The organism is Pseudomonas sp. 65/3-MNA-CIBAN-0223, from assembly GCF_040310425.1.
Taxonomy (GTDB): Bacteria; Pseudomonadota; Gammaproteobacteria; order Pseudomonadales; family Pseudomonadaceae; genus Aquipseudomonas; species Aquipseudomonas gregormendelii.
In genome coordinates, this window is record NZ_JBEOPV010000008.1 from 1 (window position 1) to 55,548 (window position 55,548).

General features: G+C 60.6%; 54 protein-coding genes, 1 other RNA gene and 1 pseudogene (1 of these 56 only partly in view). 23 read left to right on the plus strand and 33 right to left on the minus strand.

The features are described from left to right. A pseudogene (locus AAEZ09_RS29415) lies at window positions 1-123 on the plus strand (IS110 family transposase); the annotation flags it as partial. Window positions 124-154: 31 nt separating this feature from the next. On the opposite strand, the gene argA reads toward AAEZ09_RS29415, so the two are convergent. Together argA and argE are read right to left on the minus strand one after the other, a co-directional pair. Then, complete coding sequence (argA, locus tag AAEZ09_RS11095; protein ID WP_350599507.1) at window positions 155-1,453, minus strand: amino-acid N-acetyltransferase; 1,299 nt, start codon at window positions 1,451-1,453, stop codon at window positions 155-157. A gap of 261 nt (window positions 1,454-1,714) precedes the next feature. Next, window positions 1,715-2,875, minus strand: coding sequence for an acetylornithine deacetylase (gene argE, locus AAEZ09_RS11100; RefSeq protein WP_350599508.1), 1,161 nt, complete (start codon window positions 2,873-2,875; stop codon window positions 1,715-1,717). 156 nt (window positions 2,876-3,031) lie between these two features. Here argE and AAEZ09_RS11105 point away from each other — a divergent pair, with 156 nt between their 5' ends. Beyond that, window positions 3,032-4,399, plus strand: a complete 1,368-nt coding sequence (locus tag AAEZ09_RS11105) for a CYTH domain-containing protein (RefSeq protein WP_350599509.1) — start codon at window positions 3,032-3,034, stop codon at window positions 4,397-4,399. A 73-nt stretch (window positions 4,400-4,472) separates the two neighbouring features. Here AAEZ09_RS11105 and AAEZ09_RS11110 read toward each other — a convergent pair whose 3' ends face one another. Beyond that, the gene (locus tag AAEZ09_RS11110; protein ID WP_045059634.1) at window positions 4,473-4,943 is read right to left on the minus strand and encodes an Lrp/AsnC family transcriptional regulator; all 471 of its coding nucleotides are present in this window, start codon (window positions 4,941-4,943) and stop codon (window positions 4,473-4,475) included. A gap of 127 nt (window positions 4,944-5,070) precedes the next feature. Here AAEZ09_RS11110 and AAEZ09_RS11115 point away from each other — a divergent pair, with 127 nt between their 5' ends. The 5 genes from AAEZ09_RS11115 (at window position 5,071) to AAEZ09_RS11135 (ending at window position 9,161) form a co-directional block, all read left to right on the plus strand. Next, window positions 5,071-5,409, plus strand: coding sequence for an ACT-like domain-containing protein (locus tag AAEZ09_RS11115; protein ID WP_350599510.1), 339 nt, complete (start codon window positions 5,071-5,073; stop codon window positions 5,407-5,409). A 90-nt stretch (window positions 5,410-5,499) separates the two neighbouring features. Further along, window positions 5,500-7,284, plus strand: coding sequence for a type IV pilus assembly ATPase TfpB (tfpB, locus tag AAEZ09_RS11120; RefSeq protein ID WP_045059636.1), 1,785 nt, complete (start codon window positions 5,500-5,502; stop codon window positions 7,282-7,284). A gap of 112 nt (window positions 7,285-7,396) precedes the next feature. Next, window positions 7,397-8,317 carry an SPFH domain-containing protein gene (locus AAEZ09_RS11125; protein ID WP_045059637.1) on the plus strand — a complete coding sequence of 307 codons (921 nt, stop codon included), beginning with the start codon at window positions 7,397-7,399 and terminating at the stop codon, window positions 8,315-8,317. Between the two features lie 8 nt (window positions 8,318-8,325). Next, window positions 8,326-8,775 (plus strand): NfeD family protein, encoded by a 450-nt coding sequence (locus tag AAEZ09_RS11130; protein ID WP_205893143.1) that lies wholly within the window; start codon window positions 8,326-8,328, stop codon window positions 8,773-8,775. Between the two features lie 68 nt (window positions 8,776-8,843). Beyond that, a complete protein-coding gene (locus AAEZ09_RS11135) occupies window positions 8,844-9,161 on the plus strand; it encodes a DUF2388 domain-containing protein (RefSeq protein WP_045059639.1) in 318 nt (105 codons plus the stop codon). A gap of 110 nt (window positions 9,162-9,271) precedes the next feature. On the opposite strand, the gene gcvP is transcribed toward AAEZ09_RS11135, so the two are convergent. From gcvP to AAEZ09_RS11185, 10 genes are all read right to left on the minus strand, one after another. Continuing rightward, a complete protein-coding gene (gcvP, locus tag AAEZ09_RS11140; protein ID WP_205893145.1) occupies window positions 9,272-12,145 on the minus strand; it encodes an aminomethyl-transferring glycine dehydrogenase in 2,874 nt (957 codons plus the stop codon). 141 nt (window positions 12,146-12,286) lie between these two features. Further along, entirely contained in the window at window positions 12,287-12,670 is a 384-nt protein-coding gene (gene gcvH, locus AAEZ09_RS11145) for a glycine cleavage system protein GcvH (RefSeq protein ID WP_045059641.1), read from the minus strand. Between the two features lie 49 nt (window positions 12,671-12,719). Beyond that, window positions 12,720-13,802, minus strand: a complete 1,083-nt coding sequence (gene gcvT / locus AAEZ09_RS11150; protein WP_350599511.1) for a glycine cleavage system aminomethyltransferase GcvT — start codon at window positions 13,800-13,802, stop codon at window positions 12,720-12,722. A 156-nt stretch (window positions 13,803-13,958) separates the two neighbouring features. After that, complete coding sequence (locus AAEZ09_RS11155) at window positions 13,959-15,575, minus strand: ABC transporter permease (protein ID WP_350599512.1); 1,617 nt, start codon at window positions 15,573-15,575, stop codon at window positions 13,959-13,961. A gap of 141 nt (window positions 15,576-15,716) precedes the next feature. Further along, window positions 15,717-16,721, minus strand: a complete 1,005-nt coding sequence (locus AAEZ09_RS11160; RefSeq protein WP_045059644.1) for an extracellular solute-binding protein — start codon at window positions 16,719-16,721, stop codon at window positions 15,717-15,719. A 277-nt stretch (window positions 16,722-16,998) separates the two neighbouring features. Further along, a complete protein-coding gene (locus tag AAEZ09_RS11165; RefSeq protein WP_350599629.1) occupies window positions 16,999-18,216 on the minus strand; it encodes a 2-octaprenyl-3-methyl-6-methoxy-1,4-benzoquinol hydroxylase in 1,218 nt (405 codons plus the stop codon). Between the two features lie 8 nt (window positions 18,217-18,224). Then, entirely contained in the window at window positions 18,225-18,710 is a 486-nt protein-coding gene (locus AAEZ09_RS11170; RefSeq protein ID WP_350599513.1) for a DUF4442 domain-containing protein, read from the minus strand. Continuing rightward, a complete protein-coding gene (gene ubiH / locus AAEZ09_RS11175; RefSeq protein WP_045059647.1) occupies window positions 18,703-19,890 on the minus strand; it encodes a 2-octaprenyl-6-methoxyphenyl hydroxylase in 1,188 nt (395 codons plus the stop codon). Before ubiH ends, AAEZ09_RS11170 begins: the two co-directional genes overlap by 8 nt. After that, the gene (gene pepP / locus AAEZ09_RS11180; protein ID WP_045059648.1) at window positions 19,887-21,221 is read right to left on the minus strand and encodes a Xaa-Pro aminopeptidase; all 1,335 of its coding nucleotides are present in this window, start codon (window positions 21,219-21,221) and stop codon (window positions 19,887-19,889) included. The genes ubiH and pepP overlap by 4 nt, the downstream gene beginning before the upstream one ends. Before the next feature lie 27 nt (window positions 21,222-21,248). Continuing rightward, window positions 21,249-21,809, minus strand: a complete 561-nt coding sequence (locus tag AAEZ09_RS11185) for a YecA/YgfB family protein (protein ID WP_350599514.1) — start codon at window positions 21,807-21,809, stop codon at window positions 21,249-21,251. A gap of 222 nt (window positions 21,810-22,031) precedes the next feature. Between AAEZ09_RS11185 and AAEZ09_RS11190 the strand changes: the two genes are divergently transcribed. The 4 genes from AAEZ09_RS11190 (at window position 22,032) to AAEZ09_RS11205 (ending at window position 23,463) form a co-directional block, all read left to right on the plus strand. After that, window positions 22,032-22,241, plus strand: a complete 210-nt coding sequence (locus AAEZ09_RS11190) for a TIGR02449 family protein (protein ID WP_003213954.1) — start codon at window positions 22,032-22,034, stop codon at window positions 22,239-22,241. Next, on the plus strand, window positions 22,238-22,555 hold the full coding sequence (locus tag AAEZ09_RS11195) for a cell division protein ZapA (protein ID WP_007942435.1): 318 nt from the start codon (window positions 22,238-22,240) through the stop codon (window positions 22,553-22,555). Before AAEZ09_RS11190 ends, AAEZ09_RS11195 begins: the two co-directional genes overlap by 4 nt. Before the next feature lie 30 nt (window positions 22,556-22,585). Beyond that, window positions 22,586-22,764: non-coding RNA, 6S RNA (gene ssrS, locus AAEZ09_RS11200), on the plus strand. Between the two features lie 84 nt (window positions 22,765-22,848). Further along, window positions 22,849-23,463: a 5-formyltetrahydrofolate cyclo-ligase gene (locus AAEZ09_RS11205; RefSeq protein ID WP_350599515.1), complete on the plus strand. Its 615-nt coding sequence runs from the start codon at window positions 22,849-22,851 to the stop codon at window positions 23,461-23,463. 107 nt (window positions 23,464-23,570) lie between these two features. Here AAEZ09_RS11205 and AAEZ09_RS11210 read toward each other — a convergent pair whose 3' ends face one another. Next, window positions 23,571-23,723, minus strand: a complete 153-nt coding sequence (locus tag AAEZ09_RS11210) for a hypothetical protein (protein WP_122841054.1) — start codon at window positions 23,721-23,723, stop codon at window positions 23,571-23,573. 194 nt (window positions 23,724-23,917) lie between these two features. On the opposite strand from AAEZ09_RS11210, the gene AAEZ09_RS11215 reads away from it, so the two are divergent. After that, on the plus strand, window positions 23,918-24,367 hold the full coding sequence (locus tag AAEZ09_RS11215; protein WP_205893149.1) for an EVE domain-containing protein: 450 nt from the start codon (window positions 23,918-23,920) through the stop codon (window positions 24,365-24,367). Between the two features lie 107 nt (window positions 24,368-24,474). On the opposite strand, the gene AAEZ09_RS11220 is transcribed toward AAEZ09_RS11215, so the two are convergent. Then, a complete protein-coding gene (locus AAEZ09_RS11220; protein WP_045059652.1) occupies window positions 24,475-24,882 on the minus strand; it encodes a flagellar basal body-associated protein FliL in 408 nt (135 codons plus the stop codon). 150 nt (window positions 24,883-25,032) lie between these two features. Between AAEZ09_RS11220 and AAEZ09_RS11225 the strand changes: the two genes are divergently transcribed. Then, window positions 25,033-26,010 (plus strand): NADPH:quinone oxidoreductase family protein, encoded by a 978-nt coding sequence (locus AAEZ09_RS11225; protein WP_350599516.1) that lies wholly within the window; start codon window positions 25,033-25,035, stop codon window positions 26,008-26,010. Between the two features lie 373 nt (window positions 26,011-26,383). Further along, window positions 26,384-27,733, plus strand: coding sequence for a glycerol-3-phosphate transporter (glpT, locus tag AAEZ09_RS11230; protein ID WP_350599517.1), 1,350 nt, complete (start codon window positions 26,384-26,386; stop codon window positions 27,731-27,733). On the opposite strand, the gene AAEZ09_RS11235 is transcribed toward glpT, so the two are convergent. From AAEZ09_RS11235 to AAEZ09_RS11260, 6 genes are all read right to left on the minus strand, one after another. Next, window positions 27,709-28,377 carry a gamma-glutamylcyclotransferase gene (locus tag AAEZ09_RS11235; RefSeq protein ID WP_045059655.1) on the minus strand — a complete coding sequence of 223 codons (669 nt, stop codon included), beginning with the start codon at window positions 28,375-28,377 and terminating at the stop codon, window positions 27,709-27,711. The genes glpT and AAEZ09_RS11235 overlap by 25 nt on opposite strands. A gap of 327 nt (window positions 28,378-28,704) precedes the next feature. Continuing rightward, on the minus strand, window positions 28,705-29,673 hold the full coding sequence (locus tag AAEZ09_RS11240) for a CDP-6-deoxy-delta-3,4-glucoseen reductase (RefSeq protein WP_350599518.1): 969 nt from the start codon (window positions 29,671-29,673) through the stop codon (window positions 28,705-28,707). Then, the gene (gene ubiD / locus AAEZ09_RS11245; protein ID WP_045059657.1) at window positions 29,673-31,139 is read right to left on the minus strand and encodes a 4-hydroxy-3-polyprenylbenzoate decarboxylase; all 1,467 of its coding nucleotides are present in this window, start codon (window positions 31,137-31,139) and stop codon (window positions 29,673-29,675) included. Before ubiD ends, AAEZ09_RS11240 begins: the two co-directional genes overlap by 1 nt. 139 nt (window positions 31,140-31,278) lie before the next feature. Then, window positions 31,279-32,538, minus strand: coding sequence for a transcription termination factor Rho (rho, locus tag AAEZ09_RS11250; RefSeq protein WP_007942421.1), 1,260 nt, complete (start codon window positions 32,536-32,538; stop codon window positions 31,279-31,281). 250 nt (window positions 32,539-32,788) lie between these two features. Further along, the gene (gene trxA, locus AAEZ09_RS11255) at window positions 32,789-33,118 is read right to left on the minus strand and encodes a thioredoxin TrxA (RefSeq protein ID WP_003206727.1); all 330 of its coding nucleotides are present in this window, start codon (window positions 33,116-33,118) and stop codon (window positions 32,789-32,791) included. 123 nt (window positions 33,119-33,241) lie between these two features. Continuing rightward, window positions 33,242-33,946, minus strand: coding sequence for a FadR/GntR family transcriptional regulator (locus AAEZ09_RS11260; protein WP_045059658.1), 705 nt, complete (start codon window positions 33,944-33,946; stop codon window positions 33,242-33,244). A 256-nt stretch (window positions 33,947-34,202) separates the two neighbouring features. Here AAEZ09_RS11260 and AAEZ09_RS11265 point away from each other — a divergent pair, with 256 nt between their 5' ends. From AAEZ09_RS11265 to ppx, 5 genes are all read left to right on the plus strand, one after another. After that, on the plus strand, window positions 34,203-34,988 hold the full coding sequence (locus tag AAEZ09_RS11265) for a transporter substrate-binding domain-containing protein (protein ID WP_350599519.1): 786 nt from the start codon (window positions 34,203-34,205) through the stop codon (window positions 34,986-34,988). Between the two features lie 21 nt (window positions 34,989-35,009). Further along, entirely contained in the window at window positions 35,010-35,678 is a 669-nt protein-coding gene (locus AAEZ09_RS11270) for an amino acid ABC transporter permease (RefSeq protein WP_045059660.1), read from the plus strand. Continuing rightward, on the plus strand, window positions 35,675-36,325 hold the full coding sequence (locus AAEZ09_RS11275) for an amino acid ABC transporter permease (protein ID WP_350599520.1): 651 nt from the start codon (window positions 35,675-35,677) through the stop codon (window positions 36,323-36,325). Before AAEZ09_RS11270 ends, AAEZ09_RS11275 begins: the two co-directional genes overlap by 4 nt. After that, complete coding sequence (locus tag AAEZ09_RS11280; RefSeq protein WP_350599521.1) at window positions 36,312-37,049, plus strand: amino acid ABC transporter ATP-binding protein; 738 nt, start codon at window positions 36,312-36,314, stop codon at window positions 37,047-37,049. The genes AAEZ09_RS11275 and AAEZ09_RS11280 overlap by 14 nt, the downstream gene beginning before the upstream one ends. Window positions 37,050-37,405: 356 nt before the next feature. Then, a complete protein-coding gene (gene ppx, locus AAEZ09_RS11285; protein ID WP_045059663.1) occupies window positions 37,406-38,908 on the plus strand; it encodes an exopolyphosphatase in 1,503 nt (500 codons plus the stop codon). Window positions 38,909-39,149: 241 nt separating this feature from the next. Here the strand turns inward: ppx and ppk1 are convergent, their stop codons facing one another. Beyond that, on the minus strand, window positions 39,150-41,372 hold the full coding sequence (ppk1, locus tag AAEZ09_RS11290) for a polyphosphate kinase 1 (protein ID WP_350599522.1): 2,223 nt from the start codon (window positions 41,370-41,372) through the stop codon (window positions 39,150-39,152). A gap of 18 nt (window positions 41,373-41,390) precedes the next feature. Continuing rightward, window positions 41,391-42,404, minus strand: coding sequence for a porphobilinogen synthase (hemB, locus tag AAEZ09_RS11295; RefSeq protein WP_045059665.1), 1,014 nt, complete (start codon window positions 42,402-42,404; stop codon window positions 41,391-41,393). A gap of 208 nt (window positions 42,405-42,612) precedes the next feature. Between hemB and AAEZ09_RS11300 the strand changes: the two genes are divergently transcribed. Beyond that, window positions 42,613-43,245 carry a DedA family protein gene (locus tag AAEZ09_RS11300; protein WP_045059666.1) on the plus strand — a complete coding sequence of 211 codons (633 nt, stop codon included), beginning with the start codon at window positions 42,613-42,615 and terminating at the stop codon, window positions 43,243-43,245. 265 nt (window positions 43,246-43,510) lie between these two features. Next, window positions 43,511-44,179, plus strand: coding sequence for an isoprenoid biosynthesis glyoxalase ElbB (gene elbB / locus AAEZ09_RS11305; RefSeq protein WP_045059667.1), 669 nt, complete (start codon window positions 43,511-43,513; stop codon window positions 44,177-44,179). A gap of 158 nt (window positions 44,180-44,337) precedes the next feature. Here elbB and AAEZ09_RS11310 read toward each other — a convergent pair whose 3' ends face one another. The 5 genes from AAEZ09_RS11310 to AAEZ09_RS11330 all read right to left on the minus strand — a co-directional run bounded on the left by AAEZ09_RS11310 (window position 44,338) and on the right by AAEZ09_RS11330 (window position 50,282). After that, window positions 44,338-44,793: a YaiI/YqxD family protein gene (locus AAEZ09_RS11310; RefSeq protein ID WP_045059668.1), complete on the minus strand. Its 456-nt coding sequence runs from the start codon at window positions 44,791-44,793 to the stop codon at window positions 44,338-44,340. Between the two features lie 100 nt (window positions 44,794-44,893). Further along, entirely contained in the window at window positions 44,894-46,792 is a 1,899-nt protein-coding gene (locus AAEZ09_RS11315; RefSeq protein WP_045059669.1) for an FTR1 family protein, read from the minus strand. Between the two features lie 214 nt (window positions 46,793-47,006). Then, the gene (gene rhtB, locus AAEZ09_RS11320; protein WP_350599523.1) at window positions 47,007-47,639 is read right to left on the minus strand and encodes a homoserine/homoserine lactone efflux protein; all 633 of its coding nucleotides are present in this window, start codon (window positions 47,637-47,639) and stop codon (window positions 47,007-47,009) included. A gap of 151 nt (window positions 47,640-47,790) precedes the next feature. Next, window positions 47,791-48,372 carry a mechanosensitive ion channel family protein gene (locus tag AAEZ09_RS11325; protein ID WP_247289872.1) on the minus strand — a complete coding sequence of 194 codons (582 nt, stop codon included), beginning with the start codon at window positions 48,370-48,372 and terminating at the stop codon, window positions 47,791-47,793. Further along, a complete protein-coding gene (locus tag AAEZ09_RS11330; RefSeq protein ID WP_350599525.1) occupies window positions 48,372-50,282 on the minus strand; it encodes an ATP-binding cassette domain-containing protein in 1,911 nt (636 codons plus the stop codon). The genes AAEZ09_RS11325 and AAEZ09_RS11330 overlap by 1 nt, the downstream gene beginning before the upstream one ends. Before the next feature lie 50 nt (window positions 50,283-50,332). On the opposite strand from AAEZ09_RS11330, the gene AAEZ09_RS11335 reads away from it, so the two are divergent. Next, window positions 50,333-50,797, plus strand: a complete 465-nt coding sequence (locus AAEZ09_RS11335) for a TIGR02444 family protein (RefSeq protein ID WP_205891710.1) — start codon at window positions 50,333-50,335, stop codon at window positions 50,795-50,797. Here the strand turns inward: AAEZ09_RS11335 and AAEZ09_RS11340 are convergent. After that, window positions 50,794-51,918, minus strand: a complete 1,125-nt coding sequence (locus tag AAEZ09_RS11340; RefSeq protein WP_350599527.1) for an AlgP family protein — start codon at window positions 51,916-51,918, stop codon at window positions 50,794-50,796. The genes AAEZ09_RS11335 and AAEZ09_RS11340 overlap by 4 nt on opposite strands. 192 nt (window positions 51,919-52,110) lie before the next feature. On the opposite strand from AAEZ09_RS11340, the gene AAEZ09_RS11345 reads away from it, so the two are divergent. Then, window positions 52,111-52,776 (plus strand): FKBP-type peptidyl-prolyl cis-trans isomerase, encoded by a 666-nt coding sequence (locus tag AAEZ09_RS11345; protein ID WP_350599528.1) that lies wholly within the window; start codon window positions 52,111-52,113, stop codon window positions 52,774-52,776. A 61-nt stretch (window positions 52,777-52,837) separates the two neighbouring features. Here the strand turns inward: AAEZ09_RS11345 and AAEZ09_RS11350 are convergent, their stop codons facing one another. From AAEZ09_RS11350 to AAEZ09_RS11365, 4 genes are all read right to left on the minus strand, one after another. Beyond that, on the minus strand, window positions 52,838-53,296 hold the full coding sequence (locus AAEZ09_RS11350; RefSeq protein WP_045059676.1) for an Rsd/AlgQ family anti-sigma factor: 459 nt from the start codon (window positions 53,294-53,296) through the stop codon (window positions 52,838-52,840). A 178-nt stretch (window positions 53,297-53,474) separates the two neighbouring features. Beyond that, entirely contained in the window at window positions 53,475-54,026 is a 552-nt protein-coding gene (locus AAEZ09_RS11355; RefSeq protein ID WP_350599529.1) for a disulfide bond formation protein B, read from the minus strand. A 243-nt stretch (window positions 54,027-54,269) separates the two neighbouring features. Then, entirely contained in the window at window positions 54,270-55,508 is a 1,239-nt protein-coding gene (locus AAEZ09_RS11360) for a heme biosynthesis protein HemY (protein WP_350599530.1), read from the minus strand. Beyond that, on the minus strand, window positions 55,505-55,548 hold the 3' end of the coding sequence (locus tag AAEZ09_RS11365) for a uroporphyrinogen-III C-methyltransferase (RefSeq protein ID WP_350599532.1). The gene runs 1,111 nt beyond the window's last position; the window shows 44 of its 1,155 coding nt (coding positions 1,112-1,155); its start codon lies beyond the right edge, outside the window — the gene reads right to left on this strand; its stop codon occupies window positions 55,505-55,507. Before AAEZ09_RS11365 ends, AAEZ09_RS11360 begins: the two co-directional genes overlap by 4 nt.

Sequence of the window (55,548 nt, forward strand, 5' to 3'; positions counted from 1 at the left end):
AAAATGCAGGCCATCTGCGCGGTTATGCGCAAATACCTGACAGGCTTGTGGGCGTGCATACGCGCAGGAGAAGATTTCGATACGGCCAAGCTTTTCAGCGAAAAACACCTGCTGAAAGCTTGACCGGTAACAGAGTATCTACAGGGGGATTGCGTTACAGGGTTTTTTCGAAGATCTTCGAATTACGCTGATAGTTGTACAGCGACGCTCGCGCCGACGGCAGCCGGTCCACGCTGCTTGGCACGAACCCGCGCTCGCGGAACCAGTGGGCGGTACGGGTCGTGAGGACGAACAGGGTTTTCAGGCCCTGGGCCCGGGCGCGGGTTTCGATGCGCTCCAGCAGTTCATCGCCACGCCCGCCGTGGCGGTACTCCGGGTTGACCGCCAGGCACGCCAGCTCACCCGCATCCGAATCGGCAATCTGATACAGCGCCGCGCAGGCGATGATCATGCCTTCGCGCTCGACCACGCTGAATTGCTCGATCTCGCGCTCCAGCACCTCTCGGGAACGACGCACCAGGATGCCCTGCTCTTCCAGCGGGCTGATCAGGTCCAGCAAGCCACCGACGTCCTCAATCGCCGCTTCGCGCACGATTTCGAATTGCTCCTGGGCCACCAGGGTACCGCCACCGTCGCGGGTGAACAGCTCGGTCAGCAGCGCACCGTTTTCGGCATAACTGACGATATGACTGCGTGCTACACCGCCACGGCAGGCCTCAGCAGCGGCATCGAGCAGTTCCCCCTGATAATTGCTGCCCAGGCGCAGCAGGTGCGCCGGCACTTGCTGAGGACGCAACTCACGCACCAGGCGCCCGCTTTCGTCGATCAGGCCCAGGTCGGCACCAAACAGCAGCAATTTGTCGGCGCCCAGGTCGATGGCGGCGCGGGTCGCGACGTCTTCGCAAGCCAGATTGAAGATCTCGCCGGTTGGCGAATAGCCCAAAGGCGACAGCAACACGATGGAGCGCTCGTCCAGCAGGCGATTGATGCCTTTGCGGTCGACCCGACGCACCTCACCGGTGTGGTGGTAATCAACCCCTTCGAGCACGCCGATCGGCCGTGCAGTTACCAGGTTGCCGCTGGCCACCCGCAGGCGCGAGCCCTGCATCGGCGAAGACGCCATGTCCATCGACAGTCGCGCTTCGATGGCGATCCGCAGCTGGCCGACGGCATCGATCACGCATTCAAGGGTGGCGGCATCGGTGATACGCATCCCATGGTGGTAATGCGGGGTCAGGCCACGGGCAGCCAGGCGCGCTTCGATTTGTGGACGGGAGCCGTGAACCAGCACCAGCCGCACGCCCAGGCTGTGCAGCAGCACCAGGTCATGGACGATGTTGCCAAAGTTTGGATGCTCCACGCCATCGCCGGGCAGCATGACAACGAAGGTGCAATCGCGGTGGGCGTTGATGTAGGGGGAAGCGTGACGAAGCCAATTAACGTATTCGGGCATGAACCTGGGCCTGTAATAAATAGCAGCCAAAAAATGGGCGAAACGGAACAACGCACAGCGGGCTGATGGTTATCGTCGGAACAGGCTTGGCGACACGCGCGCTCTCCTCATGAATACGGGTTGGATACTACTGATTTAACCGGCCAACACTGTAGGAGCTGCCGAAGGCTCGGGCCGCGCTCGGACGATCTTTTGATCTTTGTTTTTTCAAAAGCAAGATCAAAAGATCGCAGCCTGCGGCAGCTCCTACGGAGATAGCGTTCAACCGACAGATTTGGCCGGTGTCAGGCAGTAATGTTCAATCAGTTGACGTAATAGATGCACCGTAGGCTGCAAACGTGACATTTCGAGGTATTCCCCCGGCTGGTGGGCACAAGCTATATCCCCAGGACCAAGCACCAGCGTTTCACAACCAAGGCGCTGAAGATAAGGCGCTTCGGTGCCGAACGCCACTGCTTCGGCCATGTGACCTGTGAGCTTTTCGGCGACGCGTACCAGTTCAGCGTCTTCAGCCTGCTCGAACGGCGGCACTTCAGAGAATAGCGGCGCGTAATCGATTTTTACCTGATGCCGTTCGGCAACCGGCATGAGCCGCTGCAAAATCTCCGCGCGCAAGGCCTTCGGGTCCATGCCTGGAAGCGGTCGCAAATCGAACTCCAGGGAGCACTGCCCGCAAATCCGGTTGGGATTGTCGCCGCCGTGGATGCACCCGAAGTTCATCGTGGGCGTGGGTACGCCGAACTGCGGGTTGCGAAACTCGCGTTGCCAGAGCAAGCGCAGGCCACGCAGCTCACCGATGGCATCGTGCATCGCTTCGAGGGCACTGTGTCCCAGGCGGGGGTCGGAGGAATGGCCACTCTGCCCGAGTATATCGATGCGCTCCATCATGATGCCCTTGTGCATGCGGATCGGCTTCAGGCCGGTCGGTTCGCCGATCACTGCCGCGCGCCCCAGCGGCCGTCCGGCTGCGGCCAGCGCGCGGGCACCGGACATCGAGCTTTCTTCATCGCAGGTGGCGAGGATCAGCAGCGGCTGTTTGAACGGCTGGTCGAGCAAGGGTATGACGGCTTCGATCGCCAAAGCGAAGAAACCCTTCATGTCGCAACTGCCCAAACCCACCCAGCGGCCGTCGACTTCGGTCAGCTTCAGAGGATCGGTCTGCCACAAAGCGCCATCGAACGGCACGGTGTCGCTATGCCCGGCCAATACCAGGCCACCAGGACCGGAACCGAAGCTGGCGAGCAGATTAAATTTGCCGGGGCTGACCTGCTGGATGTCGCAGGCAAAACCCAGGTCGCCCAGCCAGGTGGCCAGCAGGTCGATGACAGGGCGGTTGGTCTGATCGAGACTGGCCTGGGTGCAACTGACGGACGGTGCAGCGATCAGCGCAGCGAACTGATCTTTCATGGACGGCAAAGGCATCGCTGACTCCAACTCCCGAATTGAAGTCCATCATAGAGCTATCTGGCGGCAGGAATAAACCGTCGCGGGGCGTAGGATGGACGAGTCCTGTACACTGCACGGCCTTGGCAGCCACACATTCCCCCGGCTGCGCTCCCGATCCTGGATTTTCCGGCCATGCAGAAAGAAACCGAAATCAAACTCCGCGTCAGCCGCGAAACCCTCGCAGCTCTGCGCGAGCACCCGCTACTGAAAAAACGCAACAAAAGTGGCTGGGAACGCCGTGAACTGATGAACCAGTACTTCGACACGCCTGAGCGCGACCTGGCCCGCGCCAAGGTTGCCCTGCGCCTGCGCCGTGATGGCGAAGAAGTGATTCAGACCCTCAAGACCCGCGGCCACAGCGTTGCCGGTCTGTCCGAGCGTAACGAATACGACTGGAAACTGCCCAAAGCCAAGCTCGATGTGAAAAAACTCGACGGCGAATGCTGGCCTGAAGAGTTGGCCGAACTGGACAAGAAGACCCTGAAAGCCATCTTCACCACCGACTTCGTTCGCGAACGTGCCGAAATCGCTTGGGGCCGTGGCAAAACCAAGGTGGTCATCGAAGCCGCGCTGGACCTGGGCCATGTAGTGGTCGGCAAGCAGAAAGAAGAAATCTGCGAGCTGGAACTGGAACTGCGCGAAGGCGAACCTGCTGCTCTGCTGGAACTGGCTGCCGAACTGGCCGCAACCCTGGCGTTGATGCCGTGTGACATCAGCAAGGCCGAGCGCGGTTATCGCCTGTACGACGCCAACAGCTATTCACTGAGCCTGCCGGCACCGCAAATCAGCGCCGAAATGCCGCTGGATGACGCATTTGCCGCGCTGTGCTGGCATTTGCTGGGCAGTAGCCAGCGCCTGGCCGAGCAGTACCGCTTCAATGGCCACTGGCGTTTGCTGCAGGACTGGGTCGAGAACCTGGCTGAAATGCGCGCACTGCTCAGCAGCCTGGGGCAAGCCGCACCGCGTCAATCGACCCACGACCTGCGAGTCGCGCTGGACGCGTTGCTCGAAGACTGGCGCCCACTGGTCCAGGCCGGGGTGGATGACGAGGATGTGCGCAAAGCCGCGCCTGAACAATTCCTGGAAGAGCTCGAAGACCCGCGCTGGGGTCTGTTCTCCCTCAACACTTCGCGCTGGTTGCTGGCCCGTACCTGGACCGCCGAGCGTAACGTACGAGGCAATCGCCAGGGCGCGGCGCAACTGGGCAGCTGGCTTCCACGCCTGCTGGGCGAAGAGGCAACGTCCTTGCAGCTGCAGCGCTATCAGCAGCAACCGGAAGACCTCGCCGAGCAACTGCCGCGCATCGAGCGCATCCAGTCCTGGCTGCACCATGCCCGCAGCGTGCTGGAGATCCCGGAAATGGATCGCCTTTACGGTGAGCTGAAACAGCTGGCGCAACTGGCCAACGAGCCGATTACCGACGAATCCCTGGATGCGCGCAAGCAGCAGGCTATTGCGGTTTATCAGAATCGTGCCTGGAAAATGTTGCTGCGAATGTAACATCGTTAAAGATCGCAGCCTTCGGCAGCTCCTACGGATATACACATTCCCCCGCAGGCTGCGATCTTTTGCTTCACCGCAACACGGGCAAACTGGTCGTCGACTTGATCTCCGATAACGCCACAATCGAGTTCACCTCCTGAATCCCCGGCACCATCGACAACTTCTCGAAGAAAAACCGCTCATACGCCTCGATGTCCGCCGTGACGATCCGCAACAAAAAATCCACCGAACCCATCAGTACATAACACTCCAGCACCTCGGGGAAACCGCGAATCGCCTCGGTGAATTCGGTGAAGTTCGAGCGCCCATGGGCGTTGAGTTTGATCTCGGCGAAAATCTGTGTGTTCAGCCCGATTTTTTTGCGATCCAGCAGCGTCACCTGGCCGCGAATGATCCCCTCCTCTTTCATCCGCTGGATACGCCGCCAGCAGGGCGACTGCGACAATCCCACCTGCTCGGCGATCTGCGCACTGGAGAGCGAAGCATCTTCCTGCAGCAGGGCAAGAATCTTGCGGTCGTAGCCATCCAGATCACTGTGCATAAATAAACCCGCCAACCCTATTAAATTGAATTGTACGATTCGAAGAATCGCCAATTAGGTCCATCATAGATAAGAAATACCCGGCTTCGAATGTAAAAATTCCTCCATTGATCCTGGAGCCTGCCCCATGCCTCACCTCGAAGCCGTAAAAAGTCCCCACTTGCGCCCCGATGTCTGGAACGTCCGTACCGCCCATTGCCGCGTGCACTACCAGTTGCTGGCCGAGGCCGAACCCGACCTGCTGTGTCGCGCGCTCAATCTGTTTGCCCTGCAATGCCTCACCCCGCACCAGGTCAATGTGCAGCGCAGCGACGATTTGTTGTCGATGCATATCGTCATTGATGGCTTGAGCTGGCATCGTGCCGAGGTGATAGCGGAAAAATTGCGTAATCTGATCAGCGTCTGCTCGGTCGATCTGCAAAACGCCGATTCCTCCTGGAATATCGCGGCTCAAGCGACAGGCTGAAACCCCTCGATACGGCTTCGTCGGGTAGTGGCCCAACGATTGGCGGCTGCGCGTCTATCCTTTGCGCACTGTTGTTCATGAGGAGCCCGCATGTCCGTTCAACTCGCCATTCAGGACCGCTGGCTGGATCTCAATGATTTGCTGCGCGAACTGGTCGCCCAAGGTTTTATCAGCCAGGACTCGGCCGAACTCGCACTCAATGCCAGGCGGCGCCACGCGGCTAATGGCCAACTGCACCCACTGGAGTTCATCGCCGGCCAGCATCTCGATGACCTCAGCCGCCCCGGCAAACATCTCGACCTGGAAAGCCTGACCCTGTGGCTGTCGCAGCAGGCCGGCCAACCCTACCTGCGCATCGACCCGCTGAAGATCAATGTTGCGGCCATCACGCCGCTGATGTCCTACGCGTTCGCCCAGCGCCACAAGATTCTTGCCGTCTCGGTCGACCGCGACGCCGTTACCGTGGCCAGCGCCCAGCCGTACGTCAACGGCTGGGAAGCCGACCTGACCCATGTCCTGAAGCTGCCGATCAAACGGGTGGTGGCCAACCCGGTGGACATCCAGCGCTTCAGCGTGGAGTTTTTCCGCCTCGCCAAATCAGTCAGCGGCGCGACCACCGGTGATCAACAGATCAATTCCATGGGCAACTTCGAACAGTTGCTCAACCTCGGCGCCAGCGACCAGGAACCGGACGCCAACGACGCGCACATCGTCAACATCGTCGACTGGCTGTTCCAATACGCCTTCCAGCAGCGCGCCAGCGATATTCATATCGAGCCGCGGCGTGAGCAGGGCACCGTGCGCTTTCGCATCGACGGTGTGCTGCACAACGTCTATCAATTCCCGCCGCAGGTGACCATGGCAATCGTCAGCCGCCTGAAAAGCCTGGGCCGGATGAACGTTGCGGAAAAACGCAAACCCCAGGACGGCCGAGTGAAAACCAAGACCCCGGACGGGGGTGAGGTCGAGCTGCGCCTGTCGACGTTGCCGACGGCGTTCGGCGAAAAAATGGTCATGCGGATTTTCGACCCGGAAGTGCTGCTCAAGGACTTCGATCAGCTGGGTTTTTCCGCCGAAGACCTGCGCCGCTGGCAGGACATGACCCGCCAGCCCAACGGCATCATCCTGGTCACCGGGCCGACCGGTTCCGGCAAGACCACCACGCTCTATACCACCCTCAAGAAGCTGGCGACGCCCGAGGTTAACCTGTGCACCATCGAGGACCCGATCGAAATGGTCGAGCCGGCGTTCAACCAGATGCAGGTCCAGCACAACATCGACCTGACCTTTGCCGCCGGCGTGCGCGCGCTGATGAGGCAAGACCCGGACATCATCATGATTGGCGAGATCCGCGACCTCGAGACCGCTGAAATGGCGATCCAGGCGGCGCTCACCGGCCACCTTGTGCTGTCAACGCTGCATACCAACGATGCACCCAGTGCCATCAGCCGCCTGCTGGAACTGGGCGTGCCGCACTACCTGATCAAGGCCACGGTGCTCGGCGTCATGGCCCAGCGCCTGGTACGCACCCTTTGTCCGCATTGCAAGGCGCCGCTGGCCCTGGGCGAAGAAGACTGGCAAACCCTGACCAGACCATGGCAGGCACCGCTGCCAGGTAACGCACAGCGCGCCATCGGTTGCCTGGAGTGTCGTGACACCGGCTACCGAGGACGTGCGGGCGTGTATGAAATCATGCAGCTGACCGACGGAATCAAGGCGCTGATCAGTCCCGATACCGACTTGCTGGCGGTGCGCAGGCAGGCCTTCAAGGAAGGCATGCGCAGCCTGCGATTATCCGGGGCACAGAAGGTCGCGGCGGGGCTGACGACCATCGAAGAGGTGCTGCGGGTCACGCCACAGAGCGAGCAGAAGTAACCCTTTTGTGTCTCTTGATGATGCGAGGGCCCGGTTCCGGTTCATATCCATGACCTGCACCGCTACACTTCTGCGGTCGAGAATTCATTGATGCACTCAACAGGGAATTGTTATGCAGATCGGTACCGTGCTCCTGCTTTTTGTCGGCCTGGTGGTCGCCATTCTTTTCATGGGTTTCAAAGTCGTGCCCCAGGGTTACCAATGGACGGTCGAACGATTCGGCCGTTACACCAACACCCTCAAGCCTGGCCTGAACATCATCATTCCGGTCATGGACCGCATCGGCCGCAAAATCAACGTGATGGAAAGCGTGCTGGATATTCCGCCGCAGGAAGTCATCACCGCCGACAATGCCACGGTGCAGATCGATGCGGTGTGCTTCTTCCAGGTGGTCAATACGGCGCAGGCGGCCTATGAGGTCAACAACCTCGAACACGCGATTCGCAACCTCCTGCAGACCAACATCCGTACCGTCCTTGGCTCCATGGAGCTGGATGCGATGCTCAGCCAGCGTGACGGGATCAACGAAAAACTGCTGCGCACCGTCGATGAGGCGACTGCACCGTGGGGCATCAAGATCACCCGAATCGAAATCAAGGACATCAGCCCACCCGCCGACCTGATGGCCGCGATGTCCGGGCAGATGAAGGCCGAGCGGATCAAGCGCGCCCAGATCCTCGAAGCCGAAGGCCTGCGTGCCGCAGCGATCCTGACGGCCGAAGGCAAGAAGCAGGCGCAGATCCTCGAAGCCGAGGGTGGTCGCCAGGCCGCATTCCTCGAAGCGGAAGCCCGGGAGCGTCAAGCAGAAGCCGAAGCCCAGGCCACCAAGGTGGTGTCCGAAGCGATCGCCGGCGGCAACGTGCAGGCGGTCAATTACTTCGTCGCGCAGAAGTACATCGATGCGCTGGGCAAGCTGGCCTCGGCCAACAACAGCAAAGTGATCCTGATGCCGCTTGAGGCCAGTTCGATGATCGGTGCGGTCGGTGGCATCGGCGAAATCGTCAAGGCGACGTTCGATAACAAGAAGGCCTGAGGCATACCATGTGGGCATTCCTGCAAAATCTGTCGTTCTGGGACTGGCTTGCCGTCGGCACGCTGCTGCTGATTCTTGAAGTGTTCGGAGCCGGCGGCTATCTGCTGTGGATCGGCATGGCCGCCGCGGCTGTTGGCGTGCTGACCTTCCTGCTACCGGGGATGTCCTGGGAGGTGCAGTTCCTGCTGTTCGGCTTGTTCTCGATCGCCACGGCGCTGTACTGGTGGCGACGCCAGCGCAGCGCAGTACGCCAGAGTGACGAGCCGAACCTCAACTTGCGAGGGCAGGAGTTGATCGGCAGGACCTTTGTCGTGCACGAAGCGATCGTCGACGGACGCGGCAAGATCAAGGTGGCCGACGGCGTGTGGATGGCCCGCGGACCCGATGCGGCCCCCGGCAGTCGGGTGCGGGTGACCGGGCAGCAAGGGGCGATCCTGCTGGTTGAACCTACCGAGTGAGCCACCACGGAACTGGATTGCCAGATTGGCGATCAAACGGGGTAGTTAATCCAGTGGAGTCACCCATCATGCGTTTCAAGTTTGCTGTCGCTACCCTCGCCTTGCTGTCCCTTCCAGTCGGATCGGCGATGGCCGACAGCTTTTGGCGTAACGTCATCTCGTCCGGCGCCACCACCGGTTCGACTTACCTGACGTTCAAGGATCACAAGCTGATTGTCGCGGCTCAAGATGACGCAGGTAGCTTCGTCGCCAGCGACGGCGGCATCCGCGGCCCGTACCTGGAAGCCGCCATGCAGAAAGTCCGCGCCGACAATCCTGGCCTGCAGGCCACGGACATGGAACTGGCGAATGCGATTTTGGCGAAGAATGCCATTGCCTCGGAATAAGCCTGTTGGCTGAACAAAATGCCGCTCCCATGAGCGGCATTTTTTTGCCTGACATAACCTCTGCGTCCCCCGTGACATTCCTCTGTGATGCCCCATGTGCCAAGGGTCTATCAGCGGTAATCATCCACCGGCACGCACGCGCAAAACAGGTTGCGGTCGCCGTACACATTGTCCACCCGATTCACCGCCGGCCAGTATTTGTGCGCCTTGGTATGGGCATCCGGCGTCACCGCCTGCTCGATACTATAGGGCCGCTCCCAAACCCCGGTGATATCGGCCAACGTATGTGGCGCGCCCTTGAGCGGGTTGTCTTCAGCTGGCCAGTTGCCGTTCTGTACCTCGGTGATTTCCGCGCGAATGCTGAGCATCGCACCGATAAAGCGGTCCAGCTCCGCTTTCGATTCGCTTTCGGTAGGCTCCACCATCAAGGTCCCGGGCACCGGAAACGACATGGTCGGGGCATGAAAACCGTAGTCCATCAAACGCTTGGCAACGTCCTCCTCACTGATCCCGGTCAACGCTTTCAAGGGGCGCAAGTCGAGAATGCATTCATGCGCAACCCGGTCGTTGCGCCCGGTGTAGAGCACAGGAAAAGCCCCGGACAGATGTTGTGCCAGGTAATTGGCCGCTAAAATCGCCACCTCGCTGGCATCGGCCAACTGTGGCCCCATCATCGCGATATACATCCAGCTGATCGGCAGAATGCTCGCGCTGCCCCAGGGAGCGGCACTCACGGCGTCATTCTGTGGCAGCGGCCCGTCAATCGGCACGACGGGGTGATTGGCCACGAACGGCGCCAGGTGCGCCCGCACGCCGATCGGCCCCATGCCAGGCCCGCCCCCGCCGTGGGGAATGCAAAAGGTCTTGTGCAGGTTCATGTGCGAGACGTCCGCACCAATGTCGGCCGGGCGCGCCAGCCCGACCTGGGCGTTCAGGTTGGCGCCGTCCATGTACACCTGGCCACCCTGGCTGTGGACAACTTCGCAGATTTCGCTGATCCCCTCCTCGTACACACCATGCGTTGAAGGATACGTCGCCATCAGGCAGGCGAGTTTGTCCCCTGCGGCGGCGGCCTTGTCTTTCAGGTCGTCGAGATCGACATTACCTGCCTCGTCGCACTCGACGATTACCACGCGCATCCCGGCCATCTGCGCCGAAGCAGGATTGGTACCGTGGGCCGAAGAGGGAATCAGGCAGATATCCCGCGCGCCCTGCTGCCGGCTCTCATGGTATTTGCGAATCGCCAGTAGCCCGGCGTATTCGCCTTGGGCACCGGAATTGGGCTGCATGCAAATAGCGTCGAATCCGGTGATCGCGCAGAGCCAGCGCTCCAGCTCCTCGATCATCAACGTATATCCCGCCGCCTGCTCCCTCGGCACGAAGGGATGCAGGTTGGCGAACTCGGGCCAGGTGATGGGGATCATTTCACTGGTAGCGTTGAGCTTCATGGTGCAGGAGCCCAACGGGATCATCGACTGGTTGAGCGCCAGGTCCTTGTTCTCCAGCTGCTTGAGGTAGCGCAGCATTTCGGTTTCGCTGTGATGGGCGTTAAACACCGGGTGGCGCAAGTAGGGAGAGGTCCTGAGCAGCGCCTCTGGAATACCGCTCGCCAGGGCTTGCGCGTCCATTTCCTCGACGATGAGCCCATGATCGGCACCCAGGAACACATCGAACAATCGGGCTACGGTAGTTTCATCGCAGGTTTCGTCCAGGCTTAGACCCAGTTGCCCGCGCCCCAGGATGCGCAGGTTGATCTGCGCCGCCCGGGCGCTTTCGATGATCGCCGTCTGGGTACCGCCGACCTCCAGGGTCAGAGTGTCGAAGAAGTGCTGATTGAGACGGATGATGCCGTGGCGCTCAAGTCCCGCAGCCAGGATGCAGGTCAGGCGATGAACCCTTTGGGCGATGCGCTTGAGCCCTTCAGGCCCGTGGTAGACCGCGTAGCAGCTGGCAATGTTGGCGAGCAGGACCTGGGCGGTGCAGATGTTCGAGTTGGCCTTTTCGCGGCGAATATGTTGCTCGCGGGTCTGCAGGGCCATGCGCAAGGCGACGTTACCGCGCGCATCCTTGGACACACCAATGATGCGCCCCGGAATCGCCCGTTTGTACTCTTCGCGACTGGCAAAGAATGCCGCATGGGGCCCGCCGTAGCCCATGGGCACGCCAAATCGCTGGGACGAGCCGAACACCACGTCGGCCCCCAGTTCTCCCGGCGCTGTGAGCATCAGCAGGCTTAACAGGTCGGTCGCGACGCAGGCCAGCGCCTGCTGTGCATGCAAGTGATCAATCAGCGGGCGCAGATCGCGAATTTCGCCATGGGTGTCGGGATATTGCAGCAGCGCGCCGAAGACCTGGTGCTGCCTGAGGTTGTCCACCGAGTCGATGATCAGCTCGAAACCGAAACCTTCTGCGCGGGTCTTCACCACCGAAATAGTCTGCGGATGACAGTTTTCATCGACGAAGAACAGGTTGCTTCGCGACTTGGCCACGCGCTTGGCCAGCGCCATGGCTTCCGCCGCCGCCGTGGCTTCATCCAGCAGCGAGGCATTGGCCAGCTCCAGCCCGGTAAGGTCGATGGTCAGCTGCTGGAAGTTCAGCAGTGCCTCCAGTCGGCCTTGGGCGATCTCGGGCTGATAAGGGGTGTAGGCGGTGTACCAACCGGGATTTTCCAGGACGTTACGCAAAATGACCGGCGGCGTGAGGGTTCCGTGATAGCCCATGCCGATCAGGCTGGTCCAGACCTGGTTTTGCCGGGCATAACCGCGCAGCTTGGCCAACGCCGCTTCTTCGTCGAGTGCGGGGGGCAGATCAAGAGCACGGTTCAGGCGAATACCCGGCGGCACCGTCTGCTCGATCAGCTCGACACGACTACCGATGCCCAGGCTGTCGAGCATGGCTTGCTGCTCGGCGGCATCGGGGCCCAGGTGCCGGCGAAGGAAGGCATTGGGGTCGCGTAACTGGCTCAGGGACGGCAACTGGGACATGACGGGCTCTCTCTTGAGTGGCGCTCGGCGTCGATGTAACACGGTCAAACCAGCATAGCAGGCACCGTCGCGGTGCCCGCGAAGATCAAAAGATCGAAAAAAAGCCCCGACAGGTCGGGGCTTTGGGGTGGTGCTGAACGCTTACTCGCCGATAGCGGCTTTGTAGGCGCCGGCATCGAGCAGCTTGTCCAGGTCAGCCACGTTGCTTGGCTTGAGCTTGAAGATCCAAGCGCCGTACGGGTCGGTGTTGAGCAACTCGGGCGAACCGCCCAGCTCTTCGTTGACTGCAATCACTTCACCGGCAATCGGGGAATAGATGTCCGAAGCGGCCTTCACCGACTCGACTACGCCCGCCTGATCTTCAGCGGCGAAGACTTTACCGACTTCAGTCAGCTCGACGAACACTACGTCACCCAGGGCTTCCTGAGCGTGGTCGCTGATGCCCACGGTAACGGTGCCATCGGCTTCAAGACGGGCCCATTCGTGACTTTCGGCAAAACGCAGGTCGGCAGGGATATTGCTCATTTCTGTGTCCTCGGGAATAAATATCAGCGGTCAGTGCCCGCCAAAAAAGTTAGATCAAGGTTTTGCCATGGCGTACGAAGGTCGGTTTGACCACTCGAACCGGGTACCACTTGCCACGGATTTCCACTTCGGCGCGGTCGGCAGTGGCCATCGGCACGCGCGCCAGTGCAATCGACTTGCTAAGCGTAGGAGAGAAACTACCACTGGTGATCTCTCCTTCGCCAACATCGGCTATGCGAACGACCTGATGAGCGCGAAGTACCCCACGCTCTTCCAGCACCAGGCCGACCAGTTTGTGTTGAATGCCACCGGCCCGCTCGGCTTCCAGGGCCGCGCGGCCGACGAACTGGCGACTGGCCGGTTCCCAGGCAATGCTCCAGGCCATGTTCGAAACCAGGGGCGAAACCTCCTGATCGATGTCCTGGCCGTAAAGGTTCATGCCGGCTTCAACCCGCAACGTGTCGCGTGCACCCAAGCCGATCGGCGAAATGCCCGCGCCAACCAGGTCATTGAAGAAGCCCGGCGCCTGACTGGCGGGCAGGACAATTTCCAGCCCGTCTTCACCGGTATAGCCGGTGCGGGCGATGAACCAGTCACCATCGCTGCGACCTTCAAACGGTTTGAGCAGCTGGATCAGGTTGCCACGGGACTGGGAGACGAGTTCGCATATCTTGTGTCGAGCCTGGGGGCCCTGGATGGCCAGCATGGCCAGTTCCGAGCGCTCAACCAGTTGCACATCGAACCCGTCGAGATGCGCCTGCATCCAGGCCAGGTCCTGGTCGCGAGTGGAAGCGTTGACCACCAACCGATAACCGTCCTCGAGTCGATAGACCAACATGTCATCGACGATGCCACCCCGCTCGTTGAGCATGGTGCTGTACAAGGCACGGCCGGGGCTGTGCAGTCGCTCGACATCATTGGCCAGCAAATACTGGAGCCAGGCCTTGGCCTCGGGGCCGCCGATATCGATCACGGTCATGTGGGATACATCGAAAACCCCGCAATCGCGGCGCACCTGGTGGTGTTCCTCGACCTGCGAGCCGTAATGCAGGGGCATATCCCAACCGCCAAAATCGACCATCTTCGCGCCGAGGGCGAGATGAAGGTCATACAGAGGCGTACGCTGTCCCATGGGTTTCTCCTTCCGGGCGTGGCGAAGGTGCGGGCAAGTTCTGCATGGGCTGAAAGCCTTGAATTAGAGGGCTTTGAGCCGATTTCAGCGACCAGAGCTGTAGGACATGCCGCACCGAATGCCGCGCATTGTAGCTGCAAGGTGTAGGACTGGCACCTAGGCGTTTCGATGCGCCGAGCGTCTGATCAATCCGATGACCGGTAACAGCCCCACCATAACCAGCGTCAGCGCCGGCAAGGAAGCCCTCGCCCACTCGCCCTCGCTGGTCATTTCAAAGATCCGCACCGCCAGCGTGTCCCAGCCAAACGGGCGCATCAGCAGGGTCGCGGGCATTTCCTTGAGCACGTCGACGAATACCAGCAAGGCAGCGCTCAAGGTCCCCGGGAGCAATAACGGCAGATACACCTTGAAAAACAGTCGCGGGCCACTGACGCCGAGGCTACGTGCCGCTTCGGGCAAAGATGGCCGTATACGCGCCAGGCTGCTTTCCAGGGGGCCGTAGGCCACGGCTATGAATCGCACCAGATAGGCCAGCAACAATGCACACAGGCTGCCCAGCAGCAACGGCTTGCCCGCCCCGCCCAGCCAACCGGACAGCGGAATCACCAGTTCGCGATCCAGATAACTGAATGCCAGCATGATCGACACCGCCAGAACCGACCCGGGCAAGGCGTATCCCAGATTGGCCAGGCTTACGCCGGAACGAATTGCCCGGGTCGGCGCCAGGCGGCGGGCGAATGCCAGCACCAGCGCGACGCTGACGATAATCAACGCAGCCATGGCGCCCAGATACAGGGTATGAACGATCAGCCCGGCGTAGCGCTCATCGAGGTCCAGGCGCCCCCGCTGCCAAAACCACACGACCAGTTGCAGCATGGGGATGACGAAGGCGCAGGCGAACACCAGCCCGCACCAACTCATGGCGGCGACCGCCTTGAAGCCGCGCAGGTGATAAAGCGCCTTGACCCGCGGCCGCTCGTTGCTCGCCCGGTTGGCGCCACGGGCCCGTCGCTCGCCGTACAGCACCACCATCACTACCAGCAGCAACAGGCTGGCCAACTGAGCCGCCGTGGACAGGCTGAAGAATCCATACCAGGTCTTGTAGATAGCTGTCGTGAACGTATCGAAGTTGAACACCGACACGGCCCCGAAATCCGCCAGGGTCTCCATCAGGGCCAACGCCACGCCGGCGCCGATCGCCGGGCGAGCCATGGGCAGTGCCACCCGCCAGAACGCCTGCCACGGGGACTGACCAAGGACGCGCGCGGCTTCCATCAAGCCTTTGCCCTGGGCCAGAAACGCAGTGCGCGCCAACAGGTAAACGTAGGGATAAAACACCAGCACCAGAACCAGGATAACGCCACCGGTCGAGCGCACTCGCGGCAGCCGCAGCCCGGTGCCGAACCATTCACGCAGCAAGGTTTGCACGGGACCGGCGAAATCCAGCAACCCGACGAAGACAAAGGCCAGCACGTACGCAGGGATCGCGAACGGCAGCATCAGCGCCCAATCCAGCCAACGACGCCCGGGAAACTCACAGAGGCTGGTGAGCCAGGCCAGGCTGACGCCCAGCAACGTAACGCCGACCCCGACGCCGACCACCAGGGTCAGCGTATTGCCCAGCAGCCGCGGCATCTGGGTGTCCCAGAGGTGGGACCAGATCTGAAAATCGATGCTCCTCCATGACAACAGCAAGACACTGAGGGGCAGCAGGACCAGCGCAGCGATGGCGAAGACCAGGGGATACCAGCGGCGTTGGGCGGGGTGGGCCAAGGAAGCGCTCTCGCGGGAAAATCGTGCAGTGTAGGGAAAACGCAAAAAGATCGCAGCCTCCCGCAGCGCCTACATTGGGATTATGTACACCCTGTAGGAGCTGCCGGAGGCTGCGATCTTTTGATCTTTAAAGAACCAGACTCAGTTCCAGCCAGCCCGATCCATCATCCGGATCGCTTCCGCCTGACGCTTGCCGGCAATTTCCACCGGCAAGGTGTCGGCGACAAACTTGCCCCAGCTCGCCACTTCAGCGGACGGCGGCACAGCCGGGTTGGCCGGGAATTCCTGGTTCACGTCGGCGAAGATTTTTTGCGCTTCAGGGGTCGTCATCCATTCCACCAGCGCCTTGGCCGCCTCCGGGTGTGGCGCATGCTTGGTCAGACCGATACCCGACAGGTTGACGTGCACCCCGCGATCCCCCTGGTTAGGCCAGAACAGCTTAACCGCCAGGTCCGGCTTCTGCTTGTGCAGGCGGCCGTAGTAGTAGGTGTTGACGATGCCCACATCGCATTGGCCGGCGTTGATCGCTTCCAGCACGGCGATGTCATCGGAGAAAACGTCGGTGGACAGGTTGTTCACCCAACCCTTGAGGATCTGCTCGGTTTTGTCGGCGCCATGGACTTCGATCATGGTCGCGGTCAGGGACTGGTTGTAGACCTTTTTTGCCGTGCGAAGGCACAGGCGCCCTTCCCAGTTCTTGTCGGCCAGGCCTTCATAGGTGGTCAACTCGCCGGGTTTCACTCGCGTCGTCGAATAGGCAATGGTCCGCGCTCGCAGGCTCAGGCCGGTCCAGGCGTGAGCGGAGGAGCGGTACTGCAAGGGGATGTTGGCGTCGATCACTTTGGAGGTGAACGGTTGCAGGATGCCCATCTGCTCCGCTTGCCAGAGGTTGCCGGCATCGACGGTGAGCAGCAGGTCGGCCGTGGCATTCTCGCCTTCGGCCTTGATCCGCTGCATCAGCGGCGCTTCCTTGTCGGTGATGAATTTGACCTGCACCCCGGTTTTTGCGGTGTAGGCATCAAAAACCGGTTTGATCAGCTCGTCGATACGCGACGAGTAAACCACTACCTCATCGGCAGCCTGGGCGATGGTGCTGCCGATCAGGGTCAGGGCGAGTGCGGTCAGTAGACGCTTCGGTGCCAACATGGGAGCAGTCTCTCGATTGAAGTGTGAGGCGAAATGATAAGGACTCACATTCGCCTTCTCAATCGATGAGTGGGTAGAGGAGTTACCAGATGTTGCATGGCTTGGGATTTTGTTGAATGAGCCGACCCCTCGCGAGCAACCCCGCTCTCTTGTAGGAGCTGCCGAAGGCTGCGATCTTTTGATTTTTGCTTTTCAGCGAACCAAACACATTCAAGATCAAAAGATCGCAGCCTTCGGCAGCTCCTACAAGATCTTGCCCTTCGCCCCAACCAAAGGTTCAGGCCTTGGCCAGCGCCGGCAGATCCCCGGTCAACCCCAGCGCCTCGCGCACGAACAGCGCCTTCGCCTCGGGCATCTGGTCCACCAGCTTCAACCCGGCATTGCGCAACCAGCGCACCGGCAATGGATCGGCCTGGAACAAACGTTCAAAGCCTTCCATCGCCGCCATCAGCGCCAGGTTGTGGGGCATGCGCCGACGCTCGTAGCGGCTCAAAACCTTAGGCTCCGCCAGGCGCTCGCCGCGCTCGAGCGCTTGCAGCAGGACCTCCGCCAGTACCGCTGCATCGAGGAACCCCAGGTTCACGCCCTGGCCAGCCAGCGGGTGAATGGTGTGTGCTGCATCGCCAATCAATGCCAGGCCTTCAGCGACATAGCGTTTGGCATGGCGCTGGCGTAACGGCACGCATACGCGTGGATCGGCACCCAGCACGGTGCCGAGTCGACCTTCGAAGGCCCGCTCCAGTTCGCGACAGAAACCTTGTTCGTCCAGCGCCATCAGCCGCTCGGCTTCGCCGGGGGTGGTCGACCACACAATCGAGCACCAATCCTGCTGACCGTCGCGTTCCAACGGCAGGAAGGCCAGGGGGCCATGGTCGGTGAAGCGTTGCCAGGCGGTCATCTGATGTGAGTTGGAGCTGCGCACGCTGGTGACGATCGCGTGGTGCAGGTAATCCCACTCGCGTGTGGCCATGCCGGTCAGGCGCCGTACCGCCGAATTGGCGCCATCGGCAGCGATCACCAGGGGTGCGCGCAACGTGCGACCGTCGGCCAGGGTCAGCAGCCAGTCATCCCCGGAACGACGCATCTGCTCCAGGCGTGCATTGGCCAGCAGGCCAAGGTCACAGTCGTGCAGGCGATCGAGCAAGGCATCCTGAACCACGCGGTTTTCGACAATGTGCCCAAGCACTTCGGCGTGAACACTGGCCGCCGAGAAGTGAATCTGCCCGGTGCCACTGCCGTCCCATACGTGCATGTCGGTGTAGGGGCTGGTGCGCCGGCTTGCGATGCCATCCCAAACACCCAGACGCTCCAGAATCCGCTGGCTGGCGGCCGACAGGGCACTCACTCGCGGCTCGAACGGCGCCTGGTTGTCGAAGGGTTTGACGCTCATGGGGCTGCCGTCCAGCAGCAGCACTTCCAGCCCGCTGCCCTGTAACGCCAGCGCCAGGGCACTGCCGACCATTCCGGCCCCGACAATCAGCAGATCTGCGCGCATTTCCATGCTTATGCCTGTCTCGCTTGCGGCTTGAGCCGCACATAAAGGGTTTTGCCGACCTGCGCCACCAAATGGCCGGCGCCGTCATGAATATCGACCTGCAACTGCGGCAGGTATTTTTTGCCATCGGCCGTTTGCCGGCGGATCTCATCGAGCAAGGTATCGTCAATGGTGAAGCGGGCGAATACCGGGCCCTTGCCGGGCGCAATGAAATCGATATCGGCGGCCTTGTCCCAGACGATGTACCGGTGACCGAGGTTCTCCATCAGCATCAACATGAAAAACGGATCGACCATCGAATACAGGCTGCCGCCGAACTGGGTCCCGACATAATTGCGGTTGTACCAGCCCAGCCCCATGCGCACCCGCACGTCACGAAAGTCATCGCTGATGTGCTGCACACGGACGCCGGCACCGAGGTACGGCGGGTACAGGGTCATCGCCCAACGCATCAGCCGTGCCTTGCCAAATTTTTTGCTCAACCAGTCAAGCATCGGGACGGGTACCCAGTCCCATGGCCTGCCGGGCGAACCAGCGCTTGGCCGGCGGCAGCAGGTCCAGGCCCAGCAGGCCGAGATTGCGACCCAGGGAAACCAGTGGCTGGGTGCTGCCGAACAAGCGAGTGACCTGGTCCGAGAAGCCGACCGTCAAGTTTTGATCCAGGCGCTGACGCTCGCGGTAAGCCTGCAGGGTGGCGAAATCGCCGGGGGCTTTTGCGCTCGCCAGCAGCGCATCGGCCAGGGCCTGGGCATCACGCAGCGACAGGTTGAAACCCTGGCCGGCAATCGGGTGCAGGCTATGTGCCGCATTGCCGAGAATTGCCAGGTGCGGACGCACCTGTTCCTCGGCCTCAATCAGCGTCAAAGGGTACAGATGTCGCGCACCGACCTGCTTGAGGGTGCCAAGGCGATAACCGAAAACACCCTGCAGCTCACTGAGGAATGCACGCTCGTCCAGCGCCGCCAGGCGCTGCGCGTCCATACCCTGGCGCGTCCAGACCAGGGCGCAGCGGTTGTCCGGCAATGGCAGCAATGCCATCGGGCCGTCGTCGGTGAAACGCTCGAACGCCACGCCGTTATGAGATTCACTCGGGGTGATGTTGGCAATCAGCGCGCTCTGGTTGTACGGACGCTTGCGGATGCCCACGCCCAATTGCTCGCGAAGCCCGGAGCGACCACCATCAGCGAGCACGGCGAGGTCGCATTCCAAAGTGGTTTCATCGTTGAGGGTCAGGCGATAACCATCGGTCAGCGGCTCCATGGCGGTGACTTCAGCCGGGCAGCGCCAGGTGATGACGTCCTTGTCCAGCGCTTGCCAAAGGCACTGGCCAAGCCAGGCGTTCTCCACCACATAACCCAGCGCCGGCACGCCCTCCTCCATCGCCGACAGGCGCGCGGTAGAGAAGCGACCGCGGTCAGAGACGTGGATCTGCTTGATCGGCTCGGCGCGGCGGGTAATCTCCTGCCACACGCCCAGCCGTTGATAAATCTGTCGGGCGCCGTAGGACAGCGCCGAGGAACGCGCATCATAGCTTGGCTGGTAGGTGTCGCCGGGCGCGAAGGGCTCGATCAGCACGATCTTCCAGCCACGGGCCTTGGCTCCTGCCTGCAACGCCAAGGCCAGACTGGCGCCGACCAGGCCACCCCCGATGATTGCCAGGTTTGCCCGACTCATGCCGCTTGTGCCCGTGCGGCAGCCATCAAGGCCTCGATCTCGGCGACCGTCTTCGGTACGCCTCTGGTCAGGATTTCACAACCGGTCTTGGTCACCACCACGTCGTCCTCGATGCGCACGCCAATGCCGCGCCATTTTTTCGCAACTTTCTGATTGTCCGCGGCAATGTAGATGCCCGGTTCCACCGTCAGGGCCATGCCGACTTCCAGCACCCGCCACTCGCCACCAACCTTGTACTCGCCGACATCATGCACATCCATGCCCAGCCAATGCCCGGCGCGGTGCATGTAGAAAGCCTTGTAGGCTTCGCTGGCAATCAGCTCATCGACATCGCCCTGCAGCAGACCCAACTCCACCAGGCCCGAGGTGATCACCCGGACCGTAGCTTCGTGCGCCTGATTCCAGTGTTTGTTTGGCGCTATTTCGGCGAACGCGGCTTCCTGGGAAGCCAGCACCAGTTCATATATCGCCTTCTGTTCAGCCGAATACTTGCCATTCACCGGCCAGGTACGGGTGATGTCGCTGGCGTAGCAGTCGATCTCGCAACCGGCGTCGATCAGCACCAGATCGCCATCCTTGAGCAGCGCGTCGTTCTGCTGGTAGTGCAGGATGCAGGTGTTGCGCCCGGCGGCGACGATCGAGCCGTAAGCCGGCATCTTCGCCCCGCCTTTGCGGAATTCGTAGTCCAGCTCGGCTTCCAGGCTGAATTCGTATAGCCCGGGGCGACTGGCCTGCATCGCACGGATATGCGCCTGGGCGGAAATCCGTGCGGCCTCGCGCATCACCTTCACTTCTGCCGCCGATTTATACAGGCGCATGTCGTGCAGCAGATGATCCAGGGCAACGTATTCGTTCGGCGGCTGGGCGCCCAGATGGGCCTTGGAGCGGATCACATTGATCCAGTCCATCAGGTGCCGATCGAATTCCGGATTGCTGCCCATGGCCGAATACACCCGGTCGCGCCCTTCGATCAGGCCCGGGAGAATGTCGTCGATGTCGGTAATGGGAAACGCATCGTCGGCGCCAAAGTCGCGGATCGCGCCTTCCTGACCCGCACGCAGGCCGTCCCACAACTCGCGTTCGGCATTGCGCTCACGGCAGAACAGAATGTACTCGCCATGTGACCGCCCAGGCATCAGCACCAGCACGGCCTGGGGCTCGGGGAAACCGCTCAGGTACTGGAAGTCGCTGTCCTGACGGTAGACGTGCTCCACGTCACGATTGCGAATGGCCACCGCTGCAGCGGGCAGGATGGCAATGCTGTTGGGCTCCATCTGCGCCATCAGGGCCTTGCGGCGACGGCTGTATTCCGATTTCGGGATATGAATCATGGGCAGATGGCTTTCCCTGGCAAACGATTAATGCAGTGACGGCTTGGCGGCAGCCGGCGCATCCGGCTTCCTGGTTTCGGAGAACAGCAGCAGCGGTGCTACTCGCAGGTACTCCATCACTTCCATGTAATCGCTTTCGCCGTCGTCGGATTCTTCCAGGGCGTCCTGCACCTGGGAAATGGCTGCCAGATCCTGTAACACTTCTGTGGCTTCGGTGCTCAGCATGCTGCTGTCACGGCAGTTCAAGCCAAAGCCGCTGAGGAAACCCTGGCACCATTGGCCCAGCGCGGCGGCGCGGTCAGCCAGTGGTTCGTCATCGGTTGGCAGCAGCAGAACGACGGTAACGTCGTCGCCGGTGAGCTCGCCCTTGACCATCTCCTGCAAGCCGATCAAGGCGTTGCGGACGTTGTCCTGAGGATCGCTTTCCAGCAGCTCGGCGGCATCGATCAGCCACTCGTCGGCATTGAAGCCGGCACCGGCGCAGCTACGGCCGAGCAACAGCCCGTGCAGCTCAGCGGGAGAGACGTTATGCCCGCTGGAAGTCAGCAGGGTGGCGAAGGCTTGGTACGGGGAATTCTGAATGGGCATGGGCAGCTAGGCGCCAGACGGCGCAATGTCTAGAATGAAGGCCTTGTATCCTACATCGACTCCTCTGTAGGAGCGAGCTTGTTCCGGGCGGCGATCCGACGATGGTCGCAAACGATAACGCGGTGTGCGTGACACCCCCGCAGCGTTCTCGGGTTCACCGTCGGATCGCCGCCCCGACCAAGCTCGCTCCTGCAGTCCGACACCCATCAGACAGTGAAGACAATGGAAGACACCGACCTGCAAGCGCTGATGGCCAGACTCGAGTTGTTAATTAACCGGGTCGAGCAACTAAAGAGCCAAAACGGACTCCTATTAGCTCAGGAAAAGACCTGGCGCGAGGAACGCGCGCACCTCATTGAAAAAAATGAAATCGCTCGGCGTAAGGTCGAATCGATGATTTCGCGCCTCAAGGCCCTGGAGCAAGACTCATGAGTTCAAGCAATAGCGTTACCGTGCAGATCCTCGATAAAGAGTATTCGATCATCTGCCCCCAGGAAGAGCGCAGCAACCTGGTGAGCGCCGCCCGTTACCTGGACGGCAAGATGCGCGAGATCCGCAGCAGCGGCAAAGTCATCGGTGCCGATCGCATTGCCGTGATGGCCGCGCTGAACATCACGCACGACCTCCTGCACAAGGAAGAACGCCCGGATGTACAGGCCAGCGGCTCGACCCGGGAGCAGGTTCGCGACCTGCTCGATCGTGTCGATCTGGTGCTCGCTACCGATCCGGACGTCACCAAGGGCTGATTCGTGCGACTGCTTGGGGTATACTCGCATCACTCCCTGGGGTGCTTGCCAGTTGACCACGTCCCTGAGCCGATTCGCACTACCCTGGAGGTTGCACGTTGGGCTGGTGTGCATGTCCGCTAGACGGAAAGCCTTAAAGCCTACTGCATCTTCCACCTTGAACTTTCGGGTTCAAGGGCTAAGTCAGCAGCGGTTCATCCGGGGAGCCTGATTCCAGTCCGATGCCGGTTTCGTTACCGGCATCGGCTTTTTTACGGGTACGATTTAGTCACCCGACCCGCGAGCCCGAATCCATGACCGAACCTGCGCTGCTGCCCCGCCCGCAACTTCGACGCATGCTGCGCAAGGCTCGCCGCGCACTGGCTCCCAGTCAACAGCGCCAGGCCGCTCGCGGGCTGTATAGGCAACTGGCCCAGCATCCGCTGTTTCGCCGCGCAAAACATATCTCGCTCTACTTGCCCACCGACGGTGAAATTGATCCGCGCCTGCTGCTGCGTGCGGCTCAGCAAAGGGGCAAGGTGACGTACCTGCCAGTGCTCAGCGCCTGGCCACGAACGCGCATGGTGTTCCAGCGAATTCGCCCCGGGGAAAAACTCAAGCCCAACCGCTTCCGCATCCTCGAGCCCCGAGCCAACCTCGCTTCGCAGCGCAAAGTCTGGACGCTTGACCTGGTCCTGCTGCCATTAGTCGGTTTTGACGACGTCGGCGGACGCCTGGGCATGGGTGGCGGTTTTTATGACAGGAGCCTGGCGTATCTGGCACGCCGCAAAAGCTGGCGCAAGCCGACGCTGCTGGGGCTGGCTCATGAATGTCAGAAAGTCGAGCGACTGGCTCAAGCGAGCTGGGATGTGCCGCTGCAGGGAACGGTAACGGACAGGGGCTGGTATTTCGCAGGTATCGCACCGTAGGAGCAAAGCTTGCTCACGATAGCGATCTTTCAGGCAGATGAATGTTGAATGTGACGCCGCCGTCGCGAGCAAGCTTGCTCCTGCAGGTGCGGCGTCCGGAAATCAGATCAGCGCTTGAAGGCCGACGGCTGTTGTTGCTGGGTCAATTCCATAGGAGCGTCAGTCTTGTTGCTCCACAGACTTTGGGCATAACCGGTGGTCACGACGCCGAGGCCGAACAAAATAACCAAAATCCATAGTAAATCCGGTTTGCGTTTCATCGATTGCCCCCCAAAGGCATATCAACACGATGACAGCAGCGGTTTCCGTTGTAGGCCGTGCAGCAGCGTCAAGCTAAGAAGGCCGGCATTTTGCGACAACGGGACCCTACACGCAAACGCTGGCGTCAACCGACTGTCGGTTTGTCATAAAATTGCCCGACAACTTGCCCACTCACTTCGCAAGGAGCAAAACCATGGCCTATTGGCTGATGAAATCCGAGCCCGACGAACTGTCCATAAAGGACCTGGCAAAGTTGGGCACAGCGCGCTGGGACGGGGTTCGCAACTATCAGGCGCGCAATTTCCTGCGGGCCATGGCGGTGGGCGACGAGTTTTTCTTCTACCACTCCAGCTGCCCGGAACCGGGGATCGCCGGGATCGGCAGGATCATTGAAGCCGCATACCCGGACCCTACCGCCCTGGAGCCTGAAAGCCATTACTACGACCCGAAGGCCACGGCCGAGAAAAACGCCTGGAGCGCGATTGATGTCGCCCATGTGGAGACGTTTGCCAAGGTGTTGAAGCTGGACTATCTGAAGCAGCAGGCGGCGCTGGCCGAGATGCCGCTGGTGCAGAAAGGCTCGCGGCTGTCGGTGATGCCGGTTACGGCAGAGCAGTGGGCGGCGGTGATTGCTTTGCGCTAATGCACAAAACATCGCAGCCTGCGGCAGCGCCTACAGGCGTTCGCGCTCACAGACAGGAATTGTCGCTGGCTGCCATCTTTTGATGCTTCAATCAGACAAAGAAAGGCTTACTGGATAATAAGGTTGTTGAACAACAGATCCTCAACCACCGGCTTGCCCGTCTCGTCATTCATGATTTGCTGGGTCTGCTTCAAGGCTTCCTGACGCAGTTTCTCCTTGGCCTCCACATTGTTCATCGCCTCGGTCGTCTGCTGCGCGAACAACGCCACCAGCTGATTGCGAATCAACGGCTCGTTGGCCTTCACCAGTTTGGTCGCCTCATCCCCAGTGACGCGCAAGGCGACATCCGCCTTGTAGACCTTGAGCTTGGGCGTGCCGTCCAGGCCGTAGTTGCCCACAAATGGCGGGGTCAGGGTGATGTAGTTGACCTTCGGCGCTACTTCTTCCTTGGCTTCTTCGGCCATCGCTGCCACCGGCAGACACAGGGCCAGCATCAATACGGTCCACGCTTTCACAATTCGCTCCTTATCCGGTTTGCGGCCTAGCATAACGACCCGCTGCGTCAGCACAAGCTTATGGCTGACTATCAGGGCGAGGCATGCTCGTTGACCCGTTGACTCACACACCTACACTTATCGGCCATCACTCCCAAAGGAATAGCCCTGATGAAAGCCGTGCTGTGCAAAGCCTTCGGCCCTGCCGAATCGCTGGTGCTGGAAGACGTCGCCAGCCCTGTCGCAAAAAAGAATGAAATCCTGCTGGACGTGCACGCCGCCGGGGTCAATTTCCCGGACACGCTGATCATCGAGGGCAAATACCAGTTCAAGCCGCCCTTCCCGTTTTCCCCTGGTGGCGAGGCGGCTGGCGTAGTGAGTGCGGTCGGTGAAAAAGTCAGCCATGTGAAGGTCGGTGACCGCGTCATGGCCTTGACCGGCTGGGGCAGTTTCGCCGAGCAGGTGGCAGTGCCAGGCTATAACGTGTTGCCGATTCCGCCGTCGATGGACTTCAACACCGCCGCTGCGTTCAGCATGACCTACGGCACTTCAATGCACGCCCTCAAGCAAAGGGGCAGCCTGCAGCCGGGTGAAACCCTGCTGGTGCTGGGCGCCTCCGGAGGGGTCGGCCTGGCCGCCGTGGAAATCGGCAAAGCCATGGGCGCACGGGTGATCGCCGCCGCCAGCAGCGCGGAAAAGCTTGCCGTGGCCAAGGCGGCCGGCGCAGATGAGCTGATCAACTACAGCGAAACCAGCCTCAAGGATGAGGTCAAACGCCTGACCGATGGCCAGGGCGCCGACGTGATCTACGACCCGGTCGGCGGCGACCTGTTCGACCAGGCCATCCGCGCCATCGCCTGGAACGGCCGCCTGCTGGTAGTGGGTTTTGCCAGTGGGCGCATTCCGGAACTGCCGGTGAACCTTGCGTTGCTCAAGGGCGCAGCGGTAGTCGGGGTGTTCTGGGGCTCGTTTGCCCAACGCCAGCCGCAAGACAATGCGGCGAACTTCCAGCAGCTGTTTGGCTGGTTCGCTGAAGGCAAATTGAAGCCTCTGGTGTCGCAGGTGTATCCGCTCAGCAATGCGGCACAGGCAATCAATGACCTTGGACAGCGCAAGGCGGTCGGCAAGGTGGTGGTGCAAGTTCGATAAAGCTCTGGAGCGGTCTGGCCTGGACCCACCCCGTCCAGGTCAACTCCTCAGCCGGACTTCCTCCATGAATCGATTCGCGAACTGCTTCCTGCATAGGTTACGGGCCGAAAACCCGAAAGAGAACGTGATGACTTCCGGTACGCACGCAGGACATGTCCCATAAAACCTGGCTAAAACGTGCGCCCGAGTGCCTGAGCGCGGCCAAAGTAATCTTTCCTGCAACGTCCTTCACTTATGTCTGAGCGACATGTTCGTAAAAGAACATGCGATCTCGAACATTTCCGCTGTTTGGTCGATGGCTACCGGTGCTATTTTCGGTAACGAAACTGTAACATTCGCATCCGCAGTCAAAACAAGAATCTGGAGCTCTTGAATGTTTGCTTTCTTTCGTCCTGCCGCGTATCAGGCTCCTTTGCCTGAAGACAAAATAGACAGTGCCTACCGACGCCATCGCTGGCAGATCTTTGCAGGTATCTTTATCGGCTACGCCGGATACTACCTGCTGCGCAAAAACTTCTCATTGGCCATGCCCTACCTGATCGAAGAGGGTTACACCCGCGGCGAGCTGGGCCTGGCGCTGTCTGCCATCGCCATTGCCTATGGCCTGTCGAAATTCCTGATGGGCATCGTCTCCGACCGCTCGAACCCGCGCTTCTTCCTGCCGTTCGGGCTCCTGGTGTCGGCCGGGGTCATGTTCATTTTTGGTTTCGCGCCATGGGCGACGTCCAGTGTGACCATTATGTTCATCCTGCTGTTCATCAACGGCTGGGCCCAGGGCATGGGGTGGCCGCCGAGTGGCCGGACCATGGTCCACTGGTGGTCGCAAAAGGAACGCGGCGGCGTGGTGTCGCTGTGGAACGTGGCGCACAACGTCGGCGGCGGTTTGATCGGCCCGCTGTTCCTGCTGGGCATGGGCCTGTTCAACGACTGGCATGCGGCCTTCTATGTGCCTGCAGCCGTAGCCTTGGCCGTGGCGGTATTTGCCTTTGCCACCATGCGCGATACGCCACAATCGGTCGGCCTGCCGCCCATCGAGAAGTACAAGAACGATTATCCGGAAGGCTACGACGCCAGCCATGAAGAAGAATTCAGCGCCAAGGAAATCTTCGTCAAGTACGTGCTGCGCAACAAAATGCTCTGGTACATCGCCCTGGCCAACGTCTTCGTCTACCTGCTGCGCTACGGCGTGCTGGACTGGGCACCGACCTACCTCAAGGAAGCCAAGGGTTTCACCGTTGATAAAACCTCGTGGGCGTACTTCTTCTACGAGTGGGCCGGTATCCCGGGCACGCTGTTGTGCGGCTGGATGTCGGACAAGATCTTCCGCGGCAACCGCGGCCTGACCGGCATGGTGTTCATGGCACTGGTGACCGTGGCCACTCTGGTGTATTGGCTGAACCCGGCTGGCAACCCGACCGTCGACATGATCGCGCTGGTTTCGATCGGCTTCCTGATCTACGGTCCGGTCATGCTGATCGGCCTGCAGGCACTGGAACTGGCGCCGAAGAAGGCAGCCGGTACGGCAGCAGGCTTTACCGGCCTGTTTGGCTACCTGGGTGGATCGGTGGCGGCCAGTGCGGCGATGGGCTACACCGTGGATCACTTCGGCTGGGACGGCGGCTTCGTGCTATTGATCGGCGCGTGCCTGCTGGCCATGGCCTTCCTGGCCCCCACGCTGTGGCACAAGCAAGTGGCCAGTCAGAGCCGCGAAGCGGTCGCCTGATCCACTGAGGACTTGCAGCGCTTGAGCCGCGCCTCCAGATTTCGGTCTGGCATGGCGTGGCTACGCAGGGCGTGGGCGGTCTGCTCGACGTAATCGCGAGTAGTGCCGTAGCGCCCGCAAGCATTTTCGAATACCTGACTCAGCACGTGGTCCGGCAAGTTGCCGGCGTAGCTGGGCAAGTGTCGCTCCAACACGAACCCCAATGCCTGGACCTGACTTCCGTCTTCGAGACGGCAGTTGAGCCAGTGTGGGCGATAGGAAGGGAATGGCATTTCGCGCTGCCAGAGGGCATACAGCGAGGCATCCAGCTGTTCTTCCGGCAGGCGATAGGCGAAGCCGCTGCAGGAGCCTCCGCGATCCAGGCCAAACACCAGCCCGGGCACTTCAGGCGTGCCGCGATGTTCGTGCGACCACAGGTACAAACCGCGATGATAGCCATGCACCCGACCGCGTACCCGCTCTACAGCCGGGCACTCGGGCCGCCAGATCAAGGAACCGTAAGCGAACAGCCATACCGGCCCACCTTTGTGGCGCGCCATGGTGGACTGCATCGAGCTGAGCAATTGTTCGTGAGTGAGCTGCGGCCCCAGATCGAGCCGCGGAGGGTAAGCCAGATTCAAAAAAGCAGATTCAATGGCGCTCATGGCGATTAGCGTTCAGCTCCCCGCGAGTGAAGAATTACTTAATAGAACGCACCGCTGTAACAATAAGGCACATATGTTTTAAGGCAATTTAAGTGCCATGGCAGAGTTCTTAAATGATTGCCTTGATGAGATATAACCTACCGGTATTTACAGTTTTCTATAAATACCGATCAGCTATATAGGGAGATATAAGCAAGCTAACCGTAGGAGCTGCCGCAGGCTGCGATCTTTTGATTTTCAAAACAGAGTCAAAAGATCGCAGCCTGCGGCAGCTCCTACAAGGGCAAGGTCAAATCGCAGGTCAAGATCGCGGATCAAGATCGCGGATCAAGATCGCGGCGCATACGCAAATACATCCGCACGCATCTGATGCGCATCCATCCCGGCTTCTACCAGCGCGTCCAGCGTGCCGTACACCATCGCTGGCGAGCCACTCGCGTAGACATGCAACGGCTTCAGGTCGGTAAAGTCCTCGCAGACTGCCTCATGCAGCATGCCGCAACGCCCTTCCCAGCCACATTGATCGCTCACGACTTTATGCAGAAACAGGTTGGGCAGCTTCAGCCATTCATCCCAGTGCTCGATTTCATAGAAATCTTCAGGCCGACGCACGCCCCAATACAGGTGGACCGGATGCTTGAAACCTGCGGCTCGACAGTGCTCGATCAGGCTATGAATCTGGCCCATGCCGGTTCCCGCAGCGATCAGCACCAGCGGGCCGTCGGGCAACTCCGCCAGGTGGGTGTCGCCAAATGGCATCTCGATGCGCACCATCGCCTTGCGTTGCAGCTGATCTATCAGGCTCAGCGCACTGCTTTCGCGCGCCAGCACGTGTATTTGCAGATCCCGGCCCGAATGAGGCGCCGAGGCCAGGGAAAAGGCCGACTTCTCGCCATTCTCCCGCTCGATCATCAGATACTGCCCGGCGTGATAGCGCGGCGGCTTGCCGGCAGGCGCTCGCAAGCTGACGCGCCAGGTGTCGCCACCCACGTCCCGGCACTCAATGACCTGACACGCCAAGCTACGCACAGGTAATTCTCCCAGCGAGAGCACGCCATCCCACAGCACGACGCAGTCTTCCAGCGGCTGCGCAATGCAAGTGTAGAACTCACCGTGATCGCGCACATCGCCGCTCTGCTCCACGCGACCTTCCACCAGCAGCGCGGCGCACACATGACAGTTGCCGTTGCGACAGCTTTGCGGGCAGTCGTAGCCCAGGCGCCGCGCCCCATCGAGAATCCGCTCGCCGGGCAGAATCTGTAGCACCGCTCCGGAAGGCTGCAAAGTTACACGCATCAATCTATTCCTAACTGATTCCAGATGGCATCGACCCGTTTGGTCACGGCTTCGTCCTTGACGATGACCCGGCCCCACTCGCGAGTGGTTTCACCCGGCCATTTATGCGTGGCATCGAGCCCCATCTTCGAACCCAGGCCGGATACCGGCGAAGCGAAGTCGAGGTAGTCGATCGGCGTGTTGTCGATCATCACCGTATCGCGCTTGGGGTCCATGCGCGTGGTGATGGCCCAGATCACGTCGTTCCAGTCTCGCGCGTTGATATCGTCGTCAGTGACGATAACGAACTTGGTGTACATGAACTGTCGCAAAAACGACCAGACACCCAACATTACCCGCTTGGCATGGCCGGGATATGACTTCTTCATGGTTACGATAGCCATGCGGTACGAGCAGCCTTCGGGCGGCAGGTAGAAGTCGGTGATCTCCGGGAACTGCTTTTGCAGAATCGGCACGAACACTTCGTTCAGGGCCACGCCGAGAATCGCCGGTTCATCCGGCGGACGGCCGGTGTAGGTGCTGTGGTAGATCGGCTTGATGCGGTGAGTGATGCGCTCCACCGTGAACACCGGGAAGCTGTCGACTTCGTTGTAGTAGCCGGTGTGGTCGCCGTACGGACCTTCATCCGCCATCTCGCCCGGATGGATCACACCTTCAAGGATGATCTCGGCGGTGGCCGGCACTTGCAGGTCATTGCCACGGCACTTCACCAGCTCGGTGCGGTTGCCGCGCAGCAAACCGGCGAAGGCGTATTCAGACAGGCTGTCCGGCACTGGCGTCACGGCGCCGAGAATGGTCGCCGGATCAGCGCCAAGCGCTACGGAAACCGGGAACGGCTGCCCAGGATGCTTCTCACACCACTCGCGGTAATCCAGCGCACCACCCCGGTGACTGAGCCAGCGCATGATCACCTTGTTGCGGCCGATCACTTGCTGACGGTAAATGCCGAGGTTCTGGCGGTCCTTGTTCGGACCTTTGGTGACGGTCAGGCCCCAGGTAATCAGCGGGCCGACGTCGCCTGGCCAGCAGGTCTGCACTGGCAGCATCGCGAGGTCGACGTCGTCGCCTTCAATGACCACTTCCTGACACACCGCATCCTTGACGACTTTTGGCGCCATGGCGATGATCTTGCGGAAAATCGGCAGCTTGGACCAGGCGTCTTTCAGCCCCTTGGGCGGCTCGGGCTCCTTGAGGAAGGCCAGCAGCTTGCCGATCTCGCGCAACTCGCTGACGGCTTCCGCCCCCATGCCCAGCGCCACGCGCTCTGGCGTACCAAACAGGTTGCCGAGCACCGGGATGTCATAACCCGTCGGGTTTTCGAAAAGCAGCGCGGGGCCCTTGGCGCGCAAGGTGCGATCGCACACCTCGGTCATTTCCAGCACAGGGGACACCGGAACCTGGATGCGCTTGAGCTCGCCGCGCTTTTCCAGACCGCTGATAAAGTCGCGCAAGTCGCGATACTGCATGCGTGAGCCTCGTTTTGGCCGTGGCGTTCGGGGGAGGCAGTTTAGCGCCGAACCCCGCTGTTCAGAACCACCAACTGCCATTGATCAAAAATCAGATAGCAAAAAGCCGGGTTTCCCCGGCTTTTGCTGATCTATCGACTTACTTGCGTTTCATCGACAGGAAGAACTCATCGTTGGTCTTGGTCGTTTTCAGCTTGTCGACCAGGAACTCGATGGCAGCGATCTCGTCCATCGGGTGCAGCAGCTTGCGCAGGATCCACATGCGCTGCAACTCGTCATCGGCCGTCAGCAACTCTTCGCGGCGAGTGCCGGAACGGTTGATGTTGATAGCCGGGAACACGCGCTTTTCAGCGATACGACGATCCAGCGGCAGTTCCATGTTGCCCGTGCCTTTGAATTCCTCGTAGATCACTTCGTCCATCTTCGAGCCGGTTTCAACCAGCGCGGTGGCGATGATGGTCAGCGAACCGCCTTCCTCGATGTTCCGCGCGGCACCGAAGAAACGTTTCGGTTTCTCCAGGGCGTGGGCATCGACACCACCGGTGAGTACCTTGCCGGAGCTCGGGATCACGGTGTTGTAGGCACGAGCCAGACGCGTGATGGAGTCGAGCAGGATCACCACGTCTTTCTTGTGTTCGACCAGGCGCTTGGCCTTCTCGATCACCATTTCGGCAACCTGCACGTGGCGGGTTGGCGGCTCATCGAACGTCGAGGCAACCACTTCGCCACGCACGGTGCGCTGCATTTCGGTTACTTCTTCCGGACGCTCGTCGATCAGCAGCACGATCAGATGAACTTCAGGATTGTTACGCGCGATGTTGGCTGCGATGTTCTGCAGCATGATGGTTTTACCGGCTTTCGGCGGTGCCACGATCAAACCACGCTGGCCTTTGCCGATCGGGGCGCACAGGTCGATGACCCGACCGGTGAGGTCTTCGGTGGAACCGTTGCCGGCTTCCATCTTCATGCGCACCGTCGGGAACAGCGGGGTCAGGTTCTCGAAGAGAATCTTGTTTTTCGCATTCTCGGGACGATCGTAGTTGATCGTGTCGACCTTGAGCAGCGCGAAATAACGCTCGCCTTCCTTGGGAGGGCGGATCTTGCCAACGATGGTGTCACCGGTGCGCAAGTTGAAGCGACGAATCTGGCTTGGCGAGACGTAGATATCGTCTGGGCCAGCGAGATAGGAAGCGTCAGCGGAGCGAAGGAAGCCGAAGCCGTCCTGGAGAATCTCCAGCACGCCATCACCGGAGATTTCCTCGCCGCTTTTCGCGTGCTTTTTGAGCAGGGAGAAAATCACGTCCTGCTTGCGCGAACGGGCCATATTTTCTATGCCCATCTGTTCGGCCAATTCGAGCAGTTCGGTAATCGGCTTTTGCTTGAGTTCAGTCAGATTCATATAGGAATGACGTAATCATTTATGGAGGGGGGGAAATTAAGCTTTTGGCTTAATGAGGCCGCGCCGCAGAGAAGGCGACAGGATCGCGTACTTATTCGAAAAGGAGTGCGTCGGCGACGGCTAGCAGGGGGCAAAGGAGAAACCAGTGCGGGGCCGAATGTACCACCTGAGTTTCGGAGCGTCTAGCCCTCGATAACGAAAAAGCCCCGCAAATAGCGGGGCCTTTTTTTCAGACACTTTATTACGACGCTTAGATGTTGGCGTCCAGGAAAGCGGCCAATTGCGACTTCGACAGTGCGCCGACCTTGGTCGCTTCAACGTTGCCGTTCTTGAACAGCATCAGCGTCGGGATACCGCGCACGCCATGCTTGGCCGGGGTTTCCTGGTTTTCGTCGATGTTCAGCTTGGCAACGGTCAGCTTGCCTTTGTAGGTTTCTGCAATCTCGTCCAGGACAGGAGCGATCATTTTGCAAGGGCCGCACCATTCAGCCCAGTAGTCGACCAGCACAGCGCCTTCGGCCTTCAGTACATCGGCCTCGAAGCTAGCGTCGCTAACGTGTTTGATAAGATCGCTGCTCATGGAAGTCTCCAGGTTGTAAGCAAAAAAACGTGGCCCATCATAGCCGCCCTTCCCCCGTTCAGGAAGCTGCAGATGATTGACTCTTGCTATGGTGCCGCATGAGTTTGGGTATAGCTCAATTCATCAGGCGGCGGGGGCGATGAAGGCAATTCCGGTGCGCAGCGCGGCATTGCGCACGTGTTCCTGCATCGCCTTCTGTGCGGCCCCGGACGCCCGGCGTGCCAGTGCGCGGAGAATCTTGCGGTGCTCCTGCCAGGTTTCCATGGCGCGCTCGGCCCGGATGAACGGTAGCTTCTGGCTCTCCAGGAAGATGTCGGCACTGGCGGTCAGGATACTCAGCATCGCCTGATTGCCGCTGGCCAGCAGGATGCGCCGGTGAAACTCGAAATCCAGGCGCGCCGCCGCTTCAAAGTCGCCCACCTTCAACTCGTTGCGCATCGCGGCCACGTTGTCTTCCAGCGCATCGAGCTGGACAGTACTTAACGTCACCGCTGCCAGGCCCGCAGCGAACCCCTCCAGGGCATAGCGCAACTGGAAGATGTCCAGGGGCGACGCCTGTGCCGCGAAGGGCCAGCTCAACGCCGCGTCGGAACGCGCCAGGTCCACGGGCGCCTGCACAAACACCCCTTTGCCCGGCTGGATGCTGATCAGCCCCAGGGCACTTAACGACGACAGCGCTTCGCGTAACGACGCCCGGCTCACGCCCAATTGCACCGCCAGGTCCCGTTGCGAGGGCAAGGCATCCCCCGGCCCGAACCCCTGTTCGGTGATCAGTTTACGGATCGCTTGCAGCGCCACTTCAGGAACGGCTCGGGAGATCGAATTCATGGTTTTTCAGACGAACCGGATGAATGAGCGGACAGTTTTAAAGCTATTCGCAGCGTCCGGCAAGTCGTGCCCCATGGGGGTTCGCAGAGTTATGACGATGCGCTATCAGGGTGCGAATCAGGGCTCAACTGTTCAGACCAGTAAGACCGAGCAAACCCAGTAAACCCGGGGGCTGTGCCACCCGAAACCGATACTTGGCATGGCCCGTGCTCTGTCGATCCGCAGAAATCACTTCTCGCCGATTCGGAGATTTGCCATGACCCAGCGTTACAGCGCCCTCCTCGCAGCCCTGTTTGCCAGCCTGATGCTGAGCCAGGCGCCCGCCCACGCCGACGGCCTGGAGGACGTGGTCAAGCGCGGCGTCCTCAAAGTCGCCGTGCCACAGGACTTCCCGCCCTTCGGCTCGGTGGGTCCGGACATGAAGCCTCGCGGCCTGGACATCGACACTGCCAAGCTGCTGGCGGACCAGCTCAAGGTCAAACTCGAACTGACCCCGGTCAACAGCACTAACCGCATTCCGTTCCTGACCACCGGCAAGGTCGACCTGGTGATTTCCAGCCTTGGCAAGAACGCCGAACGCGAGAAAGTCATCGACTTTTCCAGCGCCTACGCGCCCTTCTACCTCGCAGTGTTCGGCCCGCCAGAGGCCACGATCAAGACGCTGGACGACCTCAAGGGCAAGACCATCAGCGTCACCCGTGGCGCCATCGAAGACATCGAGCTGACCAAGGTGGCCCCGCAAGGCGTAACCATCAAGCGCTTTGAAGACAACAATTCGACCATCGCCGCCTACCTCGCCGGCCAGGTCGATCTGATCGCCAGCGGCAACGTGGTGATGGTGGCGATCAGCGAGAAGAACCCCAAGCGCGTGCCGGCTTTGAAAGTGAAGCTCAAGGATTCGCCGGTCTACGTCGGGGTGAACAAGAACGAGCCGGCGCTGCTGGGCAAGGTCAACCAGATCCTCGCCAACGCAAAAACCGACGGCGCGCTGGAGAAAAACTCCCAGACCTGGCTGAAAGAGCCACTGCCGGCCGATCTCTGATCGTCGCCCGGGAGATTTGACATGGCTTATCAGTTCGACTTTCTACCGGTGGTGCAAAATACCGACCTGCTGCTGCGCGGTGCGTTGTTCACCCTTGAACTGACCGCCATTGGCGCGGTATTCGGGGTGGCGCTAGGCATCGTCGGCGCGCTGGTACGGGCGTGGAACATTCGCCCGTTCTCGGTGATTTTCGGGGTTTACGTCGAGTTGATCCGCAACACACCCTTCCTGGTGCAGTTGTTTTTCATCTTCTTCGGCCTGCCGTCACTGGGTGTGCAGATTTCCGAATGGCAGGCCGCCGTGCTGGCGATGGTGATCAACCTGGGCGCCTATTCCACGGAAATCATCCGCGCCGGCATTCAGGCGATCCCCCGAGGACAGCTGGAAGCCGCCGCAGCGCTGGCGATGACCCGCTTCGAAGCGTTTCGCCACGTCATCCTGCTGCCGGCGCTGGGCAAGGTCTGGCCGGCCCTGAGCAGCCAAATCATCATCGTCATGCTCGGCTCGGCGGTCTGCTCGCAGATCGCCACCGAAGAGCTGAGTTTCGCCGCCAACTTCATTCAGTCGCGCAACTTCCGCGCCTTTGAAACCTATGCCCTGACCACGCTGATCTACCTGTGCATGGCGTTGCTGATTCGCCAGCTCCTGAACTGGATCGGCCGTCGTTACATTGCAAGGAGCAGCCAATGAGCGATTTCACCTTCTGGGACATCGTGCGCAACCTGCTCACGGGCCTGCAATGGACGCTGGCGCTGTCACTGGTGGCGTTCATTGGCGGCGGGCTGATCGGCCTGCTGGTCATGGTCATGCGCATCTCGAAGAAAGCCTTGCCGCGCAATATCGCGCGCACCTACATCGAACTGTTCCAGGGCACGCCGCTGCTGATGCAGTTGTTCCTGGTATTTTTCGGTGTGGCGCTGGCCGGTGTGGACATCTCCGCGTGGATGGCTGCGGCCGTCGCCCTGACCCTGTTTACCAGCGCCTACCTGGCGGAGATCTGGCGCGGCTGCGTCGACTCGATCCCCAACGGCCAATGGGAAGCCTCATCGAGCCTGGCGCTCAACCCGCTGGAGCAACTGCGCTACGTGATCCTGCCGCAAGCGCTGCGCATCGCCGTGGCGCCGACCGTGGGCTTTTCGGTGCAAGTGGTCAAAGGCACTGCCGTCACCTCGATCATCGGCTTCACCGAGCTGACCAAAACCGGCGGCATGCTCGCCAACGCGACCTTCGAGCCGTTCATGGTCTATGGCCTCGTCGCCCTCGGTTACTTCCTGCTCTGCTACCCCTTGTCCCTCAGTGCGCGCTACCTGGAAAGGAGACTGCATGCCTCTGCTTAGAATTTCCGCCCTGCATAAATATTACGGCGATCACCACGTGCTCAAAGGCATCGACCTCAGTGTCGAGGAAGGCCAGGTGGTGGCAATCATCGGCCGCAGTGGCTCGGGCAAATCGACCTTGCTGCGCACGCTCAATGGCCTGGAGTCGATCAATGATGGCGTGATTGAAGTCGACGGCGAATACCTCGACGCCGCCCGTGCCGACCTGCGCACTCTGCGACAGAAGGTCGGGATGGTGTTCCAGCAGTTCAACCTGTTCCCCCACCTGACCGTTGGCGAAAACGTGATGCTCGCCCCGCAAGTTGTGCAGAAGGTACCGAAGGCCAAAGCCCGGGAACTGGCGCGCGAAATGCTGGAGCGAGTAGGGCTCGGGGAAAAGTTTGATGCATTCCCGGATCGATTGTCCGGCGGGCAGCAGCAACGCGTGGCAATCGCCCGGGCACTGGCCATGTCGCCGAAGGTGTTGCTGTGCGACGAAATCACCTCGGCGCTGGACCCGGAATTGGTCAATGAGGTGCTGAGTGTGGTTCGGCAACTGGCCAAAGACGGTATGACGCTGATCATGGTCACCCACGAAATGCGCTTTGCCCGGGAGGTTGGGGACAAGCTGGTGTTCATGCACCTGGGCAAGGTGCATGAGGTGGGAGACCCGAAGATAGTGTTTGCCAACCCGCAGACAGCGGAGCTGGCGAATTTCATTGGTACTGTGGAAGCGACAGTCTGAAAGCTCTGTAGGGCCTCTGATGGCCTCATCGCGGGCAAGCCCGCTCCCACAGGGGTTGATAGTGAACGCAGCATTTGTGTACGGCGGACATCTCTGTGGGAGCAAGGCTTCCCCGCGATAGCGTCTGCATATTCGATATTGATGTGGCAGGGGGGAAGGCAGTTGCCCACAGGATCATGTGTTGAAACAGGATTGTGTGTTCGACACGGAAACCTGTGGGAGCGGGCTTGCCCGCGATGAGGCCGCGCAGCGGTCGTCTATAGGGTTGCGCAGGATCAAGGGTTTGAACACTGCGCGTTGGCGTCAGCCTTTGATCGTGGCACGATGTCGAGGTTATCGACCGAGACCCCCAGACCATGCCGCAATCCCAAGCCAAGAATCTGTCCCTGATCGCCGCAATCGACCTGGGCTCCAACAGCTTTCACATGGTCGTGGCCAAGGCCCAGAACGGCGAAATCCGTATTCTCGAGCGTCTCGGGGAGAAGGTTCAGCTGGCAGCAGGTATCGACGAAGAGCGCCAGCTCAACGAAGAATCCATGCAGCGCGGGCTCGACTGCCTGAAACGCTTTGCCCAACTGATCAACGGTATGCCCCCGGGCGCCGTACGGATCGTGGGCACCAACGCCCTGCGCGAAGCGCGTAATCGCAATGAATTCATCCGTCGCGCCGAGGAAATCCTCGGTCACCCGGTGGAAGTCATCTCCGGCCGGGAAGAAGCGCGCCTGATCTACCTTGGCGTGTCCCACACCCTCGCCGACACCCCGGGCAAGCGCCTGGTGGCCGACATCGGCGGCGGCAGCACCGAGTTCATCATCGGCCAGCGCTTCGAGCCACTGCTGCGCGAAAGCCTGCAAATGGGCTGCGTGAGCTTCACCCAGCGCTATTTCAAGGACGGCAAGGTCACACCGGCTCGCTACGCCCAGGCCTACACGGCGGCGCGGCTCGAGATCATGAGCATTGAACACGCTCTGCACCGCCTGACCTGGGATGAGGCCATCGGCTCTTCGGGCACCATTCGCGCGATCGGCCTGGCACTGAAGGCCGGCGGGCATGGCACCGGCGAAGTCAACGCCGAGGGCCTGGCCTGGCTCAAGCGCAAGCTGTTCAAGCTGGGGGACGCCGACAAGATCGATTTCGAAGGCATCAAGCCTGACCGTCGCGCAATCTTCCCGGCCGGCCTGGCGATCCTCGAAGCCATCTTCGACGCCCTCGAACTGCAACGCATGGACCACTGTGAAGGCGCACTGCGTGAAGGCGTGCTCTACGACCTGCTGGGCCGTCATCATCACGAAGACGTCCGTGAGCGCACCCTGAGCTCGCTGATGGAGCGTTATCACGTCGACCTGGAACAAGCGGCGCGGGTAGAACGCAAGGCGCTGCATGCCTTCGACCAGGTAGCCGAAGATTGGGACCTGGATGACGGCGTGTGGCGCGAACTGCTGGGCTGGGCGGCCAAGGTCCACGAAGTGGGCCTGGACATCGCTCACTATCATTACCACAAGCATGGCGCCTACCTGATCGAGCACTCGGACCTCGCCGGATTCTCCCGCGAAGACCAGCAGATGCTCGCACTGCTGGTGCGCGGGCATCGCCGTAACATTCCCCGGGACAAGTTTGCCGAGTTCGGCAGTGACGGCAGCAAGCTGATCCGCCTGTGCGTGCTGCTGCGCTTCGCGATCCTGTTCCACCACATCCGTGGCACCCAGGAAATGCCCCAGGTGGTCCTGCGGGCCAATGGCGACAGCCTGGATGTGTTGTTCCCGGCCAACTGGCTGGATGAAAACCAGCTGACCCAGGCGGATTTTGCCCTGGAAGCGGAGTGGCTGACCCGGGTGGGCTTTACCCTCAACGTCCGGTAGTGCCCCTGTAGGAGCGAGCTTGCTCGCGATGCACGTGAACGATAAAGCTGGCAGCCTGACACCCCGCAGCGCTCTCAGGTTTTTCGCGAGCAAGCTCGCTCCTACATTGATTGCATCGATCGCAGCGAATGCGTGATCGCAGCGAGTGTGGTGATTGCAGTTGCGGTGATTGTGACGGCAGTGACGGCAGCAAAAAAAATGGCGATCCGCAGGGATCGCCATTTTTTATGCCCCTTGAGGCTTAACGCACTGCCAGGATCGGACTGCCCAACCGCTCCAGCAACGTCGCCTGCGCACTGCGCGGGTTCTGGTTGCCGGTAGGTGTGTTGCGGATGTAACGGCCGTCCGACTGCAAGCTCCAGCTGTGGGTGTTGTCGCTCAGGTACAGCTCCAGCTCTTTCTTGACCCGCATGATCAGCTTCTTGCCTTCCACCGGGAAGCAAGTCTCGACCCGCTTGTCGAGGTTGCGCTCCATCCAGTCGGCGCTGGAGAGGAACATCTGCTCTTCCCCGCCATTGAGGAAGTAGAACACCCGCGTATGCTCCAGGAAGCGCCCGATGATCGAGCGCACATGGATGTTGTGCGAAACCCCGGCGATGCCCGGGCGCAGGCAGCACATGCCGCGCACGACCAGGTCGATGCGCACCCCGGACTGACTGGCCTTGTACAGCGCGCGAATGATCTTCGGATCAGTCAGCGAGTTGAACTTGGCAATGATGTGTGCCGGCTTGCCTTCCAGGGCGAACTGCGTTTCCCGGGCAATCATGTCGAGCATGCCCTTTTTCAGGGTGAACGGCGCATGCAGCAGTTTCTTCATGCGCAGGGTCTTGCCCATGCCGATCAACTGGCTGAACAGCTTGCCCACGTCCTCGCACAACGCATCGTCGGAGGTCAGCAAGCTGTAGTCGGTGTACAGACGGGCGTTGGCTGCGTGGTAGTTGCCGGTGCCCAAGTGAGCGTACCGCACGATCTCCCCGGCCTCGCGACGCAGGATCAGCATCATCTTGGCGTGGGTCTTGAACCCCACCACGCCGTAGATCACCACTGCACCGGCCGCTTGCAGACGGCTGGCCAGTTGCAGGTTGGACTCTTCATCGAACCGCGCGCGCAATTCGATCACCGCGGTGACTTCCTTGCCGTTACGGGCTGCATCCACCAGCGCGTCGACGATTTCCGAGTTGGCACCGGAGCGGTACAGCGTCTGGCGCACGGCCAATACATGCGGGTCTTTCGCGGCCTGGCGCAACAGGTCGACCACCGGGGTGAACGACTCGAACGGGTGCAGCAACAGGATGTCCTGCTTGCTGATCACGCTGAAGATGTTCTCGCTGTTCTGCAGCAGTTTCGGAATCTGCGGGGTGAACGGCAGGTATTGCAGCTCGCGCTGGCTGTCGAGGCCGGTGATGCTGAACAAACGGGTCAGGTTGACCGGCCCGTTAACCTGATACAGCTCGGTCTCGTGCAGGTTGAACTGCTTGAGCAGGTAGTCGGAGAGGTGTTTGGGGCAAGTGTCAGCCACTTCCAGTCGCACCGCATCGCCATAACGACGGGAGAACAGCTCACCACGCAGCGCGCGGGCCAGGTCTTCAACGTCTTCAGTGTCGACCGCCAGGTCGGCGTTACGGGTCAGGCGGAACTGATAGCAGCCCTTGACCTTCATGCCCTGGAACAAGTCATCGGCGTGCGCGTGGATCATCGACGACAGGAACACGTAGTTGTCACCGGAGCCGCCCACCTCCTCCGGCACCTTGATCACTCGCGGCAGCAGGCGCGGAGCAGGGATGATCGCCAGGCCAGAGTCGCGGCCAAACGCATCGATGCCTTCCAGTTCGACGATGAAGTTCAGACTCTTGTTCACCAGCAACGGGAACGGGTGAGTCGGGTCAAGGCCGATCGGCGTGATGATCGGCGCAATCTCGTCGCGGAAGAACCGGCGCACCCAGGTCTTGATCTTGGTGGTCCAGTGACGGCGACGGATGAAGCGGACCTGATGTTTCTCCAGCTCCGGCAACAGAATATCGTTGAGAATGGCGTACTGGCGGTCGACATGACCATGCACCAGCTCGCTGATGCGTGCCAGGGCCTGATGCGGTTGCAGGCCATCGGCGCCCGCCTGTTCACGGGCGAAGGTGATCTGCTTCTTCAGGCCGGCCACACGAATCTCGAAGAACTCGTCCAGGTTGCTGGAGAAGATCAGCAGGAACTTCAGCCGCTCCAGCAACGGGTAGGACTCATCCAGTGCCTGTTCCAGCACGCGAATGTTGAACTGCAGCTGCGAAAGCTCGCGATGGATGTACAGGCTGCTGTCATCCAGGCCGGGAATGGCAATCGCCGGTGCCGCCACTGCGGCTTCGACGACCACTGCGGGTGGGGCTGGCTCCAGCTCCGGCGGTGTTTCGGCGACTTGCTCCACCACGGGTTGAGCCTCTTTTACGGCAACTTCAGTGAGTCCTTCGGTATTCATGGAATGTTCCTGGGAGGGCTATTTTTGCTCTCGTAACAATTGAGCGGCACGGACGGCAAAGTAGGTCAGGATGCCGTCGGCGCCTGCGCGTTTAAAAGCGGTCAGGGATTCGAGTATTACCCCTTCGCTCAACCAGCCATTCTGGATCGCCGCCATGTGCATGGCGTATTCGCCGCTGACTTGATAAACAAACGTCGGCACTTTGAATTCTTCTTTGACCCGCCACAGGATGTCCAGATACGGCATGCCTGGCTTGACCATGACCATGTCCGCGCCTTCTGACAAGTCCGCCGCCACTTCGTGCAGCGCCTCGTTGCTGTTGGCCGGGTCCATCTGGTAGGAGGCCTTGTTAGCCTTGCCCAGGTTCAGCGCGGAACCCACCGCATCGCGGAAGGGACCGTAATAGGCGCTAGCGTATTTCGCCGAGTAGGCCATGATCCGCACGTTAACGTGATCGGCCAGCTCCAGCGCCTCGCGGATCGCCTGGATGCGCCCGTCCATCATATCGGACGGCGCCACCACCTGGGCGCCGGCTTCGGCATGGGACAGGGCCTGGCGGACCAGTGCATCGACGGTAATGTCGTTCTGCACGTAGCCTTCTTCATCGAGAATACCGTCCTGGCCGTGGGTGGTGAACGGATCCAGGGCAACGTCGGTGATCACACCCAGCTCGGGGAACTGCGCACGTAATGCGCGGGTGGCGCGTTGGGCAATGCCATTCGGGTTCCAGGCTTCGGCCGCGTCCAGCGACTTGAGCTCCGCCGGCGTCACGGGGAACAGCGCGAGCGCGGGAATACCCAGCTCGACCCACTTGGCGGCCTCTTCAAGCAACAGATCAATGGTCAGGCGCTCGACGCCCGGCATTGACGCCACCGCTTCGCGACGATTCTCACCGTCCAGTACAAATACCGGCAGGATCAGGTCGTCGACGCTGAGGACGTTTTCACGAACCAGGCGGCGCGAGAATTCATCACGACGATTGCGTCGCAGACGGGTGGCTGGGAACAGGCGGTTGGCGGGGGTAAAGCTCACGGCAGACTCCTGAGCCCGCGCTGGCGGGCGAGCGTGACAGTTATAAGCTGCCATTATGACCGTCGTATTACAGTTATGTGCACACCTGTGACAGGTAGTCGCATTCCATTGTCCTTGCATGAAATGTTCACGTCGAGACACATTTGGACACTTTCATGAATGTGCCCGAAGGGTTAGGCTGCGCGTTCATTTCGCCAGCACCCAGACAATGCTCCAGCAATTTCTTCAGGAATTCGGGTATTTCGCCCTCTTTCTCGGCACGTTCTTCGAAGGCGAAACCATCCTGGTACTCGCGGGCTTCCTTGCGTTCCGCGGTTACATGGACATCAAGATCGTCACCATAGTCGCGTTCTGTGGCAGTTATGCGGGCGATCAGCTGTGGTATTTCCTTGGCCGCAAGCACGGGCGCAAATTGCTGGCGCGCAAGCCGCGCTGGCAGATGATGGGCGATCGGGCGCTGGAACACATTCGAAAGCACCCGGACATCTGGGTCCTGAGCTTCCGCTTCGTCTACGGATTACGCACGGTAATGCCCGTGGCGATCGGTCTGTCGGGCTATCCACCGGGACGTTATCTGTTGCTGAACGGGATTGGCGCGGCGATATGGGCTTCGGCACTGTCGGCGGCCGCGTATCATTTTGGTGCCGTGCTGGAAGGCATGCTTGGCAGCGTCAAGAAGTACGAGCTATGGGTGCTGGGCGCCCTGCTCGTCCTGGGCGTGGGCCTGTGGCTGCGCCGGCGCTTCAAGAACGCCCAGCTGGCAAAAAAAGTCTATGCCGACGAGCAGGCATTGAAAGCTGAACAGGCCAAGGCTGCAGCGCCCAAGACGCCCACCGAATAAACGGTCCCTGCACCCGTAGAGACCGCTCCTGCTCACCCGATGCGCCCCCCCCGCACGTCGCACCCCTGCGCGCGTCGCCACGCCGCGTGACAGACGCTCGCAAATAATGAACACCCTGGCTTCGATGCGATCCATTTAGAAAGCCTTCTGCTCCGTGCCAGCCCGATGTTGGGGCGGCGCGCCCTGGTTGTTACCGCACATTATCCCTATGGCAACGAGTGGCGAATTAGTGGACATTTAACGCCATGAACAAGGAGAAAAGCCCATGAGCAAAAAAATTGCAGTGATCCTTTCCGGTTGTGGCGTCTACGACGGTGCCGAGGTCCACGAGAGCGTGATCACCCTGTTGCGGCTGGACCAGCGTGGCGCTCAGGTGCAGTGTTTCGCCCCCAATATCTCGCAGTTGCACGTGATCAACCACCTCACAGGCGAGGAAATGCCCGAGTCGCGTAACGTGCTGGTTGAATCGGCGCGGATCGCCCGTGGGAACATCAAGGACATCCGCGAGGCCAGCGTCGAGGACTTCGATGCGCTGATCGTGCCTGGCGGGTTCGGTGCGGCGAAGAACCTGTCGAACTTCGCCATCGAAGGTGCCGGCTGCACCGTGCAGCCTGACGTCCTGGCGCTGACTGAAGCCTTTGCCGAAGCAGGCAAGCCAGTCGGGCTGATCTGCATCTCGCCCGCCCTGGCGGCGAAGATCTACGGCCCAGGTGTGACCTGCACCATCGGCAACGATGCCGATACCGCCGCTGCCATGAACAAGATGGGGGCTACCCATGCCGAGTGCGCGGTCACCGACATCGTCGAAGACAAGGCGCGCAAACTGGTGAGCACGCCGGCGTACATGCTGGCGCAGTCGATCAGTGAAGCGGCCTCAGGGATTAACAAGCTGGTGGATCGCGTGCTCGAACTGACTCACGAAAACGACGTGTGATGCAGGCATGAGTGTGGGTATGGGCAGTGTGGGAGTGACCCTGCTCGCAATAGCGGAGTAGCCGCCGCAAGCGATGTTGACTGTGCCGGTGTTATCGCGAGCAGGCTCGCTCCCACAGGGGGCCTCTCACAGGGCTTGGTCTCAGCTTCGAGGTGGGCTCAGGGCTTGCGCGACAGTCGAGTCAGGATACGGTCCAGCGAATTGGCGAACGCTTGCTTCTCACGTTCACCAAAGGGCGCTGGCCCCCCGCTCATCTGGCCTTGTTCACGCAGGTCGGTGAACAGGTTACGTACAGCCAGCCGGTCGCCCATGTTCTGCGCGTCAAACTCCTTGCCTCGCGGATCCAGCACGGTGACGCCGTTCTTCACCAATCGGTCGGCCAGCGGTACGTCACTGCAAATCACCAGCTCGCCCGGCACTGCGTGTTCCACCAGATAATCGTCCGCTGCATCCGGGCCGCTAGGCACCACGATCAATTTCACCAGGGACAGGCCCGGCTTGATTTGCGGTTGGCCAGCCACCAGCACCACTTCGAACTGGCGCTTGAGAGCGAACTTCACTACCAGGTCCTTGGCCGCCCGTGGGCAGGCGTCGGCATCTATCCAAACGCGCATCACATTTCCTCTGAAAAACCGAACAGATCGCAGCCTGCATCGACATGCCTACTCCCTGCAGGGGCTGCCGCAAGCTGTGATCTTTTCAGGTTTACTCGGGTCAGGAAACCTGAACCCGACGCTTCTGCGTCAACCAGCTGCGCCCATACAGCACGATTATCGCAATAATCGCCACCATCTGGGCACTCAACGAGTAGGCATCCGCGTGAATACCCAGCCAGTCGAATTCGAAGAATGGCACCGGACGCGTACCGAAAATCCCCGCCTCCTGTAATGCCTTGACCCCATGACCGGCAAACACCACCGATAGCGCGCACAACAACGCGGCGTTGATGCTGAAGAACAACGACAGCGGCAGCTTGGCCGAGCCGCGCAGGATCACCCAGGCCAGCCCCACCAGCAATACCAGCGCAGTGGCACCGCCTGCGAGCACTGCGTTATGCCCGGCAGGACCCGCCTGCAGCCACAGGGTCTCGTAGAACAGGATCACTTCGAACAACTCACGATAAACCGAGAAGAACGCCAGGATCGCAAACCCGAATCGTCCGCCGCCGCCCACCAGGCTGCTCTTGATGTAATTCTGCCAGGCCGCGGCGTGGCGACGATCGTGCATCCACACACCGAGCCACAGCACCATCACGCTGGCGAACAACGCGGTGGCACCTTCAAGCAACTCGCGCTGCGAGCCGCTGACGTCGATAACGTAGGCGGCAAGCCCCCAGGTGGCAAGGCCGGCCAGCAGCGCCAGGCACCAACCGACGTTAACGCTGCGTACCGCAGATTGCTGGCCGGTGTTGCGCAGGAATGCGAGGATCGCCGCCAGCACCAGAATCGCTTCCAGACCTTCGCGCAGCAAAATCAACAACCCGGAAATGTAGCTCAGGGACCAGCTCAAGCCATCGCTGCCCAACAGGCCGGCAGACTCTTTCAATTTACCTTTCGCGGTATCCAGGCGCTGCTGGGCCTGGGCCACCGGCAAGCCATCCTGCAGGGACTGGCGGTAGGCCATCAGGGATTTTTCGGTGTCTTTGCGTACATTGGCGTCGACGTTGTCCAGGGAGCTCTCGACCAACTCGAACCCTTCCAGGTACGCCGCCACCGACAAGTCATAGGCCTGATCGTGATCCCCAGCCCGGTAGGCAGCGATGCTCTTGTCCAGGGTGGCTGCGGTGTAATCGAGCAGTTGCGCCGGGCCCCGTTTGACCTGCGGCGGCTGAGCGCGCTGCGCACGATAGGCCGCAGCGGCCTGCGGACCCTCGCCAGCCTGCACTTCGGCAGGCGTCTGACGGGCGAGGTCGGCAATGTTGTAGGTCTTTTCAACAGCGCCAGCATCCGGGGCGGCGCTGAAGCTGGCAATATAGGTGGCCAGGTCCCAGCGCTGGCGATCATCCAGTTGATCGGCGAACGCCGGCATGTCGGTGCCCTCGATACCCAGGCCCAGGGTGCTGTAGATCGCATAGAGGCTTAGGTGATCCATGCGCACGCTGTCGCGCAGATTCGACGGTGGCGGTGTCAGGCCGACGCCTGCCGGGCCATCGCCGGCTCCCGCATCACCATGGCACACCGAGCAATGCTGGGCGTACAACGGCGCACCACGGGTCGGATCGGGGGTAATGATCGGCGCCTGGCTGATTTCATAGGCCACTGCCAGCTTTGCCGCGAGTTGCCGGGACTGACGAGCCACGTCGGCGCCATCCTGACGCTCGGTAATGGCGTTGCGCAGCGAATTGACGCCCTGCAGCAAAGCGCCTTGCTCCGGTTTGGCCGGCATTGCACTGATCAGGCCTTGCACGGCTTTGAGCGAATCGAGCTGATCGCGATAACCAGACTCCTTGATGACCCTGCCCGCCTGCACCGTCTGCGGGTAATCCGCTGCAATGTAATCGAGCCCATGCAGCGCCTGTGGGGCGCCTTCCACGGTGTCGGCCAGCAGCCTGGTGCTGCATAAGGCTGCCAAGGGGATTAACAGCCAGGCCAGGAATCGCGACGGGGCAATCATGAATGAATCTCAGTAGGAAATACGAAGTTACATATTGTTCACTTCGAATGAGATTCATTCAAGCGTTGTTCGCAGGCTCGATGCCGATTGTCTGGTTATTTTGCGATTGCTTGTCCCGCGCACCGCGCCGTAATCAGCTTTCGGCTTCTGGTTATACGGATGGGCATTCAACAAAAAAGCGACCCGCAGGTCGCTTTTTTCCAGCATCGGGGCTTTACGCTGCGGCTTTGCGCAACGTCGCCATGAACGCTGCCGCGCCGATAAACAAACCGGCAAATGTCCGGTTCATGCGTTTCTGCTGCTGGGGAGTACGCAACATGCGCAGCACCTTGGACGCCAGGCCGGTGTAACCGGCCATGACGATCAGATCGACGCAAACCATGGTGGCGCCGATCACTAAATACTGGATCAGCAGTGGCGCATGGGGGTCGATGAACTGCGGCAGCACCGCCAGCATAAACACCAGGGCCTTGGGGTTGCTGATGTTCACCAGGAAACCACGGAACACCAGGGCCATCGGCTTGCCGATCTGGCGCACTGCGGCATCGTCGCTCATGTCACTGGGCAATGCGCGCCATTGCTTGATCGCGAGGAATACCAGGTAGGCGACGCCAAACCACTTGATCACATGGAACGCTGTGGCCGACGCTGTGAGGATCGCGCCAACACCGGCACCCACAATGGCAATCTGCACCGCCAGGCCGATCTGCAGGCCAAGGGCGTTCCAGTAACCGCGCCAGAAGCCGTATTGCAGACCACTGGACATCGACGCAATGGCGCCGGCACCGGGAGACAGGCTGATCACCCAGCAGGCGGCAAAGAACGCCAGCCATGTTTGAAGCTCCATTGCACACCTCGACCGAGACTCTTTTGACAGGAGTCTCTAAGCTAATGCGGCTCGGGGGGAAAAGCAAAAGATCGCAGCCTGCGGCAGCTCCTGCATGGAAACGCGCCTGCTGTAGGAGCTGCCGAAGGCTGCGATCTTTTGATCTTGAGGATTACTTCTCGAACCCGCTCGAAGGAAACACATCACTCCCCCGCCACCGCCGAACCGAACGCTGGAAGAACAGGCTGTTGGGCACTTGCACCATGGCACTGCCGGTGCCCAGCTCTTCGGCCTCGATCAAGGTGGTGTAGAGCAGATTGATCGCGATCACCCGCCCCTTCACGCCCGGCTTGTCGGTGGTATCGACCAGTTCGACCACGTCGCCAATGCGAAACGGCCCCACGGTGAAGATCAGGATCGCGCACAGCAAGTTGGACAGCACGCTCCACATGGCGAAGAACGCCACCGCCGCGACCGCAACAAAACCGGACAATGCCGTCCACAGCACTGTCGCGGACACGCCCAGGCGCTCCAGCACGAAAATCAGCGCACTGCCCATGATCAGCCAGCGCAGGCCGCCTCGCAGCGGCAGCAGCAGCTGAGGGGGAAACGGATAACGCTCCCCCAGGCGGTTCAGGCATTTGGCAACAAAGCGCTGGGCGAAGTAACCCGCGAGCAAAATCAGCAGGATCTGCAGCACCAGCCACAACGGCTCTATCCACATGGCAGACAGCGGCAGCCTGAAGGCCTCCATCAGGACAACGCCTCCAGCTCCGCCTGCATGCTTTCGAGCAACTCGAGGGCTTCCATCCAGGACTCCTCAAGCTCGGCTTCACGCACTTTCAGCTTTGCCTGTTCGGCCAGCAGGTCACGCAAATCGTTCTTGCGGGCCGGCTCGTAGATATCGCTGTCGCCCAGGCTCACGTCGATTTTGGCCAGCTTTTCGTGCAGCTTGCCCAGTTCGGCTTCGAGCTTGTCGGCCTCGCGCTTGTGCGGCGCCAACTGCTGGCGCAAGGCAGCGGCGGCCTGGCGCTGGGCTTTCTTGTCGGTTTTGTCCGGATTGACCGGCGTGTTGCTGACCGGCGCATTGCGCTGGCGATACTCCACCAGCCAACGGGTGTAGTCGTCCAGATCGCCGTCGAACTCCTCGACCTTGCCATCGGCGACCAGGTAGAAATTGTCAGTGGTGCTTTTGAGCAGGTGGCGGTCGTGGGAGACCACCAGGACCGCACCAGTGAATTCCTGCAAGGCCATGGTCAGCGCCAGGCGCATTTCCAGGTCAAGGTGGTTGGTGGGTTCGTCGAGCAGCAGCAGGTTCGGCCGGTCCCAGGCGATCAATGCCAAGGCCAGGCGCGCTTTCTCGCCCCCGGAGAAATTCAGCACCGGCTCGTCGATGCGTGCACCGCGGAAGTCGAACCCCCCGAGGAAGTCCCGCAACGTCTGTTCGCGCTCGGTAGGCGCCAGGCGCTGCAAGTGCAGCAACGGGCTGGCCTTGGAGTCCAGGGAGTCAAGCTGATGCTGGGCAAAGTAACCAACGACCGTGTTTTCGCCACGGGTCAGTCGACCGGCCAAGGGCTCCAGCTCACCCGCAAGGTACTTGATCAGGGTCGACTTACCGGCACCATTAGGGCCGAGCAAACCGATCCGTGCGCCAGGGGTCAGTTGCAGCTTGACCTTCTCCAGCACGGTTTTCTCGCCGTAGCCCAAGCGGGCATCAGACAGGTCGATCAGCGGGCTGGAAATCTTCGTCGACTCGCGGAAAACGAAGTCGAACGGCGAATCGACATGGGCCGCAGACAACTCTTCCATCCGCTCCAGCGCCTTGATCCGGCTCTGGGCCTGACGGGCCTTGGTGGCCTGGGCCTTGAAGCGCGCAATGTAGCTTTCCATGTGCGCTCGCTGCGCCTGCTGCTTCTCGTAGGCCTGTTGCTGCTGGGCCAGGCGTTCGGCACGGGCACGCTCGAACGCGGTGTAGCCACCGCGATACAGCGTGATCTTGCGCTGATCGACGTGGGCTACGTGGTCGACCACCGCATCGAGGAAATCCCGGTCGTGAGAGATCAGCAACAAGGTGCCCGGATAACTTTTCAGCCACTCCTCAAGCCAGATGATGGCGTCGAGGTCCAGGTGGTTGGTGGGTTCGTCGAGCAGCAACAAGTCCGAGGGGCACATCAGTGCCTGCGCCAGGTTCAGGCGCATCCGCCAGCCACCGGAGAAGTCCCCCACCTGACGATCCATCTGTTCGTTGGTGAACCCCAGGCCGGCCAGCAGCTTGCGAGCCCGGGCATCAGCGGTGTAGCCATCGGCGCTGTCGAGTTCAGAGTGCAGGCGGGCCTGAGCGGCACCGTCGTGCGCCGCTTCCGCCGCCGCCAGGTCATGTTGCACCTCACGCAGGCGCAGGTCGCCATCGAGCACGTAGTCGACCGCAATGCGTTCGAGCGTCTCGATTTCCTGGCGCATGTGGGCGATGCGCCAGTCGGCCGGCAGGAAGCAGTCACCCGAGTCCGGGTGCAGCTCACCCCGAAGCAGGGCGAACAGGCTCGATTTGCCGGCGCCATTGGCACCGATGAGGCCGGCTTTGTGGCCGGCGTGCAGGGTCAGCTCGGCGTCTTCTAGCAGACGTTGCGGGCCACGCTGTAAAGTCAGGTTCTGAAGTCGAATCATAATGGCGGCGGAGTCTACCAGCTTCGCTCGCAACTGGCGCGAGTAGCACTATGTCCTCTGACCTGTGGAGCTTTTCCCTTGACGCTTACGCGCGGCCCGGCGCTGAGCGGGCGTGCCTGCAACTGCAATCGGCGGGCACGAACGTGTGCCTGCTGCTGTGCGGATTGTGGCTGGAACACCGAGGGGTAGTCTTTAACGAACTGCGATTGCTGCAACTGCGGGAAGTAGTCGAAGGCTGGGATGCGGGCGTGATTCAGCCCCTGCGTGCATTACGCGGCCAATGGAAAGCCGCCGCAGCTGACGATACAGACCTCAATATCTTGCGTGAAAAAGTCAAGGCGCTGGAACTTGAAGGCGAGCGGATTCTTTTGTCGCGACTGGAAAAAACCGCGCAGCAGTGGCCGCAGAATGACAAGGCCGGAACAACGGCCTGGCTGGAAGGTGTCGCGGCGGACACCACCAACGTTGGCCGCGACGCGCTGCATCAGCTGCGCGTCGCGGTGACCGGCACTTAGGAAGCGCTGGTTGGGGTAGTGCCTGTGTTCGACGATGCAGCTGGCGTTGGCGCCGCTGCAGGGGTCGAAGTGCTGCTGGTAGTTGGCGAAGCCGAGTTCGACGATGAAGCAGGCGCTGCCGGCTTGGCAGCAGCGGTCGGAGTCGGCTTCGCAGCAGCGGGTTTTTTCACCGCTGGTTTGGCTGCAGGTTTGGCAGCTGGCTTGGCAGCAGCGGGTTTTGCAGCGGTGGCTGGCTTGGCAGCGGCAGCAGGTTTCGCAGCAGCCGTTCTAGCAGCAGGCTTGGTCGCCGCTTTTGCAGCAGGTTTGGCGGCCGGCTTGGCAGCAGGTTTTGCCGCGGCCGGTTTAGCTGTAGCAGGTTTGGCAGCAGGCTTCGCGGCTGCAGTTCTAGCAGCAGGTTTGGCTGCTGCGCTTTTTGCTGCAGCAGGTTTGGCGGCGGCAGTTTTCGCGGCAGGTTTGGCAGGCGCTTTTGCAGCAGCGGTTTTGGCCGCAGCTGGTTTTGCTGCAGCAGTTTTCGCCGCCGGCTTGGCTACCGGTTTTGCCGCAGCAGTTTTGGCAGCAGGTTTGGTCGCAGCCGGCTTGGCAGCACTGGCAGCCACTGGCTTTTTAGCAGCCACTCTCACCGGTGCTTTCGCGGCTGGTTTGGCAGCAGCCTTGGCGGGTGCTTTTGCAGCTGTCGATTTGCTTGCGGCTTTCTTGGCAGGTGCTGCAGCAGGCTTGGCCGAACGCAGGGACAACGCCTTGCCGACAGCCTCTTGAACACGACCGACACCCTGGGCCAGTTTCAGGCTTTCCTGAGCGTCACGCTTAAGTTGCAGGATGTAGTTGCGGGTCTCGGATTGACGATCCTTGAGGGCATCGAGCAGGTCTTCAAGTTCCTTGACTCCATCCTTGGCCTTGGCTTGCGCCTTAGCCTTGCCGGCCGCCGCAGCGTCCTGCAATTTGGTACGGGATTTGTGCAATTTTTCCTGCGCTTTTCCGCGCTGTTTTTCCAGTTTGGCGAGCAGTTTTTCAGCATCAGCCAAGGCTTGCGAACAAGCGGTTTCCAAATGCTCGAGCAAGCTGCCCGACAATTGTTGGAGTAAGTGCAACGGAGTATTTACAGGCTTCTTGGTGGCCGACATGGTTTACCTCCTGGCTGACGTGGGTGCGGCTCATACTAGACCTCTGCAGACACCGCCGCTAGGGCATGTTGACAGTATCGAAAGCGTTGCGTTGCACCTGACAGCAAAACTTCTGCTCCCGCCAGAAAGCAGTTCACCGTTCATTGCATTCGCACTGGCATAATCGGCCGCATCTCAGGCCGGAGAGTGCCCATGTCGCGTTATCTTTTTTTATCGTTGTGCGTGTTTTTTTCAGTAGCTCAGGCTGCGGAAAAAACCACCGAAGCCGACGCTCACAATCTCGCCTACAGCCTGGGGGCGAGCCTCGGCGAACGGCTGCGCCAAGAGGTACCTGACCTTCAAGTGCAGGCACTGCTCGACGGTTTGCAGCAGGCTTATCAGGGCAAGCCCCTGGCACTGAAAGACGAACAGATCGAGCAGATCCTGGCCGAACATGAAGCGCAAATTGCCGAGCAACCGACATTGGGGCAAAGCGAAATTGCCCTCGAAAAAGAACAGCGTTTTCTCACCGCGGAAAAGGCCCGACCTGGCGCTCGGGAAATCGAGGACGGCATCCTGCTGACGGAACTGACGCCAGGTGCCGGAGCAACGGCCGGTCCGAATGGCAAGGTACAGGTGCTATACATCGGACGCCTCCCCGACGGCACGGTGTTCGATCAAAACAGTCAGCCGCAATGGTTCAGCCTGGATAGCGTGATCTCGGGCTGGCGGACGGCGCTGCAGAACATGCCGGTGGGCGCGAAATGGCGACTGGTGATTCCATCGGCGCAAGCCTATGGCGCCGAAGGTGCCGGGGACCTGATTGCGCCCTTCACGCCCCTGGTATTCGAGGTGGAATTACGCGGCGCGAAAGGCTGAATTCCAGGCACAAAAAACGGCGCGCCAAGCGCACCGTTTTTCAGGTCCTGCACAAAGAAATTCAGGCCTGAACCGAATCTTCTTCCTTGTGCGCGGTATGCAACACTTCGATCAGGCAGTCTTCCAGTTCGAAGCGCTCGTGCAACAAGCCACCGAGCTCCTTGAACTTCTCCGCCACGCACTGACCTGCATCGCACAGGTCGTTGAACGCGAGCAGCTTTTCAGTGATGACGTCGATTCGGGGGTAAATCGTCTCGGCCAGTTCCAGCCCACGCTTGTCATTGAAGGCCTTGGCCTCCCCTGTCAGTTGTTCGTAGATCTCGAAATGCCCGGCTGAGACGTAATCGACCAGCACACCGCAGAATTCCTGCAAAGGGTTGCGGTTCTCGCTCAGCGCCTCGGGCTTTTCGCCGAGATCGTCATAAGCCCGCACCAGTTCGTGACGCTCCTGCAACCAGCGATCGATCAGCAGATGCACTCCACCCCATCGTTCTTGAGCATTCTGACAACTTTCGAGCATGGTGATCTCTCTTCCCTTGTGGGTCATGCTGCCCTACACCTGTCACGCACTTGAAGGTCAAGGATCGGTCAGGCAGAGCGTCATTCGAGCAACATAATTCCAATGACACGTGCGGGCCAGATTATGCCCGCTCGACTGTGGCTTCAAGGTACGCAGGAGATAAAGTTCATACAAGTGTTTAATCGCGCGCCAGACTGCCCTGCGACGACTCGCCGCTGAGTGGTCGCCGAAAGGTGCGCCACAGAAGCCCGAGCGGTTGAAAAACAACCACAATTGTCACCGCAAAGAAGAACAGCAGGCTCCACTCCGGGATGCTCAGATCGAACAGCGTCCATGAAATCTCGGCACAATCGAAAGTACCTTCGAACATCTGCTTCAGTGCGCCTGACCAGGATGTATTGGCAAAAGCATCAGCCAGGCTCGCCGAGCAGTCGGACAGGTGATGCAGCGGATCGCTCTGCAGCACAACTTGACGCCATGCCGTTACCGTTCCGGCCACACTGCAGATCAACACCGGCAACCCATACACCAGCGTACCCGCACGGCCAGGGCCATGCACGCAAGCAGACAAGCACACCCCCGTGAGCAACCACAGGCAGCCGCGCTGCAGGATGCACAGGCCGCACAGCCTGAGGCCGACGGCGTATTGCAGGTAATAGGAAATACCTAATGCCAGGGCACCTGCGACGAAAACCATGAAGAACAAGGAGCGTGTGCGGGCCAAAGACATGGCATTTCCGTAACAGTAAGAGACAGGCAATTACGTTAGAGGAAAGCGCGCAGATCTTTCAAGGTACTACAGCAGGGAGAGTTCCACAGCGAGAGTGGGAAACCACGACAGATGCGCTAGGATCTGACGTAACCGTCTGTAGGAATAAGCCGACTCGGCGCTTTGAGGGGAATATTCTGACAGCAGCAGGGTGCTTTTTGACGAGGGAGCGAGCCCCCTCATCTCGAGCTCCCTACCTCGAACTCAAGCGTGAATCGGTATGGGTAACGGTGCCGCCAGCAAGCGTTCATCCAGCAGGCCCAACCCTTCCTGGAACAGCTGATTGCTGCGTTCGGTATCACCCAATTGCGCCAGCAACCGCGCCAGTTCTGCACAGGCTTCCGGGTTACGCTGCACTCGCAGGCTGCTCTCCAGGTAGTCTCGCGCCTTGCCCCATAAACTGCTTTGCAGGCACAGGCGGCCCAGTGTCAGGAGCAGGCTCGGATCGGCCGGATGATCCTTGAGCCAGCCCTCGGCAGTTTGCAGCTGCCGCACCGGGTCGCTGCCGCGCACCAGCCCGTACAGGCGCGCCAGGTGGCTGTTGTAATCACGCTTGAGCGCTGTGCGCAGCACCTCTTCCGCTTCCACCTGGGCACCCAGTTGGCGCAGCTGCTCGGCATAGGCCAGCACCAGTTGCGGCTCCTGGCGCTGGGCCGATGTCAGCTTCTGCCAGGCGCTGTTGAGCGACTGCAGGCCGACGGTGCCGTCCTCTTCCCGCTGCGCCGCCAGGGACAGGTTCTCACCCCAGGCACGGCGTTCCAGGTCGGCCAGCTCGGCAGGTGGCAGTACCTTGTCCTTGCGCAATTCCGGCAACAACCGGATCACTGCCGACCAATCGCCCCGTTGTTGATGCAGGCGTTGCAGCTGGCGCAACGTCTGCACGTTATGCGGATGGCGCTCGTGCATGGCTTGAAGCGTCGCCAGGGCACCCTCGGTGTCGCCTCGATCGGTCTGCAGTTGCGCATGATTCAAGGCAATGGCCAGCTCGGCCTGTGGCTGGCGCTCGAGCGCCCGCTCGAGCAGGTTGTCGCTCTCTTCGTACTTGCCTTGTTCGTTGGCCGCGCGGGCAGCGCCGAGATAGTAGAGCAGCGGTTGGCGCTCGGCTTCAGCAGCTCGATGCAGGTGACGCTGCGCACTGGCCCAGCGGCCCTCGGCCAGATCCAGCTGGCCATGTTCGATCGCGACCTGCACGCGGCGACTGCGATTGCGTCGCGACCAGGGATTGACCACGCCACTGGACGTCATCAACAGTTCGATCAGCGCCTTGATGCCCCAAATCACCAGCCACAAAACGGCCACCAGCGCGAGGGTAGCCCACAGGCTCGATTCGAAACGAAAGCTCTTGTAGGCGATCAGCACGTAGCCGGAATGCTCGGCAATCGCCAGGCCCAGCGCGGCCGCAGCAGCTATCACCAGAAACACGATCACATACAGGCGTTTCATGGCGTGGCCTCCTGCGGGGTGTCAGCGGCAGGCTTGGCCA

What these genes read in the sequence shown, in the direction of transcription:
- AAEZ09_RS11215 (WP_205893149.1), top strand. Translation starts at nt 23,918, where the DNA reads ATGGCCTATTGGCTGATGAAATCCGAGCCCGACGAACTGTCCATAAAG.
- argE (WP_350599508.1), bottom strand. Translation starts at nt 2,875, where the DNA reads ATGCCTTTGCCGTCCATGAAAGATCAGTTCGCTGCGCTGATCGCTGCA.
- AAEZ09_RS11190 (WP_003213954.1), top strand. Translation starts at nt 22,032, where the DNA reads ATGGAAGACACCGACCTGCAAGCGCTGATGGCCAGACTCGAGTTGTTA.
- AAEZ09_RS11330 (WP_350599525.1), bottom strand. Translation starts at nt 50,282, where the DNA reads ATGATTCGACTTCAGAACCTGACTTTACAGCGTGGCCCGCAACGTCTG.
- trxA (WP_003206727.1), bottom strand. Translation starts at nt 33,118, where the DNA reads ATGAGCAGCGATCTTATCAAACACGTTAGCGACGCTAGCTTCGAGGCC.
- AAEZ09_RS11280 (WP_350599521.1), top strand. Translation starts at nt 36,312, where the DNA reads ATGCCTCTGCTTAGAATTTCCGCCCTGCATAAATATTACGGCGATCAC.
- AAEZ09_RS11340 (WP_350599527.1), bottom strand. Translation starts at nt 51,918, where the DNA reads ATGTCGGCCACCAAGAAGCCTGTAAATACTCCGTTGCACTTACTCCAA.
- AAEZ09_RS11170 (WP_350599513.1), bottom strand. Translation starts at nt 18,710, where the DNA reads ATGCTTGACTGGTTGAGCAAAAAATTTGGCAAGGCACGGCTGATGCGT.
- ubiH (WP_045059647.1), bottom strand. Translation starts at nt 19,890, where the DNA reads ATGAGTCGGGCAAACCTGGCAATCATCGGGGGTGGCCTGGTCGGCGCC.
- glpT (WP_350599517.1), top strand. Translation starts at nt 26,384, where the DNA reads ATGTTTGCTTTCTTTCGTCCTGCCGCGTATCAGGCTCCTTTGCCTGAA.
- AAEZ09_RS11205 (WP_350599515.1), top strand. Translation starts at nt 22,849, where the DNA reads ATGACCGAACCTGCGCTGCTGCCCCGCCCGCAACTTCGACGCATGCTG.
- AAEZ09_RS11225 (WP_350599516.1), top strand. Translation starts at nt 25,033, where the DNA reads ATGAAAGCCGTGCTGTGCAAAGCCTTCGGCCCTGCCGAATCGCTGGTG.
- pepP (WP_045059648.1), bottom strand. Translation starts at nt 21,221, where the DNA reads ATGATTCATATCCCGAAATCGGAATACAGCCGTCGCCGCAAGGCCCTG.
- gcvT (WP_350599511.1), bottom strand. Translation starts at nt 13,802, where the DNA reads ATGGGACAGCGTACGCCTCTGTATGACCTTCATCTCGCCCTCGGCGCG.
- tfpB (WP_045059636.1), top strand. Translation starts at nt 5,500, where the DNA reads ATGTCCGTTCAACTCGCCATTCAGGACCGCTGGCTGGATCTCAATGAT.
- AAEZ09_RS11160 (WP_045059644.1), bottom strand. Translation starts at nt 16,721, where the DNA reads ATGTTGGCACCGAAGCGTCTACTGACCGCACTCGCCCTGACCCTGATC.
- AAEZ09_RS11210 (WP_122841054.1), bottom strand. Translation starts at nt 23,723, where the DNA reads ATGAAACGCAAACCGGATTTACTATGGATTTTGGTTATTTTGTTCGGC.
- AAEZ09_RS11110 (WP_045059634.1), bottom strand. Translation starts at nt 4,943, where the DNA reads ATGCACAGTGATCTGGATGGCTACGACCGCAAGATTCTTGCCCTGCTG.
- AAEZ09_RS11135 (WP_045059639.1), top strand. Translation starts at nt 8,844, where the DNA reads ATGCGTTTCAAGTTTGCTGTCGCTACCCTCGCCTTGCTGTCCCTTCCA.
- rho (WP_007942421.1), bottom strand. Translation starts at nt 32,538, where the DNA reads ATGAATCTGACTGAACTCAAGCAAAAGCCGATTACCGAACTGCTCGAA.
- AAEZ09_RS11335 (WP_205891710.1), top strand. Translation starts at nt 50,333, where the DNA reads ATGTCCTCTGACCTGTGGAGCTTTTCCCTTGACGCTTACGCGCGGCCC.
- ubiD (WP_045059657.1), bottom strand. Translation starts at nt 31,139, where the DNA reads ATGCAGTATCGCGACTTGCGCGACTTTATCAGCGGTCTGGAAAAGCGC.
- AAEZ09_RS11360 (WP_350599530.1), bottom strand. Translation starts at nt 55,508, where the DNA reads ATGAAACGCCTGTATGTGATCGTGTTTCTGGTGATAGCTGCTGCGGCC.
- AAEZ09_RS11105 (WP_350599509.1), top strand. Translation starts at nt 3,032, where the DNA reads ATGCAGAAAGAAACCGAAATCAAACTCCGCGTCAGCCGCGAAACCCTC.
- gcvP (WP_205893145.1), bottom strand. Translation starts at nt 12,145, where the DNA reads ATGTCCCAGTTGCCGTCCCTGAGCCAGTTACGCGACCCCAATGCCTTC.
- AAEZ09_RS11130 (WP_205893143.1), top strand. Translation starts at nt 8,326, where the DNA reads ATGTGGGCATTCCTGCAAAATCTGTCGTTCTGGGACTGGCTTGCCGTC.
- gcvH (WP_045059641.1), bottom strand. Translation starts at nt 12,670, where the DNA reads ATGAGCAATATCCCTGCCGACCTGCGTTTTGCCGAAAGTCACGAATGG.
- AAEZ09_RS11300 (WP_045059666.1), top strand. Translation starts at nt 42,613, where the DNA reads ATGCTCCAGCAATTTCTTCAGGAATTCGGGTATTTCGCCCTCTTTCTC.
- AAEZ09_RS11185 (WP_350599514.1), bottom strand. Translation starts at nt 21,809, where the DNA reads ATGCCCATTCAGAATTCCCCGTACCAAGCCTTCGCCACCCTGCTGACT.
- AAEZ09_RS11315 (WP_045059669.1), bottom strand. Translation starts at nt 46,792, where the DNA reads ATGATTGCCCCGTCGCGATTCCTGGCCTGGCTGTTAATCCCCTTGGCA.
- argA (WP_350599507.1), bottom strand. Translation starts at nt 1,453, where the DNA reads ATGCCCGAATACGTTAATTGGCTTCGTCACGCTTCCCCCTACATCAAC.
- AAEZ09_RS11165 (WP_350599629.1), bottom strand. Translation starts at nt 18,216, where the DNA reads ATGCGCGCAGATCTGCTGATTGTCGGGGCCGGAATGGTCGGCAGTGCC.
- AAEZ09_RS11350 (WP_045059676.1), bottom strand. Translation starts at nt 53,296, where the DNA reads ATGCTCGAAAGTTGTCAGAATGCTCAAGAACGATGGGGTGGAGTGCAT.
- AAEZ09_RS11345 (WP_350599528.1), top strand. Translation starts at nt 52,111, where the DNA reads ATGTCGCGTTATCTTTTTTTATCGTTGTGCGTGTTTTTTTCAGTAGCT.
- AAEZ09_RS11240 (WP_350599518.1), bottom strand. Translation starts at nt 29,673, where the DNA reads ATGCGTGTAACTTTGCAGCCTTCCGGAGCGGTGCTACAGATTCTGCCC.
- AAEZ09_RS11310 (WP_045059668.1), bottom strand. Translation starts at nt 44,793, where the DNA reads ATGCGCGTTTGGATAGATGCCGACGCCTGCCCACGGGCGGCCAAGGAC.
- AAEZ09_RS11325 (WP_247289872.1), bottom strand. Translation starts at nt 48,372, where the DNA reads ATGGAGGCCTTCAGGCTGCCGCTGTCTGCCATGTGGATAGAGCCGTTG.
- elbB (WP_045059667.1), top strand. Translation starts at nt 43,511, where the DNA reads ATGAGCAAAAAAATTGCAGTGATCCTTTCCGGTTGTGGCGTCTACGAC.
- ppx (WP_045059663.1), top strand. Translation starts at nt 37,406, where the DNA reads ATGCCGCAATCCCAAGCCAAGAATCTGTCCCTGATCGCCGCAATCGAC.
- AAEZ09_RS11195 (WP_007942435.1), top strand. Translation starts at nt 22,238, where the DNA reads ATGAGTTCAAGCAATAGCGTTACCGTGCAGATCCTCGATAAAGAGTAT.
- AAEZ09_RS11275 (WP_350599520.1), top strand. Translation starts at nt 35,675, where the DNA reads ATGAGCGATTTCACCTTCTGGGACATCGTGCGCAACCTGCTCACGGGC.
- AAEZ09_RS11235 (WP_045059655.1), bottom strand. Translation starts at nt 28,377, where the DNA reads ATGAGCGCCATTGAATCTGCTTTTTTGAATCTGGCTTACCCTCCGCGG.
- AAEZ09_RS11355 (WP_350599529.1), bottom strand. Translation starts at nt 54,026, where the DNA reads ATGTCTTTGGCCCGCACACGCTCCTTGTTCTTCATGGTTTTCGTCGCA.
- AAEZ09_RS11270 (WP_045059660.1), top strand. Translation starts at nt 35,010, where the DNA reads ATGGCTTATCAGTTCGACTTTCTACCGGTGGTGCAAAATACCGACCTG.
- AAEZ09_RS11125 (WP_045059637.1), top strand. Translation starts at nt 7,397, where the DNA reads ATGCAGATCGGTACCGTGCTCCTGCTTTTTGTCGGCCTGGTGGTCGCC.
- AAEZ09_RS11260 (WP_045059658.1), bottom strand. Translation starts at nt 33,946, where the DNA reads ATGAATTCGATCTCCCGAGCCGTTCCTGAAGTGGCGCTGCAAGCGATC.
- AAEZ09_RS11115 (WP_350599510.1), top strand. Translation starts at nt 5,071, where the DNA reads ATGCCTCACCTCGAAGCCGTAAAAAGTCCCCACTTGCGCCCCGATGTC.
- AAEZ09_RS11265 (WP_350599519.1), top strand. Translation starts at nt 34,203, where the DNA reads ATGACCCAGCGTTACAGCGCCCTCCTCGCAGCCCTGTTTGCCAGCCTG.
- ppk1 (WP_350599522.1), bottom strand. Translation starts at nt 41,372, where the DNA reads ATGAATACCGAAGGACTCACTGAAGTTGCCGTAAAAGAGGCTCAACCC.
- rhtB (WP_350599523.1), bottom strand. Translation starts at nt 47,639, where the DNA reads ATGGAGCTTCAAACATGGCTGGCGTTCTTTGCCGCCTGCTGGGTGATC.